We start from the raw sequence: 45,744 nt of genomic DNA, 5'->3' as shown, positions 1-45,744 counted from the left end.
TCTACAAATGGATGTGCTATATTGAATATGTAATGCTGACTCTCTTTTCACAATCGAGGACATATGTTTACGGTTTTTTTGATTTCGACCTCACTCCTTGCTGCCACTTCAGCGACGGCGATTGCTGGCATTCGATATGGCAAGTGGATTCCACTTTATAAGAAGCAGGAAATCGCTGTCGAAAATTCGATTACGCTTTGGCTAATCGTTTTGTTTTGGTCTGGAGTTATTTCCGTGACTGGAGCAGTTATCTCTGGTCTACTGCTCTTGAATTAGTTCCTCTTCGTCGTCTGAGCTTATCAAGAGGAACAAACCCCCATCACATATCCGGTATGTGATGGGGACCACTCTTCATTGATATATCACATTTTTTCGATATTAATCATGATATAATGAGTGCTGACCTTCTGAGTATCAGTACTGTTTTATCACTATATGATACTGGTTACCTGTACAACTCAAGTTGTGAGTTTAAGTAAATGAGATTCCCTAAAAATGGAGATTATTCCCAATTGCTTTATCTTTGGGATTCTCTCCTTTTTTCATTTGTGGTAGTATAGAGGGAAGAAATTGGACAAAGGAGAAGGTGGCGAGGTGGAAAGGGTTCCTCCTTTTCGCAGCAGAGTAGAGCATAAAGCTCCATCATTATGGGCAGTTTTGTTTATATTTTTGTTTTTCGCAGGTATTTTGTTTGTATTATTTCTGCGATCCCCACTCAGTCATTTATCATCGATTTCTGTTACAGGTCACAAACTTTTAACCAAACAGGAGATTGTAAAGCAGTCGGGGGTTCGCCTTGGAATGTCTTTCTTTGGTGTGAAAACAGAGGATGTAGAACGAAATCTTCGTCGTCTTGATGCAATCAAACAAGTAAAGTTGGATAAACATTTCCCTAGTAAACTAGCAATTCAAATTGTAGAATATCCAGTAGTTGCTTACATACAAGATGAACAAACTCACATCCCTCTTCTTGCTAATGGAGCTTTTCTCCTAACACATCCTGCCACCTCTATGTTGAGAACAATGCCCATATTTGAAGGATGGGATAAAGAAAAAGCGTCTTTTTCGGAACTAACTTCTCAATTTGCCAACTTACCGGCTTCTATTCGCAGTCAGATTTTGACGATTTGTCCGAAAGAAGATAAGCCGGACCAAGCTGTGCTATGGACTCGAAGAGAACATAAAATTGAAGTTCGGATTGATCAATTAGCAGAAAGAATGAAGTTATATCCTAAATTTTTGAAGCAATCCCCTGGAACCGTTCATTTATTGGATAGCATATGGTTTACACCTGATCACTAATATCTATGTATTTCCTATTACTGTAATATTATGTAATTTACATACTAGAAAAAGGGGATTTGCTTTTACTGTTGAATTATCACATGGAAGAGATACTATCCTATCCCGTTTTTTATACTCTTCGGGCAAGGAGGTGCCCAAGACATGAGCAATGGATATTTAGCTACATTAGATATAGGATCGTCGCAGGTGCGGGTCTGTGTAGCAGAATTAACGAAAAATGGAACATTTCCTATCGTCGGTGTTGGTACTGCTATGTCTTCTGGAATTAAAAAAGGAGCCATTATTGACATTGAACAAGCAGCAGGGGCGATAAGATCAGCGATAGAACAAGCAGAACAAATGGTTGGAATAGAGATTACCAATGTCTATGTGGGGCTTTCTGGTAATCATATCTCTATCCAACATAGCCATGGTGTGGTCGCGACTTTAAATCAAGATCGAGAAATCGGTGCTGAGGATGTGGAACGCGTATTACAAGCATCAAAGGTAATCGCACTTCCGCCAGAGCGCGTTATTATAGAAGTAGTTTCCAAACAGTTTATTGTGGATGGTATCCCGGAAATCCGTGATCCAATAGGCATGGTCGGTGTTCGATTAGAAGTAGAAGCCATGATAATTACTGGTTCTAAGACGGTTGTCCACAACGTATATCGCTGTATAGAAAAAGCTTCTCTACATATGGCAGGATTTGTGTTTTTGCCACTTTCTATTAGTGAATTTACCCTGACAGCGGATGAGAAAACGCTAGGGGTTGTTCTAGCCGATATTGGTAGCGGAACAATTAAATTAGCATTTTATGCCCAAGGGAATTTGGCCGGTACAGCAGTCATTCCTATGGGTGGAGAATATATCACTACAGATTTAGTGTACGTCCTCCAAACGCAAAAAGAAGTTGCCGAAGAGTTAAAGTGTAAACATGGGATTGCAGTAAAAGCACATGCTGATAAACGAGAATCAATACCAATTCAAATGATGGCAGGGAAAGAAAGATATTCATCGCAGTTAGAACTGGCCCAAATCATGGAACCGCGTATAATGGAAATTTTCCAGTTGATCAATCAACAAGTCAAAGCGATGGGCTTTAGTCATGAACCTGCTGGTGGATATGTTTTGGTTGGTGGAGTAACGGAAACTCCTTATCTATTAGACGCAGCTAAATCCCAATTAGGACAAGGAGTTCGCATCGCAAGATCGAAAGAAACTGGTATCTCCTCACCTGCTTTTTTAGCAAGTGTGAGCATGATCCATCATCTTGCCAAACAAGGAAGTGTTTTGATAAACAAACCGGCACGCATAGAGACAGTGCCTCGTAAAAAGGAAAAAAAACAGGTATCTGCATTTCAAAGAATGAAAAGTTGGTTAAGCGAATTTATATAGTGTTGGAGGGAATACCATGCTGGGTTTTGATTTAGAGTTTGATATCGAACAGATCGCACAGATTAAGGTTATTGGTGTGGGGGGCGGAGGTAGCAACGCTGTCAATCGAATGATTGATGCAGGTGTACAAGGTGTTGAATTTATCGCTGTAAATACAGATGCTCAAGCGTTAAACCGTTCCAAAGCACCAATTAAATTGCAGATTGGAGAAAAACTAACCAGAGGTTTAGGAGCAGGTGCAAAACCAGAGGTTGGAAAAAAAGCAGCTGAAGAAAGTCGTGAACAAATAGAAAATGTACTTCGTGGAGCTGATATGGTATTTGTTACCGCTGGTATGGGTGGAGGAACAGGGACTGGTGCCGCTCCTGAGATCGCATTGATTGCTCGTGAACTCGGTTCCTTGACAGTAGGTGTGGTAACAAAACCATTTAGCTTTGAAGGAAGAAAGCGTTCTGTTCAGGCAGAAACGGGTGTTGCTTCGTTAAAAGAAAACGTAGATACCTTGATTGTTATCCCAAATGATAGACTGCTTGAGATTGTTGATAAAAACACTCCTATGTTGGAAGCATTCCGAGAAGCAGATAATGTTCTGCGTCAAGGGGTTCAAGGTATTTCAGATCTCATCGCTGTACCTGGATTGATCAACCTAGACTTTGCTGATGTGAAAACGATTATGACAGAACGTGGTTCTGCATTGATGGGTATTGGGACAGCTGCTGGCGAAAACAGAGCCACCGAAGCAGCGAAGAAAGCGATCTGTAGTCCATTGTTGGAAACCTCCATCAATGGTGCACGTGGAGTATTGATGAATATTACTGGCGGAGCAAATCTCAGCCTGTATGAAGTAAATGAAGCGGCTGATATTGTTACCCAAGCATCCCATGCAGAAGTGAACATGATCTTTGGTGCTGTTATCAACGAGGATCTAAAAGATGAAATCCTCGTAACCGTTATCGCTACTGGATTTGATAATAATCAACCGCAGGAGACAGGTGGAAATACAACATCGAAAAAGCCAATCTTTCATGAGCGAGAAAATGATTTTACTCCACTGTTTAAACACAATAATATCCGATTACAAAACGAAGAAAAGACAAACAAGACTACTAATCCTGTCATCGATGAGAGTTATGAAATCCCTACGTTTTTACGAAATCAATTTAAGAAATAGAGATAAGAAAGGAGCACTCTAGTGTTTAAGGAGTGCTTCTTTTTACTTTACCTATACGAATTCTCTATAGGTACAATACTGGAAGAATTAGGGGGATGAATCTTTTTAGGAGATTTCTCTGTTATCTCTGAGGGGTCTGATTTATAGCGATTTATCTCCAGTTTCAACAGAATAGTAATCCATATGATAGTGAAATATAGTTTTATAATATATTTATATATGCTTTATGCATGGCGAAATACCAGAAAACACACCTATAAGTGATGTAAGGAAACTTCTGAACGATAAATAACCACAAACTTTGATAAATGATTCTACAAGATATCGCAAATTCAATGAATATCCCGTCTGTAAAGGATATTTTGCCTAACACAAAAAGATTATTTCAAATACAAAAACATGGTTACAAATAGTAGATTCTCTTTCCTTTCCATTGAATTTGTTTTATGGAATAGATAATATTTAAAATAAAATATCTATCCTCCGAAGATTTAAGGTGAATTTGGTGAACAATACACCAATGGGCAAGCTATTTCCTGATTAAATGTTGATCCGTTTTATTTTTTGAGTATCTAACTAGTCTGTTTTTTATGGCAACACCTTAGATGCTGTTTCATGATTCGTATATTATAAGCAAGAGCTTTGAATAAGCATTTTAAAAATTTGAGTATTCATTTCTTTACTGATCCAACTGCCTTTCAATAGGCAGAATATGTTTAGGTACCGTGCATTTTTTAAGGATTTTTTTAGGTGAAATATTCACAATTTCTTTTGGAATCTTATTAATAATGATAATTTGTTTGAAAAGCTAATCTCCTGTCAGCGTCTTTGCTGATGTTTTGCAGTAAATCATCAAAGTTTAAAAATACCTCCCACTTTTCCTTATTTGTTTTCCTGCAAATATGATTTACGATAAGATCCTCTAAGTCTGTAACCCGTTTTCCCTTCCAAATCTTATCAGCAAGGCTCACCATCCAATCATCTATATTGGTATTTGATTTTGTCCATTGGGAGTGTGTAAGTGTAAAACGGGCTAAATGTTCTTTTATACCATGATTAAGCAAAAGTTCAAAACCTTGGCGCTCATGTATGGAACCAGGTTTTGTAATTTCCTCGTTAACCATTACTTTCCCTATATCATGGATGACAGCTTCAAATAGAACAGCTTCTTTGTCTATGGAGACTTCAGGGTAATGATGATCCATCCAAGCTAGGATTGTTTTCGCGACCTCATAAACCAAGATTAAATGTGCCAATAATCGGGGTGGTATCCTCCGTACATTAATCAAATTCTTGATGATTGTTGAACTTTTATTATATATACTAGTCATTGTTTTCCCCTTCATCTTCAAATGATAATGGAATAATAAGACGATATCATGGAAAAGTGAAAGCCAAGCCATTGTATTTATTACATGTTGGGAGGAGGAAAGATGGCGATCTGTCTGGAATTTGAATTGGTTGAAGTCTCTGGTACTGTAGCCAGATATCGATATGGCAGTTGTGCACAAGAAATGAATGGGTTAATGGAGATTGATTTATATAAGCTCTACATTAGTAAGGAAATACCAGAAGATGTATCTATAAGTAAAATAGTAAAACTTTTAAACAATAACCAATCCCAAGTCAAGGCGAATAAGGTATTTTCGAAGATAGCAAAATATTATCAAAAATATAAAGAATATCCAAAAAGAGGGGGGTATTTTGCATAACTTTTAGGACGATATACCTTGATCGCCGTCGTACTTGTATAAATAAAAGAAAGAACAAGCGTATTGGTCCCACCACTAATGTTTAGTGGGTTGACGGTCTTCAAACTGTCCTGACTGGTTACTTACAACTACTTACCTATTTTTACTATACTACAATGAAAAGAAAGTTATAATCCTGCCTAAAATTGATATCATAGATTGGAAACAAAACCTGATGTTTCACAAAAGATAAGAAACATCAGGTTTTGCTCTTTATAAAGAATATCAAGCAATAAATTTTTGGAATTATTTATCCTTTGTTTTATACTATCAGTTATTTTAAAAATAAATTATAATAGTTATATATAATAAAAAATTATGGATAAGACGGAGGGATCTCTTTGCGATATTCTGCTTTTAACCCATTCCCTTGGTATAAAAAAATGGCAAAAGAAAGTCCTGTTATATATGATGCAGATTATTTGCATTATCATGGACCGAAAGGTACATGGCATGTATTTCGCTATGACGATGTTCAACGGGTAATGAGTGATTATCAAACTTTTTCTAATCAATATCAGCCAAAGATAGAAGAAAATCCATCATCTAGCAGCTTAGCACTCAGTGATCCTCCCCGCCATAAACAACTTCGCATGTTAGTATCGGATGTATTTACACCAAAGACAATCGCAAATATGAGACCTTGGATTGAAAAAATCACAAATGAACTGATAGATAAAGTAGAAAACAATGGAGAAATGGATATAACCCGAGATATAGCTACTCCCATACCAATTCAAGTTATCGCCAAATTACTTGGTGTTTCTCCTAATGATCAAGAAAAATTTAAAAAATGGTCCATCATGATTTTACAAGCACCTTCTGAAATAGAAGGCGGGGAAGAAACCTTCCTTCGCTCACAACAAGAAATGGCACAGTATTTTATAAGTTTATTTGAACAACGTAAAGTAGAACCAAAAGATGATTTAATCTCTCATTTGGTTCAAGCGGAAGTAGAAGGGGAAAAATTATCTACAAATGATTTACTTGGCTTTTGTGTTCTTTTGTTGGTGGCTGGAAACGAGACAACAACAAATTTAATCAGTAGTTCTATCCTTACCTTCATCGAAAATCCAGAAATACAAGAATATTTGGCCAAACATCCAGAAGATATCCCAAAAGCGATTGAAGAAGTTCTTCGCTATCGTTCCCCTTTGCAATATATAAATCGCATTGCTGCAAAAGATGTTAAATTAAGAGGACAATCCATCAAAAAAGGCGATCTAATTAATGTATGGCTGGGATCAGCTAATCGTGATGAGTCCATTTTTCCAAACCCCGATCAATTTGATATTCATCGTACCAATCTAAAACACACGGCATTTGGACATGGTATTCATTTTTGTTTAGGAGCACCTTTGGCTCGTCTAGAAGCACATGTAGCTCTTCAAGTAATATTTGAACGGTTGCATCAATTTCAACTTAAGGAAGCTACAGAACCTCTCATGAATCCAACTGCTTTGACTTACTCTATCAAAGAACTTCCTGTTACGTTTAAAAAGAGATAATGATAAAGACTCACTGATCAAATGATGAGGTTTCATAGATATATTGGCAAGCTAAGTGGGACAGTTTACGATAAAAATTGACAAGAGGAATTCGATTCTGGAAGAAACATTCTATCCCTCTAAGAGAAGATTACGCCATGCATGAAGGTGATTAAGACTTGTATTGAAATTAGAACATAAAGACTTTATTCGAAAGAATCAGGAACGAATCAATTACTGGTAGAGTCGTGTGTCTGGGAGGAAGAAGATTTTTTCGAAAATCTGAGTCGAAATGAGATTCCATTTGAATTCATCGCGAGCTTCTTGAAGCTGAAATATCTTCAGAGCCGCATTTCGTCCATAGTGGAAAGAAGTAATCGTAGTTTGTCTCCCTCTAGGGAAATATGTCTAGAAAAAAAATCAGTTGTCCCGATATCAAATGCGAAAAACAGGAAAGTCGCGTCATAGGCGGCTTTTTTGTTTTGTATAGAAGGAAGATAGACTGCTTTTTTTCTGTTTATTTCGTCAAAAGAAATGAAATTAGTTAGGCAAGTTTCAACAGACTTAGCAATATATATCTTTTATACTTTACACAAGGTTAGAGGGAGAGGAGAGGGACTAGCTGGTTGTATATGCAGATGTCGTGTTTCTTTTAAATGGTTGTATCGACTTTCTCTTGCTATGGCTAACCTCTGGTATACGGAAGGAGAGAACGAGTATGCTGCGTTTGCTCTCTTCATCGTTTGTTGGTGGGCTGTATGCCACTCTCCATCTGTGGCCTAATTTTACAATTGCTTATACACTTCCTATTAAGATTTTGTCTTCTATCCTGATGATATGGATTGTATTTGGCTATCGCAATCCAATTGCATTTATCCGAACATTAGGTGTTTTCTATTTTGTTTGTTTTGTAACAGGAGGTGCGATGGTTGCACTGCATTATATTGTGGCGGGAGATGCGCAAGTAGCAGGAGGAATATTATTTACAGAAACAAAAGGATGGGGTTCACCTGTCTCTTGGGTTTTCATTATGATTGGTTTTCCGCTGGTATGGCTTTATACAAAGTTTTCGTTTCAGTCTATGAAAGAAAGAGATCAAATCGAGCAGTATATGACAGCAGTCAAAATCCAGATACAAGGAAAGAGTTTTGAATGTACAGGATTGGTGGATACCGGAAATCAACTCAGGGACCCAATCACACGGGCACCAGTGATGTTAGTAGAGATGAAACAATTGATGGAGTATCTGCCTATTGAGGTTCATAAAATGTTTCTATCAAAAGATTGGGAGCAGAGCTGGTCTGATATTCCACCAGAATGGATGATCAAAATCCGCATCATCCCTTATCGTGCAGCTGGAACAGACAGTGATATGATGATCGCGTTCAAACCAGATCAAGTAGAAATCTGGAGAGATAATCAGTGGAATAATGTCGGAAAAATACTCATAGGAATAGATGTCGGGCAATTATCGACCGATGGTTCCTATCAGGCGATTATTCATCCTTCTTGTTTATCCATTGTAAGTTAGCTTGAATTAGGAGGTTATACCATGTTGGTAAAATGGAGATTATTTGCGCAACTATTTTGGTATCGTTTACTTATACAAATGGGGTTAAGGGGAAAAGAGATTTATTATATCGGCGGAAGTGAAGCACTTCCACCCCCTCTATCACGTGAAGAAGAAGAGCATTTATTAGTACGTCTTCCAAGTGGAGATGCAGCAGTACGGGCAATGTTGATTGAACGTAACCTGCGTTTAGTGGTTTATATTGCTCGTAAATTTGAGAATACAGGGATCAATATCGAAGACTTGGTGTCCATTGGGACAATCGGTTTAATCAAAGCAGTTAACACCTTTGACCCGAGTAAAAAGATCAAACTTGCTACGTATGCGTCTCGCTGTATTGAAAATGAAATCTTAATGTTTCTTCGTCGCAATAATAAAATTCGCTCAGAGGTATCATTTGATGAGCCTCTCAATACCGATTGGGACGGTAATGAATTGTTACTATCGGATATATTAGGAACAGAGAATGATACCATTTACCGCGATATTGAAGATCAAGTAGATAAGAAAATTTTACGTACTGCTCTCGACAGTCTATCTGAACGAGAGAAAAAAATTATGGTTCTCCGCTTTGGATTAAATGGTGGAGAAGAAAAGACACAAAAAGATGTTGCAGATATGTTAGGCATTTCACAATCTTATATTTCAAGACTAGAAAAGAGAATTATTAAACGATTGCGGAAAGAGTTTAATAAAATGGTTTAACAAAATCCTTGTATTCTCTGTGTTTTCATCTTAAGTCTTAAGAGGATGACTACTAAAACAAATTAGTTAATTTACATTTTATACCTATTCATTATAATTTTCCCTCCGAAGGAGATACTTAACATGATTTCATCCTGAGGAGGGACTTTTCTTGGCGCGAAACAAAGTAGAAATTTGTGGAGTAGATACATCCAAATTACCAGTCCTAAAAAACCAGGAAATGAGAGAGCTGTTTCGCGAGTATCAGGCAGGAGATATTGATTCCAGAGAAAAACTAGTCAGTGGAAATCTCCGTTTGGTTCTAAGTGTTATTCAGCGTTTCCATAACCGTGGCGAATGTGTCGACGACCTATTTCAAGTTGGTTGTATTGGTTTGATGAAAGCCATTGATAATTTTGATTTGGGTCAAAACGTCAAGTTTTCCACGTACGCAGTTCCGATGATCATCGGCGAAATCCGCCGTTATTTAAGGGATAATAATCCTATTCGTGTGTCTCGATCTTTACGAGATATCGCCTATAAAGCACTTCAAATGAGGGACAACCTTACCAACCGGCATTCACGAGAACCCACGGTTCAGGAGATTTCGAAAGCGTTAGGTGTGCCCAAAGAAGATGTTGTCTTTGCATTAGATGCGATTCAAGACCCTGTTTCCTTATTTGAACCCGTTTTTCAGGATGGTGGCGACCCAATCTATGTGATGGATCAAATAAGTGATGAGAAAGCAAAAGATATTCAATGGGTAGAAGAAATCGCATTAAAGGAAGCACTAGCTAGGTTAAACGACAGAGAAAAAATGATTTTATCGATGCGTTTTTTTGAAGGAAAAACGCAGATGGAAGTTGCTGATGAGATCGGTATTTCTCAAGCGCAAGTCTCGCGATTGGAAAAAGCTGCTATCCATCAAATGCATCGCTATGTGACATGAAAAACAAAACCCAGTGCTTTATCGCCACTGGGTTTTGTTGTATTTATGAATATTATTAGGGACTACTAAGAGGGGACTGGTTATTATTACTTTATTCATTAAGTCGTAATATCTGATCAAAGACTAAGATGATCGGTTTCTGTGATACATTACTACACCAAAGAGAAGAAGAACTGCTCCTGCTACAAGCATAATAGGATAGCTGGTAGCTGTTTTTGGTAATGTTCCTCCAGTGGTTACTGTTTTATTTGTATCTGTTGAAGGACTTGGTTGTGGCATTGTTGTTTCCGAATCGGAGTTTCCAGTGTCCGGCTCAGTGGTTTGATCATTGTTTTCATCATTGTTGTTTTCAGCTGGAGTTTGGGGAGTATCATTGTTAATTTGAAACTCTTTGGAGTAATCAAACTTGATTTGCTCACCATAATCATGCATTTTTCCATCAAAAGAGAAGGTTACTTTGTATGTTCCGTTTTTGAAGTCGGAAAAAGCGTGGGAAAATGTAAGTCCGTTTACATTTTTCTTAGTGAACTTCCCAACCACTTTTCCTTTTTCATCTTCCACCTTCACTTTCCAAGTTCCATTGGATTTTTCGATATTCGTGACTTTAATTTTAAACCGGTCTTTGCCTTTGATTGAGTTATCATAGGTAACTTTTAATCCGAATATTTCGAAATTGTCAGTCAATGTCACCCTTTTTCCATCTACTTTTCCTTTAAAGTCAACTTTTACATCCACTTCATCATCCCCGAAGGTATACTTTAATGGAATATTAAAAGAAGTTTCATTGTGCTCTTTGGAATCTTGCTTCACTCCGTTAAAGTAGTAGGTCCAAACACCTTCTATTTTTTTAGCATTAAGTATGGTTGCTCTCAATTGATTTTTTTCTGTATTTTTATCTTCAATCTTCAATTGTACGTCATTATTTTGTTTACTCACTTGCTGATCCGTATTTGCGGTATTTACTACGCTCTGTATAATATTAGGATTTGACTCCGCAAAAATAGCAGTTGGACCACTGGATAATAAGAAAACTGCAAAAAGCAAAGTAAGAAAAGGAATAGTAGTAAATCTTTTCATATAGTTTCCTCCCTGTAGTATCCAAACCGAATAATATAAGTATGTTTCGTCCCCTCTATTTCTTTACTATACATAAATAAAAGAGAACAAAGTATTGGTAAATCATACATTTAAATAGAAATATTTAGGATTTGAAGTTTTTTTACAGTATTGGACATTTTCATTTTTATTTATTTTTCATTTTTGGGAAAATTGATCGATTCAAGTAAAACTCTTGATCTCGATTGATAATATATTATTGAAACTCATACAGAAGATGCATCATATGCATTATAGATTACACGATTTTAAGAATATGCTATGGAGGAAAGGTGAAAACAAATGCAACCTTACCACTTTGGAAACTTTATCGATGGAAAATCAGTAGAGGATGGGCTTCAAAAACTTCGTGTCACAGATCCAGCTACGGGTGAACTAGTGGGAACAGTAACTTTTGATGGGATTGAACATACTTCGCTTGCGATAGATGCTGCAAGCAGAGCACTAGAAGGCTGGAAAGCGAAAACAGCGAGTGACAGAGCTTTTTTGATGCATAAATTCGTGGAGTTGATAATGCGAAGCAAACAAGAATTAGCAGAATTAATCACCCGAGAAATGGGACGACCTATAGCAGAATCATTAGGAGAAGTCGATTATGCAGCCTCCTTTCTCACTTGGTTTGCTGAGGAAGGAAAGCGGATTTACGGACGAATCGTTCCTGGTAAAACAGAGAATCACCACATTCAAGTTCGGAAGGAACCGGTCGGGGTGGTAGCAGCGATTACCCCTTGGAATTTTCCAGCTTCTATGATTACGCGAAAACTAGGTCCTGCACTTGCTGCGGGGTGCACTTTCTTGGTAAAACCAGCAGAGCAGACCCCTTTAGCCGCATTACGATTAGCTCAGCTATCGTTAGAAGCAGGAATTCCGAGTGGAGTCTTTAATGTGGTGTGTGCAGAACCAAATGAATTTACCAAGACGATTATGAAAGATTCTCGCGTTCGTAAGATTTCTTTCACGGGTTCTACCGAAGTTGGCAGAAAGATAATGGCACAAAGTGCTGAGCAAATCAAGCGAATTTCTTTGGAATTAGGAGGACATGCTCCATTTATCGTTTGTGAAGATGCAAATTTGGATCAAGCAGTAGATGCATTAGTTGCAAGTAAATTTCGCAATAGTGGTCAGACCTGTGTATGTACCAATCGTGTTTATGTGCATGCATCGATTTATGAGGCGTTTATTGAAAAGCTTTCACCACAGATAGAGAAATTAGTAGTGGGCAATGGGTTTCAATCCGAAACGGATATCGGTCCTCTGATTGATCGTAAAGGATTTGAAAAAGTAGCGAGACAAGTGGAAGATGCTCTGGAAAAAGGTGCAAGATGTGTGGTTGGCGGAAACGGGATAACAAATGAAGAAAAAGACGTATTTTTCTTTAAACCGACCCTGCTAGTTGATATGGATGAGCATATGAGAATCATGTCTGAGGAAACGTTTGGACCAGTCGCTCCTGTGCAGAAGTTTTCCAGCGAAGAAGAAGTGATCCGATTAGCAAATAATAGCCCATATGGATTAGCTGCGTATATTTTTACCCAAGATGTCAGTAGAGGATATCGATTGGCTGAAAAACTAGAGTATGGCATCGTTGGTTGGAATGATGGAGTTCCTTCTACCACACAAGCTCCTTTTGGTGGAGTCAAGCAGAGTGGCTTAGGAAGAGAAGGAGCAACGGAAGGGATGGAAGAGTATTTAGTCACCAAATATATATCCCTTAAGATTTAGTAAATAAAAAAGTGAAAAACGATATTCCCTTGTCAAGTGAGGCATGGGAGTGTTTAACTATCTGGTCACTTCATATACTGTTACATACTTGCATAATGAGGTGTACGGATATGATGAAGATATCAGAGTTGCAAGCAAAAGATGTTGTCAATATTGCAGATGGAAAAAAGCTGGGTCAGATCCAAGACTTAGAACTTGACTTGAAACAAGGAATGGTCAAAGCAATTGTTGTCCCGACAGAACAAAAGTTATTTAGTTGGTTATCTAGTGGACAAGAAGTTGTGATTCCTTGGAACCAAATTGTAAAGATTGGTTCAGATGTTATTTTGGTTCGTTTAGGTAACAGATACCAAGAAATGGAACAGTATACACAAAAATAACATGATTCCTTAATAGGAATCACTTTTTTATTTTGGTGTAGTCTCTTTTGAAATGTTAAGATAAGACATAGGGAGGCTATCTGCATGGAACCATTTGTATTATATAGTAAAAATCATCCCTATTTACATGTAGCATCATGGGAATCACAATATTCACATCTTGTTGTTGGTATGAGTACTCGAACAGAACAGAATCGCAATTACGCGTTACATGTTGGGAATGATCCCAAACATGTGATTGAAAGTCGTAAGAGCTTAACGCATACTTTATCGTTCCCTTTTGAAAGTTGGACTTGTGGTGAACAAGTACATGACAACCACATCAAAATCATAGAAAGTTCCAACCGTGGAAGAGGAAGAGAATCACGAGATTCTGCGTTTGCTGATACAGATGGACTTATTACCCATGAGTCTGATATTTTGCTAGCTTCTTTTTATGCAGATTGTGTACCTCTTCTATTTTATAGTCCTGATAGCGATATCATTGGGGTAGCTCATGCAGGTTGGAAGGGAACCGTGAAAAACATTGGTGTGAGCATGATTGAAAAATTTCAGGAGTTAGGAGCGGATAAGAAGCAGATAATGGTTGCTATTGGTCCATCTATTGGATCATGTTGTTATAAAGTCGATGATCGCGTCGTGGAACCGCTTCATCAGGTGTTGCCTGATGTGTTCCAATCGTCTATGATTACAGCAACAACCAATGGCCATTATTATTTAGATTTGAAAGAAGCAAATAAACAATTATTGCTATTAGCTGGTCTTAAATCAAGCCAAATTTTGGTTAGTCAAAGATGTACCCAATGTGAAGATACTTTATTTTTTTCTCACCGAAGAGAAGGATCAAGCGCAGGAAGAATGGTTGCGTTTATTGGGAAAAGAAGGAGTAACGAATAAATGACACAATTCGCTGAAAGGATCACGGAAATACAACAGCGTATTGAACTTGCATGTTCCCGTGTTGGTCGAGATCCAAAAGAGGTAGAAGTTGTAGCCGTGACAAAATATGTAGATACAGAAACAACCAAACAAGTTCTTGAATCGGGATGTTTGCATATTGGGGAAAGCCGTGTGCAACATGCAGTTCCGAAGTGGAATCAACTAGGTGATAAAGGAACATGGCATTTTATCGGACACCTGCAACGAAACAAAGCAAAGGAAGTAGTGGGACGTTTTGAGTATTTCCACGCATTGGAAAGTTTGCAACTAGCTGCGGAGTTAGAGAAACGTTGTGCTGCAGGAAACCACAAGATGAAATGTTTTTTACAAGTTAATGTATCAGGAGAAAAAACAAAATTTGGAATTTCTCCTGTCGAATTAAATGATTTTGTAAGGTCAATGGCGAATTTCTCTCATATTGAGCTTGTGGGCCTGATGACGATGGCACCAAATACTCCTAACCGCGAAGAAGTCCGACCTATTTTTCGGGAGTTGAGAGATTTACAAAGAGAGCTTCAACGCCAAAAATTTGCTGTTCCACACTTATCAATGGGCATGTCGCAGGATTTTGAGATTGCGATAGAGGAAGGTGCAACCTTTGTGCGACTTGGTTCTGTTTTAGTGGGGACAAGCTCCTAAACACCCATTAGGGAGGAGAGGATTGTGACAGTTATGGGACGCTTTATGAATTTTTTTGGAATGAATGATGATGATGAGCAGTTTGAAGAGGTAGATTTGGACAGAGATGCAAATAATACTGCAAAAGGAAAAAGCAATATTGTGTCATTACATACACAAAAAAACATCCGCTTAATTTTAATAGAACCACGTGTGTTTGAAGAGACACAGGAAATTGCAGATAATCTAAAAAGTCATCGTCCAGTCGTCGTAAACTTACATCGTGTTAGACGAGATCAAGCCAAACGTGTGATTGATTTTCTTAGCGGTACCGTCTATGCTTTAGGTGGATCGATTCAGCGTGTAGGGGATCATATATTTATTTGTACACCTGCAAACGTAGATGTGCAAGGAACGATTACAGAGATCATGAACGACGATACTTTTTAATTCTCAGTTGAGGTGACTTAAGCCATGTACTTACTTGAATATGTACCTAGTATTATTAGATGGGGATTTTACATCTTTCAGATTTTACTCATTATATATATCCTTATGTCTTGGGTCCCTCAAGCTAAAGATTCACCTATTGGTATCACGATTGAAAAAATAGTAGATCCATACTTGAGTATTTTTCGCCGGTTTATTCCACCGATCGCCATGATTGACTTCTCTCCAATCGTTGCAATTTTTGCATTGCAATTAGTAGAATATGGATTGTTAACGGTTTGGTTTTGGTTCGTTTCTCTGATTTTATAGGAGCACAACTATGCGTGATTACCAATTTTTAGCTCATTTTCGTAAAGAAGAACATGCTTTTATAGAAAGATGTTTCGATTGGATTTATCAGGCATCTGTTCGACATCAAGAAGTCGTCACCCCATTTTTAGATCCAAGAGAGCAATATATACTTGGCACACTAGTTAGGCGTGAACATCGAGATATTCTTATGGCAATAGATGGTGGATATGGCACTGCTGAAAGGTGTCGAGTTTGTATATATCCTAACTATATATTGCCAAATGAACAATCTTTTTCCCTCCTCTTTCTTCGGATGACGAGCGAGTCAACCCTGGAGCATAGGGAAGTTCTCGGTTCCATACTCGGGTTAGGAATCCAGCGACACATGTTAGGTGATATCCTGCCCAATTCAGATGGAGCTGATCTGATTCTTGCAAAAGAGATGAAAGATTATGTAATGGGGACCTTGACAAAAGTCGGGAGAAAGGGGATTATCATTTCGGAGATTGTTCGTGATCAATTATGGACTGATCACCAAGCAGGTATAGAACAACATACTATTGTCTCCTCCTTGCGACTGGATACTATCATTGCTGCAGTTTGTCGAATATCTAGATCCAAATCAGTAGACTTGGTTCGGCTTGGAAAGTGCAAAGTAAACTGGCAAAAGATTGATAGACCTGATTACTTTGTTACAACAGGTGATGTGATTTCTGTTAGAGGATATGGTAGAATACGGCTGATGGAAGTGCGAGAATCCACTAAGAAGGGAAAACTCCCGATACGTTATTTACGCAATCTCTAGCTTTTTTCCAGTTATTTCTACATTGCTTAGTGGTAATTAAGAAGGATATCTGTTAATATTGTCGAATAGGGAAGGCATGCGATAGACCATACAGGAGGTAAGGGATATTTGTGAATGCCAACAGATAGTCAAAAAAGTATAAACACACTCCCGATTTTATGGTTATGATATGAAGTAATAATAAAAGCCTGAACGAAAGGGAGTAAAATCGAGTTGGTGTTACGTTAATATACTGTCCGAATGGTGGCTACCATCTGTCTGGTGATCGGGACTAATTTAAGAGAGCATGCAGTTAATTTGGAGGTGCATTCATGCTAACGACGACTGAGATACACAGCAAAGAGTTTAAACGCTCTTTTCGTGGTTATGATGTCGATGAGGTTAATGATTTCCTAGATCAGATTATACGAGATTATGATTTGATTATCCGGGAAAAGATGGAATTAGAACAACAAGTGGAAGAGTTGCAAGCTGAATTAGAGAGAGTGATGGAAGGCGAGTCCATGTACGCTAATTCACAACAACAGCCACCAGTTCAAGAAGTTCCAGTTCAACAAACCCCGTCTCGCTTTGCTGCTGATAATGCTATGCAATCATTACAACCAACAGCAGCCGCGCTTACCTCGATGGAACAAAGCATCCATAAGTCGATTCGGGTTGCACAAGAAGTCGCAGACGAAGTTCGTCTTAATGCGAAAAAAGAAGCAGAACTTATTGTGCAAGAAGCGGAGAAAAATGCAGATCGTATCATCAACGAAGCTCTTACCAAAGCTCGTGCGATACATACTGAGCTGCTCGATTTGAAACAAAAGTCTACTATTTATCGTACACGTTTCCGCACGTTGGTGCAGTCTCACTTGGATATTCTAGAGAACTCGGATTGGAATGCATTGGAAGAAATTGAAGAAGGACTAGACGAACACGATAAGCAGTTAGAAGAACTGTCTGAGGTAGGAGATCATCAAGATTATATGATTGATAATACCCTACCAACGATACAACATGATTTCAATGATGAAGATGCACTTGTGATGGATGAAGTTGCAGTTTCCTATATGGAAGAAGAGGAAGAGCCTCGTCGTGAACTTCGTAGAACATCACGTAAATTAAAGAAAAAAGCAATGTTCTAATAACTAAATGGTTTGGAATGGGACTAGTAGTTAGAAGTGCTCTTTTTTAGCGAGCTAGGAATGGTGAAAGCCTAGCAAAGAGTTTCTGATCTATATCACCCAGGAGCTGATCGCCTGAACAATTATCATAGATAAAGTAAGGTGAGACGATTAACTCACGTTATCGAGTTAAGAGGTAGAGGCGACATATGTCTCTACGAAATTGGGTGGTACCACGAGACCTTCTCGTCCTATGGGATAGAGAAGGTTTTTTATTTTATATGTAAAGGATTGGAAATATGGCCGATTATAGTAAAACCCTCCAGTTACCAAAAACCGCTTTCCCGATGAGAGGTAATTTACCGAACAAAGAACCTGAACGTCAAAAACGCTGGAAACAAGAAAATATTTATCAACAAGTTTTACAAAAACGACAAGGTGCTCCAAAGTTTATTTTGCATGATGGGCCCCCTTATGCAAATGGGGACCTTCATATTGGACATGCTTTGAATAAGATATTAAAAGATTTTATTGTTCGCTACAAATCTCTTGCAGGGTTTGATGCTCCTTATATTCCAGGTTGGGATACACACGGACTTCCGATTGAACATGCTATCGTAACGAAGAAAAAAGTGGATCGTAGATCAGTCGATATTCCTACTTTCCGTGAACTTTGTAAGGACTATGCTCTATCCTTTGTTGAGCGGCAAAAAGCACAGTTTGAGCGATTAGGTGTTCGAGGAGATTGGGAAAATCCTTACATCACTTTAAAACCTGAATATGAAGCGGAGCAAATTCGTTTATTTGGGGATATGGTATCAAAAGGTCATGTGTATCGTGGGAAAAAATCTATCTATTGGTCTCCATCCTCAGAGTCTGCACTTGCAGAAGCAGAAATTGAATATCATGACAAGCGATCAGCTTCTATCTACGTAGCTTTTCCAGTCATAGAAAATCAAGGGAAATTGCCTGAAGGTAGTGAGGTGCTTATCTGGACGACCACTCCTTGGACGATTCCTTCCAATCTAGCTATTGCACTCAATGAAAATTTCTCCTATAGCCTAGTACAAGCTGGAGAAAGAAAATTAGTCCTAGCTACAGACTTAGTTCCATCAGTAATGGAAATCATTGGTATGGATCAGTACAAGATTGTAGAAAGTTGGAAAGGTAAGGAATTGGAAGGTGTAGTGTGTCGACATCCTTTTTATGATCGCAAAAGCCTTATTGTTTTTGGTGATCATGTGACTCTAGACGCTGGTACCGGATGTGTTCATACAGCACCCGGTCATGGTGAAGAAGACTTTTGGGTAGGGCAAAAGTATGGATTGGATATTCTTTCACCAGTAGACGAAAAAGGTAAATTTACGGATGAAGCTCCAGGGTTCGAAGGTATCTATTATGAAGACGCAAATAAGATGGTATCAGAAAAACTAGAAGAAGCAGGAGCATTACTCAAATTGGTTTTTATCACACACTCCTATCCTCATGATTGGAGAACGAAAAAGCCAATTATTTTCCGAGCTACAGAGCAATGGTTTGCCTCGATTGATGGATTTCGTGAGGAAATGCTCGAGCAGATTAAGCAAGTAAAATGGACGCCTAGTTGGGGAGAAGTGCGACTTTCCAATATGATCGCAGATCGTGGAGACTGGTGTATTTCCCGTCAGCGAGTTTGGGGTGTTCCACTACCTATTTTCTATTGTACTTCTTGCAATCATCCACATATCAATGAAGAAACAATCGAATTTATTGCTGATTTGTTTGCACAAGAGGGTTCAAATGTATGGTACAAAAAAGATGCAGCAGAATTAATGCCTGCTAGTCATACATGTGAAGCATGTGGAGGAAAAGAGTTCAGTAAAGAGACCGATACGATGGATGTTTGGTTTGATTCGGGTAGCAGCCATCGGTCTGTCTTAACGAAACGTCCAGAGACCACATGGCCAGCTGATCTGTACTTAGAAGGATCAGATCAATATAGGGGATGGTTTAATTCTTCTCTCTCCACGGCAGTGGCAACAACAGGAAAGGCACCATACAAAGCTGTCCTCAGTCATGGATTTACTCTTGATGGTGAAGGACGAAAGATGTCTAAATCACTTGGTAATGTGATAGATCCAGCCAAAGTGATGAAACAATATGGTGCTGATATTCTCCGGCTTTGGGTAGCATCTTCCGATTATCAAGCTGATTTCCGTGTGTCAGACGAAATATTAAAGCAGATCGCCGAAGTATACCGTAAGCTGCGGAATACGTTCCGATTTTTACTTGGAAATTTAGCAGACTTTGATCCTCAGCAACATCAAGTTTCACTGGAGCAAATGAATGAACTAGAGAAATTTGTATTGATTAAGCTACAAGGCTTAGTGGATCGTGTAACCAAGGGCTATGAGAACTATGAATTCAACCAAGTTTACACACAGATCCATCAATTCTGCACCGTCTTTCTTTCTCAATTCTACCTAGATGTACGCAAAGACAGACTGTATGTAGATGCTCCAAACTCTGTAGCTCGCCGCTCTACCCAAACGGTACTGCATGAGCTGTTGGTGACGCTCGTAAAATTGTTGGCACCAATCATCCCACATACAACAGATGAGGTATGGGAATATATACCTGGAGTGAAAGAAGCAAGTGTAGAATTAACCGATTTTCCAGTAGCAGATGCTAAGATGCAAGATACCACGTTGGAAGCCAAATGGGATCGCTTCTTAACATTGCGTGATATCGTTTTAAAATCGTTAGAAGAAGCACGAGCAGCCAAAACTATTGGTAACTCTTTGGGAGCAAAAGTGGATATTCTCCCAGGATTTGAAGCAGCAACTCTCTTAAATCAAATCCCAGAACCCAAAGATTTGTTTATTGTCTCTGATGTAGTAATACACCCTGTATCAGGAGATGTAGAAGATATCACAGTTGAAGTAACTGCTGCATCTGGTGAAAAATGCGAGCGTTGCTGGACCATCTCTCCTTCTGTTGGTGAAAATGAGCACCATCCAACTTTATGTGATCGCTGTGCGCCGATAGTAGAAGAAAATTATGCAACAGATCTAGAGATCAAATAGGGTTTGTGTAAAAGCCGCTGAAAAAGCGGTTTTTTATTTTAATGTTAAGTATTAAATGGTATTCAACGCAATAAAAATTCCGATCAATAGGAGTGAAGACATATAGTAACTTAAAAATATTATTAAAAAAATATTGCACAATGCAAAATATCATCATGGTTTTATATCTTTGTTAATAAAAAAATTGAGTATTAATTTAATTCACATTGTTATTAATTTTCCCCATAATATTACTTGCCATTACATGATTGCATGGTTCATTTTCATTTTTTTAATTAAACAGTCTCAATATACAGAAATGTAGATAATCCGGAGTTATTTTAAAAATTTTATATCAAAGTTGTTTTTCCTCGGCTTCACAAAATACCAAGTGTTCTTTATACAGATGTGACAAAGGTTGTTCCAGTTAGTGAAGAAAAAGTATCAGAAAACTTCAAAGGTACTGAGTTGATATTAGAGACCTATTTTGAATCGTTTTGCTACACTTGAAGGACATGAGCTTATGCAAATGATAGAAAACATTTCTCTTGGAGACATGAATTCATTTATAGGGCAGCAGAAAAGATTTCATGCTGATTGGTACAAGGGAGATGAAACAAAAGTAGGCCAAAGGCTTCTTGATATGTTTCACCATATAGAAGATACAATAAATAAGAAATGGAGATATACAAAGCAGAGAATAAAGTACTCTGCTTTTTGTGTTGTAGGGGAGGGGGATCTTTCTGCAGTAGAAATACATCATATTAGACGTGATCAATAAGAAATAACATTCATAAATGAGACCATTACGATTTGTAAATGAGATCAATAGCACATAATTTAGCAACATATTTCATGTATCAGATATCAAATGGATAAGATATAAAGAAGTGATCATAGTATAGAAAACAAGGACATTACTAGCAAATGTATTCGCGATTTGATGAAAGGAGTAACAAATGGATATTCAAAAAGGAACAATGGAAGATCTAAACAAAATCATTGAAATGTACATTATCGCTAGACGTGATCTACAAGAAAATGATATCCATCAATGGGATTACAATGATCCGAGTGTTCAAATGTTGCAAGCAGATCTAAAAGCAGGAACCCTTTATGTTGCGAAAGATGGCGAACGCATTTTAGGATCAGTTGTACTAGATGAGCAAAAAGAACCTGAACATGAGGATATCGACTGGGGAGTAGAAAAAGGAAAAGCACTGTATTTGCATCGTTTAGTTGTTCATTTGGATTATCAAGGAGAAGGAACTGGAAAGGCATTGATGGCATTTGCTGATCAATATGCCAAAGAACATGGTTATACGTCTATAAGGTTGGATGCTTATGAAGAAAACGATGTAGCACGTGGCTTATACGAACATTTTGGATATGAGGAGATGGGAAAAGTTTATTTCCCAAGGAGGGAAGTTCCATTTTATACCTATGAAAAACAGATTAGATAAATGATAGAGATCGTGACGACCGATCTGCGGCTACCATTTTGCAAAGTGTTAGTTCATTTCACTTAATCCATGATGAAAACGTAATTTTTAATAATATTTCTTTTATATAAGTTGCACTTTCGTGTGGTAACGCTATAATGGGTTAGAATCATTCCTAATAGAGAAAGAGAATCAATGCTACACATCAGTAAACATGGTCCGGTTTTTGTGGTAGGTGCAACTGAGGGAGTGAATGTGACTTCTTCAAGTAGTTTCGAATTTATCGCAAGTGGTAAGGGCTGTGTTAGTATTATCTCTGAAGATAAGGCAAAGGTATTTCGGATGGACCCTTCCACTGGCATTAAGCAAGTGGAGATTCACGAAAACGAGCTCACCATCGTAGGTGGAAAGTTTGCAGGATCCTACGAGATCATTGTAGGAGACAAGAAGTCTTATCAGCTACTGCCTGATCTGAAGAACGTCATCTAACAATACTGATTTTCTGATGTGAAAAAATAGGAATAAGATTGCGCCCCTGTCCACTCTACGAAAGTCGACAGGGGCGCATGCGATTTATGAGTATATTAGGTATTTCATAACAATGATTATATCCAATTACATTTCCCCAATAATCATACTTATTCCATCTGTCTGATATCTCTTTTCTTTCCAAATACGCATCATTAGTTTAGAATCAAAATTAGTTGTCTTTGGACCCTTACATAGAGAGAGAATCATGACAAAAAGTGTAGCGTCAACAGTAAAGCTGTGGAAACGGGAGTATGTATTCATTCTCCTTGTCAATTACTGTTTGATTGGGGCATTTTATCTCATTGCCCCAATTCTTCCGCTGTTCGCTCAACAAGTCAGTGGTGTCACAGACAAACAGACCGATCTTGCAGTAGGGATTTTTATTTTTCCCACGCTTCTATTCCGTCCTATTGCCGGTTATTTGTGTGATCGGATTGGATATAAGTTGATTGGCCAGGCAGCTATTGGTTTGATGCTGATATCCTTCATTGGATACGCTACAGTGAGCACTGGTGAACAGCTGATGATTTGGCGCTTGGTCCATGGTGTTGCCTACGGAATGTCGATTCCACCAGTGAAAGCGTACTGTACACGCATCATTCCCGAGGGTAGTATCAAGGGACAAGGCTACTTCAGTGCTTCAGGTGATTTGGCTATGACAGCTATGTCAGCTGTCAGTCTCTACATGGCTGATAATGGTCATTTTTGGGATATTTTCACGGTAGGCATTATCTGCGTCGGGTGTGGTCTTTTTCTCTTTAGCGTGTTGAAAAAACCTGAAGCAGTGGTACCAGCGAAACAGGAAAAGCAAATCCCTCTGTCTCAGGTTTTGAAGGTGATCAGTCCGTACGCATCCATTATGGGATTGATTACTATATACGTTGCAGGAGTAACGACCTACATCTACCCTTATGCACAAGAATTGGGCAACGCAGGGTATGCGTACAAATTTATGCTGGTATACTCTCTAGTCATCCTTTTCGGTCGAGTACTGGTGAGTAGTCTAGCACGCAATCAAGAAAGTAGCGAAAAGGGTTTGGAGCGAGGTCGCTTGGTAACTGTTTCTTACAGTTGTTTTGCGATCGGTTTGTTCTGCCTGAGCTTCGGAAAAGGTCTGTTTCTCTTTTATCTGGCCGCCGTAGCCAATGGTATGGGCCTTAGTTGTCTCGCCCCTTGCGTCTACTCGCTTGCAGTAACGAAAGTTCCAGATACTAGAAAAGCAATAGCAACAGCCATTTTTTACACGATCTACGACCTTGGAGCGATGTTGGCACCTGTGGTCAATATACTAAGGAATTGGATCGGGTGGGGATATCAAGGCATGTGGATACTTGTTTCTCCCTGTGTGGCGTTGTCTGCTGTCATGTCTTACCTCTACATCATCAAAAAAACTCCTTTTCTTCAGGAGGAGACAGAAACATCTAAAAAGATAATAAAGGTGTAAAAAGGTAGCCGATGAATAAGTGTAAACTTGTGCATCGGCTGCTACCATTTTGCAGTACTTTTTTTGTTTTTGGAAATGCTAACAAAAAAAGTATGGAGGTTTATGAATGAATCAACAACAATTAGCAACATTAAAAAATATACTGCTAAAGGAAAAGAATGATTCTGAACAGAGTTTAGCAGATAACCACGGATACGGGTTAGAGATGGCGATGAGTGATTCAATAGGTGAACTATCAGCTTATGATAACCATCCTGGAGATGTTGGATCAGAACTATTTGAAAGAGGGAAGGATCTATCTCTGCAAGATGCTGACCAACATCATATTGAAGCAGTAAATTTGGCTTTATCTCGCATAGATTCAGGTGATTATGGAAAATGTGAAGTATGTCATCAAGAAATCCCTTTTGAGAGATTAGAGGCGATTCCTTGGACAACAACTTGCAAAGAGCATCATTCGACTCGTCAAATTACAGGTCGTCGACCCATAGAAGAAGAGGTACTCGAAAATTCTGCTACACATAGCTTTAAAGATAATAATGACTACAATGGTTATGATGGAGAAGATACATGGCAAGATGTGGAGAGATATGGAACATCTAACCCGCCAGATTACTTTAATGATGGAACATCATATGATGAATTAACAGAAGATAATGATGAACCTCAAGGATATGTGGATTTGATAGAAGGATTCGCTATTACAGATATAACAGGTCACAATGAAGGTATGCCGGAAATTGTCCATAATGAAGCATACTATCGCAAAGAGAGAGAACTAAATTCAGATGAAGATCTGTAAGAGTATGTAAGCATTAAAAAGCAACAGTTAGGACTAGAACAAGAAAGAGCTAGTGAATAGCCAGAGTTGAATGGAAAGTCGTTTTCTTCCTCCGTCTCCTTGTGCTACAATCGGTAAAGAATAACTGGAACGGGGGAGTTTTGTGTACCTTTTTTTTCTACTATCAATCGTGATTATTGCACTGGATCAATTTAGCAAGTGGTGGATTGTCCATAATATGGAACTGTACCAATCCATTTCTGTGATAACTGATTTTTTTTATATCACTTCTCATCGAAATAGAGGAGCTGCTTTTGGTATCCTGCAAGATCAACGATGGTTGTTTATTATTGTGACATCTTGTGTTGTTATTGGGATTATCGTATATATGATCAAAATGAAAAAAGAAACCATTTTAACCAAACTAGCGCTTTCTCTTATATTAGGGGGTGCAATAGGAAATTTCATTGATCGAATACGTACAGGAGAAGTAGTTGATTTTTTCCATTTTCAATTTGGTAGCTATCAATTTCCGATTTTTAATGTCGCTGATTCCGCTCTTTGTGTAGGCGTTGTGTTGTTCTTGATTGCAAGTCTCACGGAAACGAAAAAAGAACAAGTTAATACTTCTGTAGGAGACGCCTAGATGCAAACATATTGTGTTACGATCAACGAAGAACTAGCTGGAGAGAGGTTGGATAAAGCAATTGCGGGTCTTGATCCAGGGTGGTCTCGTGTACGAGTACAAGAATGGATTTCTGCTAATCGCGTATTTGTAAATGGGAAAGTGAGAAAAGAGAGCTATCGGGTAAAAGTCGGAGAAAATATAGAGATTGACGTTCCAGAATTGGAAGAGCTAGATGTCCTTGCTGAGGATATTCCATTAGAGATATGCTATGAGGATTCTGATGTATTAGTATTAAACAAACCAAGAGGAATGGTTGTTCATCCTGCTCCTGGGCATGCAAGTGGAACCCTTGTCAATGCATTACTCTTTCATTGCAAAGAGGATCTATCTGGGATAGGTGGGGTAGCGCGACCGGGGATCGTCCATCGCATTGATAAAGACACCTCTGGTTTGCTCATGATCGCTAAAAATGATTTAGCGCACCATTCGCTCGTGGAGCAATTGAAAGAGCACAGTATAACAAGAGAATACTTAGCTATTGTTCATGGTACTATCCATCATGAACATGGTTTGATTGATGCACCAATAGGTCGTGACCCGAAAGAACGAAAGCGTATGGCGGTAGAGCATAAACGTGGTAAGCAGGCAATTACACATTTTACAGTCATAGAACGTTTTACAAAAGCTACCTATATAAAATGTAAATTAGAGACAGGAAGAACACATCAAATTCGTGTACATATGAAATCGATTGGACATCCATTGATCGGCGATCCTCTGTATGGACCAGCTAAAAATAATTATGGATTTGAAGGGCAAGCTCTGCATGCTACTGTACTTGGGTTTACACATCCAAGGACGCAAAAAAGAATAGAATTAAAAGTAGAGCCGCCAGATGCCTTCTTGGATTTAATGAAAAAATTGAGAGATGAATAAACCTACAGGGAGACTATCGACTCCCTGTAGGTTTATTTTGCATTTCTTTTGACAAAAATGATTTACTTTCCCCGATGTATCGACCGCATTCGGCATGTTGATTTCCGAGAATAGTTTTTACAATATCTTGTCCTTCTTCTGTATCTACAATTTTTCTCAAATCTTGAATCGATTCATAATGCGTCTCGATAATAAATTGAATACCTTCCATACCAGGGGAAATTTTTCTTGTGTTATCAATAAGATTGGTAATTTTCATTTTTACTACCCCTGGAAAGGTAATCATCTTTGGAAAAATTGCTTCTATATAATATTTCTCGAATTCTTTGGAATCTGTAATATTTTTGTAGATACCCACTGTTTTGTACATATGATCCTTCCCCTTTGGGTATAGAACTTACTTCTTCCATGATGGCAACGGAGCTATGGCTTCATCCAGCTTGTGCTTGCTCATGATGCCTATGGTAGTAGGAACAGTTTTCATCTCCAGAAAAAAACAGATATGCGGTATGTTAAAACGCAGTATCTATATGGGCTTGTACATCTTTATTTTAATTTGACTAATCTAAAAAATCAAATTAAATTGCATTTACAGGATATGACAAGCTGTTCCTTTCTATATCAATATTTTTATTAGATTTGAAATGTAGGAACGAATCGATGATAAGCAAAAATGGCTGGAAAAACATCATCACCTGACTAAAAAATATAGTCAGGTGATGAATGGAGTGGTTAAGCTTTTGCATATATTGCTTCTTCTGATAAAGGAGTCTTACTTACTTCTGTTTCTTTTATTTTCGCATCCTCTAGATGGTTTGGATGCTCTGGATAAGCATAGCTTCCATGTTCCGAAATATCAAGGCCGATTTGCTCATGTTCCTCTGATACGCGAAAGCCAACGATCGATTTGATAATGGATAGTAAAACAAAAGAAGCAAGTGCGACATAGAGGATCGTGATGGCTACACCTAAAGTCTGTACACCAAGCTGATGAAAGCCGCCGCCATAAAGCAAACCAGCTGAACCTACTCCTACTTTTTCTACTAAACGTGGTGCAGCAAAGATACCAGTGGAGATAGTACCCCAGATTCCTGCTACACCATGGACAGAAAAGGCATAGATAGGGTCATCAATCCCTCTTCTTTCAAGGAAACTAGCGGAGATTACGGTAATGGCACCAGCGATAAATCCGATGATAATCGCTGCCCATGGTTCCACAAATGCACAGGAGGCAGTGATTGCTACCAAACCAGCCAACAAGCCATTTACCATTATGGATACTTCTAGTTTTTGTTTGCGTAAATATGCCATAAACATCGCGCCTAGTACACTCGCTGTAGCTCCTAGGTTTGTTGTCAAAGCTACATACCCGAAAAATCCATCTTTTAATGTTAAAGTACTACCTGGATTAAAGCCAAACCAGCCCAGCCAAATAATCAAAGCCCCTAACACGGAATACACTTGGTTATGTCCTGGGATCGTGTTTACGGTTCCGTCTTCGTTATATTTCCCTTTTCTGGGGCGCAACATCAAGGTTGCAATCAGAGCTGCTACTCCACCTGTTAGATGGACAACCGTAGAACCTGCAAAATCTTGTTTTCCAAGTTCGTGCAGCCAACCTTCACTTCCCCATACCCAGTGACCAATAACGGGATAAATAAATATGGTAAAAAGTGCTCCAAACAATATATATACACTTAACTTGGCACGCTCTGCAAACCCACCCCATGCAATAGCGAGGGATACAGCTGCAAAGGAGAATTGAAATAAGAAGGAGATTTCAATAGGTGTTGATCCAGCTTCAGCTGGAGTAGATAGGAAAAAATTAGTGGTTCCAATCCATTTCCCATCTCCAAATGTAAACCCATATCCGACAGCCCAAAAGACGATGGCTACAATCGAAAAACTAAGTAATTGCTTTGCGGCTATGTGACCTGCATTTTTCATCCGTGTTGAACCAGCTTCTAAAAGTGCAAATCCCGCTTGCATGAAAATGACTAATACTGCGCTAAGAAAGATAAAAAAAGAATCTGCTAATAATGATAAATCTGCTAATTTCAAATCCAACACCCCTAAAATTTTATAATTGTTAACTAATCTAACACATAGATGTGTTCAAAATTAGAATGTTGGGTTGATAATAGCATGAGTAAGGAAATAAGGCAATTTTGTGTAAGGTTTGTTGACATTATGAATTTAATCAAGTTGAAATCTGAACATTCATCCTCTTTTCTTTTCAATTAATCGAGTAAATTAAAAGTGAAAGTCACGAATAAATGAGAAATATTTACATGAAGTTGACTAAATTTGAATAGTTTTTTTATGTTCTTAGGAAATCAACTGGTCAAAATAAATGCAGCTATAATGTGTATATCAAATTTTTTATATTTGAATATTGATAAATTAGTGGTTGATTATCTTGTATAAAGGGCTTTAACTCATATATTTGAGTTAAAGCCCTCTAAAATAGGTGGGATTTTATCTATTTTTTACTTCTGCTTGATTCTTAGCACCTACATAATTAGTATATCGTTTCAATATACATTTCACCGAGAATTTCTTTCTGTTTATAAGGAAAGTTTAGTTCTTTTTTGATAAACGAAATAAACGTTTTTCTTTTTTGAGAAGCTCAGTCAAAGGTTGTGGATCTGTTGCTTCCATTGTTATATCTGGAGGGAGGACTTGTCGTAATCCATTTTCATAGTCTTCTAGGGAGCGAACACCAACAATTTTAACTCCTTTCTTTGTTTTGTTTACCATGATAATAGTAGGGAATCCGTGTACGCCATAACTTTTAGCTAATTCGAAATCCTGATTTAAAAGTTGATGTGCTATTGGACGGTTTGCTTCTTTCACACAGCTAGGGCCGATCTGTTGGATAATTTCTGTTAATACCTGTTCTTATTCGATATTTTGATTACATACAAACACTGCTTCTCTGGCATGATGTAAAAAACATTTGCTGATTTAACGTTTTTTTGGTGAATTATTTTAAACACACGTGATGGAGAGTAAGAAGATTGAAGTGGATTTGTAAGCCATACCGAACCATCAATAGGCATACGCGAGTGTTCTCCTACTTCTCTCCAGTGAGCAGCCATATCGGAAGGGTGTGAATTCCATTTTTTACATCAGCAAATCCATCCCAGCTTTCTTATAATCCACCCATTACCGTATTGAAATGAAAATAATGACTATATTGTTCAATAAACTTCCGAAGATCAGGCTCTAGAGCCACAGTGAGAGCAGATTGGATCAGTAAAATAGTAAAGTTCGATGATTTCTCTCGGTCTAGAAAAATCAATGAATTCCATTTCATTATCTTTTTGAACACCACAAGCTCGCTTTTCCATGTCACATATTAGGTTATTTTTATTCATTGTTCTCATCTATTTCCATAACTTATTTCTAATTAAATAGCAAATTGCAATTAACATACTTATCTTGATATAAATCTCATCACGTTAAAGTAATCACTTTAGAAAGCTTTCTAAAGGTAAAGATGTCGAACTTCTTTAAGGAATCCTTTGATGATCGGCGAACTCTCTCTTTTCCTCCAAACAAGCGAAATTTGGTAGGCATATTGATCGGTATCGTGTAAAGGTTTATAGATAATGTCGTTTCGTAAATTTTTTGCTGATTCATGTATGAAGGCAATCCCCATTCCTGATGAAACAAGGGATAACATCGTTTGTATTTCGTCAACAGTTTGAACAATAGAAGGGCTAAAACCATTGTTCATACATATCTTCACCATGGTATCATAATAAGCAGCACCGACTTCACGGTTGGTTACGATGAAAGATTCATGTGAAAGATCGCTTACAAAAATTTTAGATTCAGGATCAGCCCTACAATGATCAGGATGTAATGCAATCCAATATGCTTCTTTTCGTATAACATAAACGGACAAATCTGGGTCATTGACAGGTAGTCCTATAATACCAATATCTATATTTCCATCTCGGATAGCTTGAATTTGGTGTACGGTATGTAAATGACGAGGTGTAATTTTGACAACAGGAAATTGGCTGCGATAAGCAGAAATTACATTTGGAAGAATGTCCCATGTTGCCGATTCAACAAATCCCAATTTCAAGTCTCCGACCATTCCTTCAAAGGATCTTCTTACTAAATCCTGTGCATGTTTGGATTTTTCGAGTAGTGATCTTGCCTCTGGTAAAAATAACTTTCCTGCCATAGTAAGTGAAACACTTCGCTTTGTCCTGTTTAGTAACAGTCCTCCAAGCTCTTGTTCCAGTTGTTGGATTTGTTGGCTTAAAGCAGGTTGAGCGATCCCAATTTTATTGGCTGCTCTACCAAAATGTAATTCTTCTGCGACTGCGACAAAATATTTTACCTGTCTTAGTTCCATCTCTTCATTCCTTTTTCATAAATTTTATTTATTACAGATATATAAATAAGATATTTTTGTTAATAATAGTTTCATGTTACTATAACCATCATGGTTTCAAAAAGGAGGTTTATAGATGTCTGAAAAACGTGTTGCTGTTATTACGGGAGGTAGCAGTGGAATAGGCTTTGGTATAGCTCAGAAATTGGTGAGAGATGGCTTTGATGTTACCATTTTGGGCAGGGACAAACAAAAATTACAAGATGCTGTAAGAAAAATAGATTCATCTGTACACTGGGTGCAAGCTGATGTAACAGATAGAGCCGAAGTAGAACATGTCGTTCGAAAAATAGTTAACCGAACTCATGTAATTGATGTATTGATTAATAATGCTGGTCATCTTGAACGAATAACCACCAAGACACCATTGGAAGAAGCTGTGAAAATTTGGGATGAGGTGCATCATTCTAATTTAAAAGGTGCATTTATGATGACCATGGCTGTAGCTCCTTTTTTGCGGAAGCCAGGAAGCCGTATTGTAAATATTAGTTCCATTGGAGCTGCTTCTGGAGGCAGTAGTCCTGGTTCTTTAGCATACTCTTCTGCAAAAGCTGGTCTGAATGGTTTAACATTTGCATTAGCCAGAGAGTTAAGTCCAGAGGGGGTTACTGTAAATGCCGTAGCTCCTGGTTTTATTCCTGAAACTAATTTTTTTAATGGAGGTCTGAGTGAAGAAAGTATACAACAAACAATAGAGCAAATACCAATTAAACGTGCAGGTAAAGCAGAAGATATTGCTGCTGCCGTATCCTATTTGGTGTCTCCAGAGGCTTCTTTTGTAACGGGAGAAGTGTTAAATGTAAATGGTGGTTGGCTTTTTGGGCGTTAAATGGAGCTGTTTTTAGAAATAGCTCTTTTTTATAGAAATTGTTTATTTCCACTGATCTAGGTACTCATCATGTTTATCTAAATGAATATCTTATCGTTGATGTCATTTAATAATACTGGAGGAAACTCATGGGATACTATGTGAATGTGGAACAAGGTGTAAATCTATATGTCGAGGATCTAAATCCTGGAGGGAGTAAGACCATTGTTTTTTTACATGGCTGGCCCTTAAGCCATAATCAGTTTGAATATCAGTTTAATGTTCTGCCTGCATGGGGATATCGCTGTATCGGAATCGACTGGAGAGGATTTGGAAATTCGGATAAGCCATTTGATGGTTACACATTGGATCAACTTGCAAATGATATTTACAAAGTGATCAGTACACTTCGCTTAAACAATTTTATACTTGCCGGACACTCTACTGGTGGGGCAATTGCTATTCGATATATGGGCCGGTACAAAGGTCATGGAGTATCCAAGCTAGTTCTCATAGATGCTGCGGCTCCTGTAGGTTTTGCTGATAAAGATGCTGCTAATCAAATGCTGCATGAAACATTAAACGACCGAGCTAAAATGATAAGGGGATTAACACATACCTTTTTCTTTCAGTATATAACAAGAGCTTACTCGGATTGGTTTTTTCAGTTGGGGTTACAGGCAGCAGGTTGGTCAACCGCAGGAATTATCGTAATGTTAAGAGATGAAAATGTATATGCTGATTTACCTTTGATTTCTGTACCAACTTTAATTGTTCATGGTATTCATGACAAAGTAATTCCTTTTGCACAAGCTCAAGAACTCCATCAAAAAATAAGAAATTCACAGCTTACTCCCTTTGAATATAGTGGTCATGGCTCATTTTATGAGGAACGTGATAAGTTAAATAAACTGCTGAGAAAGTTTGTTGGCTAGACCGATTTTCTTTTTCGTATGGATGATTCATCAAATACAAATACTTTAATGATGACGTATAGAAAAGGAGATAAAAATGAGTCAACGTAATATTTTTGGATACTTTCAAACGATGGACCAAGCGCAAAAAGCAGCAGAAGAATTAAAGGCACAGGGATTTGAAACTATATCAGTCGACCGATTTTCTCCCATGTTAGGCGGAAATCCATATGATGGGGATGAGGAGATCACGAGTATATTCCAAAACCAAAGTAACTCGTTGACAACGACTGCTTTAGGATCACCTCCAATGGATGATGATGCGCGCATTCTGGCAGCCACTCATCCAGATGCAAGTGGTTTAGCCGGCGGAACAGGTTTTTCTCACCCAGAAGATGTATGTTTAACTGTCATCACAGACAATGATCGTTATGAAGAAGCTTTTGACATTTTGGAACAATATGGAGCGAGAGTGTAAATAATATAATACCACCAATTAAAAAGACTTGAGAACTACTTTATTAGACTCAAGTCTTTTTGATTTGTTAATATTGTACCAAGCCGATAAAAAGAGGGGATGGCTCTTTTGTTACATTGATAGTGTATTATGGATTTCCTATATACGTTCTCTCTATCATGCTCTCTTACGTTCCTCATAATAGTACATACTTAACGGCCACCATAAAATCAGAAAAATAGGATAGACGGCCCAGATTTGGTCGGGAGTAGAAACAACATTTACCACAATGAAGAATAAGGTTGTGAGCAGGCTTCCAGCAAGAGAAAGACCAAAGTGATTTTTCTGTCTGGCAAAGTATAAAGAAATAGGCCACCAGAGCACGAGATAAGCCGGATAAATTGCCCAAGGGTATTCAGGTGACAGAGAAATGTTTAGTAACGAATAGTAAAGGATGGTACTCGTACTTGCAATGATGGCAAATGTGAGTGTCTTTGCTCTTTTTCCCACAAATAGAGTGATTGGCCACCATAGAAGTAAGTAAGAAGGATAAAGAAACCATGGATGACTAGTGTCAGAGAAATAAAAGTTATTTAGAATGAATAAAGCAATGATCATCAAACTGCAAATAACTGCGTAGAGTTTATGTTTTCCTCTCGTTACTAAAAGCAGTGTAATCGGCCAGAGTAGGAGCGCGAATGTGGGGAAAATAAACCAAGGATACTCAGGGTTAGTTATTTGATTAACAACATATAAAAAAAGGATTGTCAGCAGGCTGCCGAAAGTTGCAAAACCGATATGTTTCTTTTTCATCAGAGGACCTCCTGTGATTAAATTACTCTAATAGATATAGTAATTAATCACATATTACTCCATCACATAGAATAGTTCAAGTCTATAATGCTATTTCTCCTATCTTTTTATATTATTATGTGTAATATTGGGAGAGTAATAGGAAATAGAGGGGATAGTCAACGATGAGTAGAAAAAGGGGATTATTTTTCGTTATCACAGGAGCGACATTTTGGGGAATTGGGGGTACGGTCTCAAAAAAGCTATTTCAACAATATTCGATTGATGTCGATTGGCTTGTAACAACACGGTTACTTATAGCTGGTTTTTTATTATTAACTATTCAATTGATAGGAAAAGACCGTTCTCAAGTATTTGGTATATGGAAGAACAAAGAAACTGCTGTTCCATTGATCATCTATGGATTGGTGGGTATGCTAGCTGTTCAATATACATATATGGCAGCCATTCAGCATGGGAATGCAGCTGTGGCAACATTATTGCAATATTTAGCACCTGTTATCATTATTATTTACTTGGTTTTAAGTAAGCAATCGGCTCTAGTAAAACGAGATTGGTTCATTGTAACACTTGCATTGATAGGTTGCTTTTTCCTATTAACCAACGGTTCCATTTCCAAACTATCTGTATCGACCCTCGCTATCGTTTGGGGTATTTTATCTGGATTAGCAGCAGCATTCTATACATTATATGCAATTCGGTTATTAAAACAATTCAATTCCCTTGTTATTGTAGGGTGGGCAATGATTATTGGTGGATGTGCATTGAGTTTTATCCATCCGCCTTGGCAAATGGATTTTAAAAGCTTACCACTGGAAGCTTACTTTTATTTAATTTTTGTTATTATCTTTGGCACCATGATTGCTTTTTGGTTTTATATCAAAAGCCTACAAGGTTTGTCTGCTAAAGAATCAAGCCTCCTCGGTAGCTTAGAGCCGTTATCTGCTGTCTTGACAACAGTTTTTTGGCTAAAAGATCGGTTTGGTTTTTTTCAATGGGTCGGGACAGTTTGTATTATAGGAGTAGTTTTTATATTGGCTTTGAGTAAGGATTCGACTGATGTCACTAATAAAATAGCAGAAAATGAAAAGTCCTTTGAAGTATAAAGGGGATTTATTGATTTATCTAATTTTAAATTTCGTATCATCATCAGAAAGGGTAAAATTAGGTGTATCATTTTCCTATAACGGAAAATTATTTTCACGGGGAGAGGGAGTCGTTTGGACATAACAAAATATACAAAGTCCCAACAAATTGAATATATCAATGGAAATGGTCATCATATAGAAGGTACAGCTCAATTTACGGAAGACCTTTCTGGTTCTGAATTTAGTAATGAACTAACTAAACTTTTAAAGAAAAAACAGAGTGAAAACGTATTTGCTGAAATACATCAAGTTATTAAATATTCAAGTTGCTTTGATTTCATTGTTATCTTTAATATAAGACAAATTGTCAAGCCAAGTGCGACAGTTCTTCCAGAAAAGATTCGTGTGAGGATTTCCATCCAAGACATTTTCTAGGGCGATGGTTAATCAAGTGAAGTGCAAATGCGAGTTCTCCTTCAGAGACCTTTACTAAATCGGTACCTTTCGGAAAGAACTCCCGTAATAAGCCATTTGCATTTTCATTTGTTCCCCTTTGCCAAGAAGAGTATGGATCTGCAAAATAAACTCCGACACCAAATCGCTCTTCTAAAGTCTGGTGGCATGCAAACTCTTTCCCACGATCAACGGTTGCTGTCCGAAAGGTACCTTTGGGAAAATATGTTACAAGTAGTTCGAATGCTTGTTCCATAGAGGATGCAGTTCGATCTGGAATCTTTATTGCTAGATAGTGGCGGATTTTTCGTTCCGCAAAGGTGGCAAAGCAACCTTTGCTTTTGCCACGACTCGAAACTACTGTGTCCAGCTCCCAGTCCCCAAACAGTTGGCGTTTCCGAACTTCTTTTGGACGCTGGCTGATCGATTTTCCTATGTTAAATCTTCCTCTTGTTTCCTTGGGTTTCCTACGTTTCCCTTTGTGTCTTAAAACAAGAAGATTCCCTTTGGAGATAAATCCCGAATAGAGCCAACGATAAATTGTTTTGAAGGATATCTTTTCTAATCCATCGTTCGTGCTTAAATAGCCAGCGATTTGTTCGATGAATCCAACAAGAGAAGGCGTTGATTTCCCACTGTAATCCTTTTTCGACGATTTTCGTAAGCCTTTTGTGCTTCCTTTGCACCATAGTTTTCTTTCCCATTTCGATTCCATTCTCTGGCAATAGTAGAAGGATGACGTCCTATTTTTTCTGCTATGGCTCGTGTCGACCAACCCAGTTCTTTCCATAATTCTAGTTGGACACGTTCTTCTGTGGTAAGATGACGATAGCTCATGAAAGATTCTCCTTGTGTAAAGGCTGTTGTGGTGACTTCATTTTACAAGAATCTTTTTATGAGCTTTTTCTTTTTTTGGCTGTCGCACTTCATATTACAATCCGTCAAAGTTAAAAGATGATTTAACAGTATGAAAGAATGTTATTTTAGTCAAAAGGGTGAATCTCATGCAGTGCAGTAAGAAGATAATTGTGACATCAAATAGAGTAACCATAGCAAATTCCTCCCTGAAATAATTAAATATCTCAGAGGGGAATTTCTTATTCCACCTTTTTCGGAGGGATATGGAAAAACACCCTTTTCGGTAAATACTTCGTTTATAGCTTGATGAGCATGTACGGTGACACCAATGATCCATCTGTGTTTACAGTATTCTCAATTTGCTGATCTTTGGTACTAAGGTTTTTGGAATAATAGGGTTGTTTGTCTTCAAGTAGTTATAATGATTGTGTAATCTTTCTGGTTTGTCTTAAAAAAATCACCAATATGGAAAAAGAAATCATAATGGAAATAGCACAAACAATAAACAAATACTGGTATCCAGTGAAGGGGTAAATCCAACCAAGTATAATCGCACCCAATCCTATTCCTAAATCAAAAGAAGTAAAATAAGAAGCATTGGCAATTCCTTTTCTGATCTGGATGAGCAAGATTAATCATAAAGGTTTGAATTGCTGGTTGCGCAGAACCAAATCCAATACCGTACAAAATCGCAGAAAAAATGATACCAACTAAACCACTGGAGAAACTTAATACAAGTAATGCGACTGATGAGATTATAATGGAGAGTTTAATGACTACTGATTCGCCATAACAATCTGTGATATTTCCAGCAATAGGTCGGATGAATGTAAGGAAGACTGCGTACACCAAAAAGAATGTTCCAGCATTCACTTTTATCGATTCTGCAAAAAGCGGTAAAAAAGCAGTAATACCTCCATAAGGAATAGTTGAAAAAACGATTGCTAGAGCAACAGGAAACATAGAGCTATCAAAAAGTTCTATTTTTGAGCTTTGTTTTGTAATTGAATTGGCAATTTCGAAATTAAACCAAGTAACAAAGCAACAATTGAGAAAAAGATTGCAACTGAAAATAAACCATGAAAAGAGTATTTCTGTAATAACCATATTCCCAGCATGGGTCCTACTGCCATCGATATTGTCATCGCTAATCCATACCACCCCATCCCCTCTCCTCTACGAGTGGAAGGAATAATATCTGTTACTGCTGTTCCGATGGAGGTAGTAGATATAGCCCAACCTATACCATGCAGAAAACGTAATAAGATGAGTACCAACAATCCACTAACCCAATTGTAAAAACACATAAACACCAAAAATAAGATTAATCCAAAAACGATAAATGGTTTTCTGTCATAACGATCCAAAAATCCTCCAATGATAGGACGAAAAATTACTGCTGAAATGGTGAATGCTCCAACTATTATGCCAACTTGTGATTCCGTCCCGCCTAGATTTTTAATAAAAAGCGGTAATGTTGGAATTAATAAACAAACGCTTGTAAATAAAAAAAGCATACTGATGGTCAATTTGATAAATGAACTTGTCCATAATCGTTCCATTTGAATCTCCCTTTCCTAACTTACAGTTGTTCTCTACAACCCAAGTATTTCATCGATGCAAATCTTCTACCACATGTTGGTTATCGTAGTATAATTAGTAGTAGGCAATCGAATGGAAAAGGATGGAGCATTGAAATGGATGAAAAAGTTCGCAGAAGAAATTTAGGAGAATTCCTGCAAATGCGTCGAACTCGATTAAAACCCACAGATGTTGGTCTTTCCTTAGGAACTCGGAGACGTACACCTGGACTTCGTAGAGAAGAAGTAGCTCAGCTAGCAAACATCAGTACCTCTTGGTATACCTCCCTCGAACAAGGACGAGAGACGCAAGCTTCAGAAGAGGTGTTAGAAAATATTGCAAATGCCCTACTACTAAACGTTGCTGAGCGTCAACATCTATTTCTTTTGGCAAAACGGCCAGTAGATTTAAATTTCATGTCTATAGAAGATGAGATAACACCAACTCTCGCTCAATGGATTCATACACTTCGGGATCAACCCGCATACATACTGGGCAGAAGATGGGATATATTAGTTTGGAATCATGCTGCGGATCTTTTGTTTAATTTTTCTAAGAAAATTCCTTCACACACGAATAACTACCTCTGGCGTTTTTTCCATAACCCAGCATAAAAAATCGACCTACTTGGAAACCAACTGCAAAACAAGTCATTGCTCAATTTAGGGCTGATAGTGCACGTTATCCTGGAGATTCATCGATTACTGGTTTAATTGAAGAACTTTTAGAAACAAGTGATACTTTCCTTGAAGAATGGAGCCGATATGATGTACAGGAGCTTTTTAACGGAAATAAACAAATTTATCATCCTTCCTTCGGAATGAAGGAAGTTGGACAAGTTACGTTGCAAGTTCCTAATAATCTACATATCAAAATTGTTATTTTGACAAATGTTCCATTGATAAGCATATAAAAATCGTCCTTTTCTATACTCAAATTATGAATAACTGACTTTGGTCAATGCTAGTATTTTATCTAATATGCTTGCTTATCGAGAAAGTAAAGGTCAAGATTCAGACATGTTAAAACAAATTTCTCCCGTTGCTTGGAAACATATTAACGGACGATAATTTACGAAACAAAAAGAATTTGTGGACATGGATGCAATTATTGTAGAGTAATCATAGCAAATTCCCCTCTGAAATAATTAAATATCTCAGAGGGGAATTTCTTATTCCACCTTTTCGGGAGGATGTGCCAAAGATACCCAAATTTTTAATCCCAAAAAGACATAGTTTCTTTACCAGTGTTTGCATCTTTTTGCACAAAAAACTCTGCTTGTCCATCGTCTACATATTTATTAACGTTTTTAAAGTTTGTACATTTTCCCTTGGACAAGCATCTGGTTCCTACTATATCACTTGCATTATTAAAACCATCAGCCTTTTTTAGGGTATACTTACAGCTTGGGCCGCTTTTTAAGCAAATTTTAAAGTCTCCACCACCTGATTTTACTGCATTGCTAAACCATTTAAAAGTTTGAGTCCCTTTGTAATCCCATTTTCCACTATTGGCAGCATAGGAATGGGAGAATGGAAGGCAAACACACATTACAAGCAGAAATGCTAAGCTCCATTTTTGCATAAACGGGAAGATCAACACCTCTCTTCTTTATAAGAAATTGTAAAGTATTTTTTAATCCCCTCTAGTTTGAATTATTAAAAATTATCGAATGGAAAGGATTGAATTATTTTGAACTGGAATAATTTAACTGTTTTTTCTTTTTTTTCATTATTTTTCTTTGAATAAAGTGAATCTTTTAGAACAGAGTCTACAAGGCCTGGATTTTCCATCGTTCAAGTAGAAATTCCCGAAATGAATTTTCTCGCATTAAACTAATAAACCTTTGGGAAATTCTTCGGCTGTTCCTTGATCTGCTTGTGTAACTGCGACATTCATTTTTCGTATGCCTTATTTGCACTATACAAAAAATGGATCATCGTACTCGTTTTAGCAAAACAAAGTGCCTCCAATCTTTGATGCGTCGCGATATAGTAAAGTATTCTATTATTAGGAATAAAATTTCTCTTAATAAATATTATGAATCAATAACATTTTCTAGAATAATAAGAAGTTGATTTAATCATTCCGTTTAATCATTCCGTTTAATTATTCAACTGATAAATTGTAATTGGTTGTATTTCGAGTTGCATAAAACCATTGGTAACAAAAGATATAAATAAGAACAGCATCGATGATGTCACCTCCATAATACATGAGCATTGCACCAGTTTTTGCTTGATCCAAGGGCACTCCTACTGGGGGGTGAGCATAGATATACTTGGATAAAAAGGCATGTGCCGCTAAAGTTATCAACAATACAATCGAGCGGTTAAGAAAAGAATATCGGTGAGGTGTAGGATCGATATAGATAATAGATGCTGTAAAGAGGTAACCAGCTAAAAAAAGATGAAAATGGACAAGCAGATAGATAAAAAAATGCTGATGCATGGAAGCAAATAGATCTGTTGTATATAAGAGTACCAATCCACCTATGTAAAAAAGTGCAGCGGTGATTGGATGGGTTAAGAAACGAATAGGAATGCTTTTTAACAAACGTGTAAGATATCGGGCTTGATTCGTTTTTAAGGTGCGAAGTACAAGTGTCATTGGAGCAGATAGAACAACCAATAAGGGACCTAACATCCCCAAAATCAAATGGCAAATCATATGCGAGGTGAAACTAGTTTGTTTAGCAATAGGAGTGGCTACTGATAGCCATAAACAAAACATACCAACAAACCAACAGGCAGTACGGGATGATGACCATTTTTTGTAATGTCTATTGGAAAGAACAACAAGTAAAAGATAAAGAACCAATAGACAGATGTATAAAAAAGAAAATAAGAGTGTTAGAGATATACTTCCCCCTGTAGAAGGCATTTGATGATGCATATTCATGTAACCGACTTCCTTTTATTCTGAGTAGTTAAAAATAGGAGACCAATGACGATCATAATGACAGCAAGTAGGTTCCAAATAAAATCATAAATGAATACTTCTTTTACATACCGAATCTCATGTAGTTTTAAGATTTTATGTTGAATCGTTCCATCATACAATTGGAAAAAGCCAGCCCCAAATAACAAACCTCCCCACCATTTCGAAGCTTTGCCTTTCTTTTTTCGACGAAGATCGGCATACAAAAATAGCCCACCAATGGTTGCAAACCAACTAAATGCATGAAATAGCCCATCAGAGACAAGACCAATTTCTGTTGTCTCTCTATCATAAAAATGGTGCCAATGTAAAAGTTGATGAAAAATAGTTTCGTCCATAAAGGCAACTAGGCCTAGTCCGAATAGAAACCCTGACCATATGTTTTTAAATGACTTCGTAGAAATTACATTGTTTTTAGTTCTCATGTATGTTACTCCTATATCTCTTCTAATTGAAATTATCGTTTCCAATAACCGACTAATTAAACAGCTGTTGATATATATAATAAGAAATAATTATTACATAAAAAAGGAAAATGATTTTTGGTATAAATCTAGCCTCCTTGGTCATTCTATTGATAGAAAACGGTATGTGGAAGAAAGCCATATACAAATGAAAAGGAGAAGAAATAAATATGAAAATGAAGTTAGTTTCACTTATGATAGCGTTAACATTATGTTTTGGTTTTGCAGTTTTCTCACCAGCTTATGCAATTTCTTATCATGAGAAGGATGCAGTGGGGGGAAATGACAACGACCGTACAAATACAAATACCCCAACGAATAATGCAAATCGTGATAATAACGGTCTCATGCGTAATAACAATAACAGAGATCTGATCAATAATAATAACAATAATGATCTCATTGGCGACAACAATAACAATGGTCCTGCTGATAACAACAATCTGGGACAAAGAAATGGTACAAACTTTACGAGAACAGCTGCAACAAATGATGATGATAACGATACAGACTTCGGTTGGATTGGTTTAGCAGGACTTCTTGGATTACTGGGTCTAAAAAGAAGAGATAAAAACGACCGATAGATAGAATGAGTAAATCCCCCAAAATGAATGTCTATTCCAGATGTTCATTTTGGGGGATTTTGATTTGCTACTTTTTTTGAAGTTCATAACTTAACTTTTGAATGAAAATCGATTCTGCTTTGGAAAAACGTTTTTCTTCTGCTCGAACCCATCCTAGATAAACTGGCTCAGGTCGGGGAATATCGAGTTCAATCATTACCAACTCTTCGCTTTCTATTTGTGGAAATTTGGAAAAAGAGAAATCAAGTCCTATCGTAACGATGTTTTCTTCATGCAAGGCTCGGAAAATCGCATCTTGGTTGTTAGTAGTAAATAAAATATTTGCTTTGCCGTATGTTTCTTGGAATTGGTCCATGTACCATTTCATATAGTCATCGTTAAAAAATACAAAGGATTGGTCGAGTAGATCATATGGGGAGATCGTTCGCTGCAATGCAAGGGGAGACTTTCGGCTGACACAGACAACTATTTTTCCTTTCAATAGTCTACCAAAACTTAAGTGCAAGTTTTTTTCTAATAAATGCTCAAATAAAATGATGAGTCCGAGGTCTACTTTGTTATAGCGAATATCATCGATAATTTCTTGTGTTCCTTTTTCACTTATCTCCATCTCGATTTGAGGATAAGCGCGTTTAAATTGAATGAGTATATCTAAATAAAGGGACAGAGGTCCTGGTATGGTTGCTAGTCGCAGTTCGCCGCTTTGTGTATTGGAGAAGTCATTTGCTTCATCTCTTAATTCTTGAACTTTGCTGATAATCTCATAAGCCTTCTTAATAATCGCTTCTCCCTCAGCAGTTGGGACAGTTCCTTGTCGAGATCGTTTAAACAGAGAAAGCCCAAGTTCTGCTTCTAAATTTGAGATAGATTGACTCACAGCAGAGAGGGTAATATGTAGATTTCGTGCTGCGTTGGTAAGCGAGCCCGTTTTTGCCACTTCGATTATGCATTCCAATTGTTCAAGATGCATCTTTATCTTCCATTCTTTAAATATAGTAAACGTAACCTTATCATAATTAAATTTACCTAAATGTATTATATCGCTAAAATAGTTGCAAGTGCATCGAATTAATTTACAAAACTATCAAGAGTTGCTTTGTCTAATCATATAAAAATGTTTCTTGTTAGCATAGGGACAAGTTTTGGGAGTGGCAGAAGATGAAGTTGTTTCAAGTATTTATGCAAGATTTGAAAAAATTTTTTAAACAACCAATGTTAATCATCACTTTTGTTGCCGTCGCTTGTGTACCAATTTTATATAGTGGATTTTTACTCAAAGGAACATGGGATCCTTATGGAAAATTAGAAAATTTACCAATAGCTGTGGTTAATTTGGATAAAGGTGCGACGTATCAAGGAGAACCAATGAATGTTGGCAAAGAGTTTGTGGACGAATTAAAAAAGAATCCCAAGTTTGCTTGGAAGTTTGTTACGCAAGAGGAAGCGGAAAACGGGATGATTAATAACCATTATTATGCAATGATAACCATTCCTCAAAATTTTTCAACAGACGCTGCTTCGTTAACAAATGATCATCCAAATCAATCAACGATCGAGTACGAATCAAACAGTTACTACAATTTCATTGCGGGACAAATAAGTGAAAATGCTACAAAAGAATTACAAAATCAGTTGTCCGACAATCTGACTGAAGCATACACCAGAAGTATTTTCAATCAGTTCTCAAAGCTATCAAATGGTTTGCAAACAGCTGGAGATGGAGCGACAGATCTAGACAAAGGTGCAGTTCAATTGCGAGATGGACTAACCGTTGTTACAAAAAATCTTTCCACGCTATCTTTAGGTGCTTTGAAGCTACAAGAGAGTATCAAGCTCCTTCATAAGGGTTCTACTCAACTAGCAAAGGGAACAGCAGATCTTTCAAAAGGTGCTCATGATCTTGCAAATGGCACACAAAAACTTGCATCAGCTGGACACCAACTGGAAAAAGGAGCATCAGATGCCAAAACAGGATCAGATGCTTTGGTTAAAGGGATTCAATCATCCAAACAAGGTGCTGACCAATTAACCGCTGGGCTGACATCTTCTCTCGAAGGAAGTAAGCAGTTGGAGTCAGGATTGACTATTTCTCATGCTTCTAGCAAAGAGTTGGCTGAGGGAACTGCGCAAGTAGCTGGCGGCTTACAACAGCTAAAGACTACTCACCCAGAACTCGCATTAGATCCTGCTTTTCAAAAATTGCTTGCAGCAAGTCTTGCAGTTTCTACTGGTGCAACAAAATTAAGCGAAGGACAATCACAGTTATTGTCCGGTAGTCAAACCCTTAGCGCGGGTCAAAAGCAGCTATTAACGGGTAGTCAAAAACTTAGTCGAGGAAATAGCCAGCTGTTGCAAGGGGCAACAAAATTGCAAGTAGGTCAACAACAATTAGCGAGTGGACTACACCAATACAATACAAAATTTGCAGATATAGTTACGGGAAGTCAGAAGTTAGCTCAAGGAGCACGTCAAGCGAATACAGGAGCAAGTAAATTGAATACAGGACTGGGACAACTATTAGCTGGCAGTGGGAGTTTGGGTACAGGTACTCAAAAATTAACTACAGGTGCACACAAGTTAGAGGTTGGAGCAAGTAAGCTGAGTAATGGTTCAGGAGAGTTAGCATCCAAATTAAATGATGCAGCAGATCGAACAGCTGATTTTAAAGCAGATGATCAGACAATTAAAATGTTGTCCACTCCAGTCTCTATTCAAGCGAATGATGATCGACATATTAGTGCTTATGGCTATGGTATCGCTCCTTACTTCATCTCGTTGGCTTTATTTGCAGGTTCACTCGTATTTACGACAGTGTTCTCTGCTAGAACTTCCACAAGTCAAAAAGATGCTTCCGGTTGGAAGTTATTTGTAAGTAAGACCTTAACTTTTGGTCTGATGAGTTTTGCTCAAGCGATGATTGTAAGTACGTTATTAGTATATGTATTGGGATTACAAGTACAAAATATACCACTTTTCTATTGTTTTACTGCACTAGTTGCATTTACTTTTATGTTCTTTTGTCAAGCGATGGTTACGTTGTTTGATCAAGTTGGACGGTTTATCATTTTATTGGTGATGATTTTTCAATTGGCTTCTAGTGCAGGGACGTTTCCATATGAGTTGTTACCAGGATGGGCAAAAGTACTCCATCCATGGCTTCCGATGACATATAGCATTCGTGGATTTCGAGATGTCATCTCTAGTGCAAACTATGGGGATTTGCAAGGGAATATCAATCATTTATTGATCTTTTTGATTATCTTTTTAATATTGACTATCGGCTACTTTTACTTTAATAGACCAAAACCAAAAAGAAAACCTGCAAGAAGATTAGTGAAAGTATAGGTATTAGCAGCCAAAGAGCCAGTTCGTAACAGAGGAATTGGCTCTTATTTTTTGAATAGAAACAAGCATAAAAAGTATTGACTCTCCTCTTAGGGAAGACATTAAGCTCAAAAAGAAAGGAGCGATGAAATGTATTTTACGGTAAAGGAAATGGCAGAGATGTCTCATATAACAGTGAAGACTTTGCACCATTATCATAAGATAGGTCTACTTTTGCCATCAAAAGTAACGGATGCGGGATATCGGTTATACCGGATGAGAGAATTAGAGAGATTGCAGCAAATCTTATTTTACCGTGAACTAGATTTTCCATTATTGGAGATAAAGCAGTTATTGGATCATGAATCCAATAGACAAAAGGTATTAGAAGAACAAAAACAATTATTACTCACTCGTAGAAATAGGTTAGATCAATTATTGGAGACTATTACGAAATCGATTGACTATGTGAAAAGGGGAGAGATGATGGAGAAAAAAGATTTGTTCAAGGGATTC

General features: G+C 37.7%; 46 protein-coding genes, 2 pseudogenes and 1 other annotated feature (1 of these 49 cut by a window edge). Of the genes and pseudogenes, 34 read left to right on the top strand and 14 right to left on the bottom strand.

All coding sequences use genetic code 11. The annotated features are described in order from the left end of the window. The first annotated feature begins 63 nt into the window (after window positions 1-63). The 4 genes from GSM42_RS06825 to ftsZ all read left to right on the top strand — a co-directional run bounded on the left by GSM42_RS06825 (window position 64) and on the right by ftsZ (window position 3,853). Entirely contained in the window at window positions 64-276 is a 213-nt protein-coding gene (locus GSM42_RS06825; protein WP_160800792.1) for a hypothetical protein, read from the top strand. Window positions 277-570: 294 nt separating this feature from the next. After that, a complete protein-coding gene (locus GSM42_RS06820) occupies window positions 571-1,302 on the top strand; it encodes a cell division protein FtsQ/DivIB (protein ID WP_160800791.1) in 732 nt (243 codons plus the stop codon). A 144-nt stretch (window positions 1,303-1,446) separates the two neighbouring features. Further along, a complete protein-coding gene (gene ftsA, locus GSM42_RS06815) occupies window positions 1,447-2,682 on the top strand; it encodes a cell division protein FtsA (RefSeq protein WP_160800790.1) in 1,236 nt (411 codons plus the stop codon). A gap of 16 nt (window positions 2,683-2,698) precedes the next feature. Further along, window positions 2,699-3,853 (top strand): cell division protein FtsZ, encoded by a 1,155-nt coding sequence (ftsZ, locus tag GSM42_RS06810; RefSeq protein ID WP_160800789.1) that lies wholly within the window; start codon window positions 2,699-2,701, stop codon window positions 3,851-3,853. A gap of 782 nt (window positions 3,854-4,635) precedes the next feature. Here the strand turns inward: ftsZ and GSM42_RS06805 are convergent. Continuing rightward, the gene (locus tag GSM42_RS06805) at window positions 4,636-5,109 is read right to left on the bottom strand and encodes an HD domain-containing protein (RefSeq protein ID WP_160800788.1); all 474 of its coding nucleotides are present in this window, start codon (window positions 5,107-5,109) and stop codon (window positions 4,636-4,638) included. A gap of 177 nt (window positions 5,110-5,286) precedes the next feature. Here GSM42_RS06805 and GSM42_RS06800 point away from each other — a divergent pair, with 177 nt between their 5' ends. The 5 genes from GSM42_RS06800 (at window position 5,287) to sigG (ending at window position 10,294) form a co-directional block, all read left to right on the top strand. Next, window positions 5,287-5,565 (top strand): hypothetical protein, encoded by a 279-nt coding sequence (locus tag GSM42_RS06800; protein WP_160800787.1) that lies wholly within the window; start codon window positions 5,287-5,289, stop codon window positions 5,563-5,565. A 380-nt stretch (window positions 5,566-5,945) separates the two neighbouring features. Then, complete coding sequence (locus GSM42_RS06795; RefSeq protein WP_160800786.1) at window positions 5,946-7,112, top strand: cytochrome P450; 1,167 nt, start codon at window positions 5,946-5,948, stop codon at window positions 7,110-7,112. A 601-nt stretch (window positions 7,113-7,713) separates the two neighbouring features. Next, window positions 7,714-8,622 (top strand): sigma-E processing peptidase SpoIIGA, encoded by a 909-nt coding sequence (spoIIGA, locus tag GSM42_RS06790; RefSeq protein WP_275402132.1) that lies wholly within the window; start codon window positions 7,714-7,716, stop codon window positions 8,620-8,622. A 21-nt stretch (window positions 8,623-8,643) separates the two neighbouring features. Further along, window positions 8,644-9,366 (top strand): RNA polymerase sporulation sigma factor SigE, encoded by a 723-nt coding sequence (gene sigE, locus GSM42_RS06785; RefSeq protein ID WP_160800784.1) that lies wholly within the window; start codon window positions 8,644-8,646, stop codon window positions 9,364-9,366. Between the two features lie 151 nt (window positions 9,367-9,517). Further along, window positions 9,518-10,294 (top strand): RNA polymerase sporulation sigma factor SigG, encoded by a 777-nt coding sequence (gene sigG / locus GSM42_RS06780; RefSeq protein WP_160800783.1) that lies wholly within the window; start codon window positions 9,518-9,520, stop codon window positions 10,292-10,294. A 123-nt stretch (window positions 10,295-10,417) separates the two neighbouring features. Here sigG and GSM42_RS06775 read toward each other — a convergent pair whose 3' ends face one another. Beyond that, window positions 10,418-11,371, bottom strand: a complete 954-nt coding sequence (locus tag GSM42_RS06775) for an LPXTG cell wall anchor domain-containing protein (protein WP_160800782.1) — start codon at window positions 11,369-11,371, stop codon at window positions 10,418-10,420. Between the two features lie 321 nt (window positions 11,372-11,692). Here GSM42_RS06775 and GSM42_RS06770 point away from each other — a divergent pair, with 321 nt between their 5' ends. The 16 genes from GSM42_RS06770 to GSM42_RS06695 all read left to right on the top strand — a co-directional run bounded on the left by GSM42_RS06770 (window position 11,693) and on the right by GSM42_RS06695 (window position 26,530). Continuing rightward, complete coding sequence (locus GSM42_RS06770; protein WP_160800781.1) at window positions 11,693-13,132, top strand: NAD-dependent succinate-semialdehyde dehydrogenase; 1,440 nt, start codon at window positions 11,693-11,695, stop codon at window positions 13,130-13,132. A gap of 110 nt (window positions 13,133-13,242) precedes the next feature. Beyond that, window positions 13,243-13,512, top strand: a complete 270-nt coding sequence (locus tag GSM42_RS06765) for a YlmC/YmxH family sporulation protein (RefSeq protein ID WP_160800780.1) — start codon at window positions 13,243-13,245, stop codon at window positions 13,510-13,512. Between the two features lie 84 nt (window positions 13,513-13,596). After that, window positions 13,597-14,409, top strand: coding sequence for a peptidoglycan editing factor PgeF (gene pgeF, locus GSM42_RS06760; RefSeq protein WP_160800779.1), 813 nt, complete (start codon window positions 13,597-13,599; stop codon window positions 14,407-14,409). Then, complete coding sequence (locus GSM42_RS06755; RefSeq protein ID WP_160800778.1) at window positions 14,410-15,090, top strand: YggS family pyridoxal phosphate-dependent enzyme; 681 nt, start codon at window positions 14,410-14,412, stop codon at window positions 15,088-15,090. It begins immediately after the preceding gene. Window positions 15,091-15,114: 24 nt separating this feature from the next. Further along, complete coding sequence (locus GSM42_RS06750) at window positions 15,115-15,519, top strand: cell division protein SepF (protein WP_160800777.1); 405 nt, start codon at window positions 15,115-15,117, stop codon at window positions 15,517-15,519. 24 nt (window positions 15,520-15,543) lie between these two features. After that, the gene (locus GSM42_RS06745) at window positions 15,544-15,828 is read left to right on the top strand and encodes a YggT family protein (RefSeq protein ID WP_160800776.1); all 285 of its coding nucleotides are present in this window, start codon (window positions 15,544-15,546) and stop codon (window positions 15,826-15,828) included. 10 nt (window positions 15,829-15,838) lie between these two features. After that, window positions 15,839-16,615, top strand: coding sequence for a YlmH family RNA-binding protein (locus GSM42_RS06740; protein WP_160800775.1), 777 nt, complete (start codon window positions 15,839-15,841; stop codon window positions 16,613-16,615). A 311-nt stretch (window positions 16,616-16,926) separates the two neighbouring features. After that, on the top strand, window positions 16,927-17,745 hold the full coding sequence (locus GSM42_RS06735; RefSeq protein ID WP_160800774.1) for a DivIVA domain-containing protein: 819 nt from the start codon (window positions 16,927-16,929) through the stop codon (window positions 17,743-17,745). 4 nt (window positions 17,746-17,749) lie between these two features. Next, window positions 17,750-17,981: a binding site (T-box leader), on the top strand. A gap of 42 nt (window positions 17,982-18,023) precedes the next feature. After that, a complete protein-coding gene (ileS, locus tag GSM42_RS06730; RefSeq protein WP_160800773.1) occupies window positions 18,024-20,789 on the top strand; it encodes an isoleucine--tRNA ligase in 2,766 nt (921 codons plus the stop codon). A gap of 466 nt (window positions 20,790-21,255) precedes the next feature. After that, on the top strand, window positions 21,256-21,549 hold the full coding sequence (locus GSM42_RS06725; protein WP_160800772.1) for a hypothetical protein: 294 nt from the start codon (window positions 21,256-21,258) through the stop codon (window positions 21,547-21,549). 178 nt (window positions 21,550-21,727) lie between these two features. Beyond that, window positions 21,728-22,231, top strand: a complete 504-nt coding sequence (locus GSM42_RS06720) for a GNAT family N-acetyltransferase (protein ID WP_160800771.1) — start codon at window positions 21,728-21,730, stop codon at window positions 22,229-22,231. 174 nt (window positions 22,232-22,405) lie between these two features. Next, window positions 22,406-22,699 (top strand): hypothetical protein, encoded by a 294-nt coding sequence (locus GSM42_RS06715; RefSeq protein ID WP_160800770.1) that lies wholly within the window; start codon window positions 22,406-22,408, stop codon window positions 22,697-22,699. Between the two features lie 247 nt (window positions 22,700-22,946). After that, a complete protein-coding gene (locus tag GSM42_RS06710) occupies window positions 22,947-24,185 on the top strand; it encodes an MFS transporter (RefSeq protein WP_160800769.1) in 1,239 nt (412 codons plus the stop codon). Between the two features lie 106 nt (window positions 24,186-24,291). Further along, window positions 24,292-24,987, top strand: coding sequence for a TraR/DksA C4-type zinc finger protein (locus GSM42_RS06705; protein WP_160800768.1), 696 nt, complete (start codon window positions 24,292-24,294; stop codon window positions 24,985-24,987). A 142-nt stretch (window positions 24,988-25,129) separates the two neighbouring features. Then, on the top strand, window positions 25,130-25,612 hold the full coding sequence (lspA, locus tag GSM42_RS06700) for a signal peptidase II (protein WP_160800767.1): 483 nt from the start codon (window positions 25,130-25,132) through the stop codon (window positions 25,610-25,612). Beyond that, window positions 25,613-26,530: an RluA family pseudouridine synthase gene (locus GSM42_RS06695; RefSeq protein ID WP_160800766.1), complete on the top strand. Its 918-nt coding sequence runs from the start codon at window positions 25,613-25,615 to the stop codon at window positions 26,528-26,530. Window positions 26,531-26,543: 13 nt separating this feature from the next. On the opposite strand, the gene GSM42_RS06690 is transcribed toward GSM42_RS06695, so the two are convergent. From GSM42_RS06690 to GSM42_RS06675, 5 genes are all read right to left on the bottom strand, one after another. Next, window positions 26,544-26,900 carry a hypothetical protein gene (locus GSM42_RS06690; protein WP_160800765.1) on the bottom strand — a complete coding sequence of 119 codons (357 nt, stop codon included), beginning with the start codon at window positions 26,898-26,900 and terminating at the stop codon, window positions 26,544-26,546. A 362-nt stretch (window positions 26,901-27,262) separates the two neighbouring features. Further along, entirely contained in the window at window positions 27,263-28,591 is a 1,329-nt protein-coding gene (locus tag GSM42_RS06685; protein ID WP_420820974.1) for an ammonium transporter, read from the bottom strand. A 519-nt stretch (window positions 28,592-29,110) separates the two neighbouring features. Next, window positions 29,111-29,386, bottom strand: coding sequence for a hypothetical protein (locus GSM42_RS21140; protein ID WP_338055259.1), 276 nt, complete (start codon window positions 29,384-29,386; stop codon window positions 29,111-29,113). A gap of 298 nt (window positions 29,387-29,684) precedes the next feature. Beyond that, complete coding sequence (locus GSM42_RS21135; protein WP_338055258.1) at window positions 29,685-29,849, bottom strand: hypothetical protein; 165 nt, start codon at window positions 29,847-29,849, stop codon at window positions 29,685-29,687. 171 nt (window positions 29,850-30,020) lie between these two features. Next, window positions 30,021-30,905, bottom strand: coding sequence for a LysR family transcriptional regulator (locus tag GSM42_RS06675; RefSeq protein WP_160800763.1), 885 nt, complete (start codon window positions 30,903-30,905; stop codon window positions 30,021-30,023). A 115-nt stretch (window positions 30,906-31,020) separates the two neighbouring features. On the opposite strand from GSM42_RS06675, the gene GSM42_RS06670 reads away from it, so the two are divergent. From GSM42_RS06670 to GSM42_RS06660, 3 genes are all read left to right on the top strand, one after another. Then, window positions 31,021-31,773, top strand: coding sequence for an SDR family NAD(P)-dependent oxidoreductase (locus GSM42_RS06670; protein WP_160800762.1), 753 nt, complete (start codon window positions 31,021-31,023; stop codon window positions 31,771-31,773). 128 nt (window positions 31,774-31,901) lie between these two features. Then, complete coding sequence (locus tag GSM42_RS06665) at window positions 31,902-32,687, top strand: alpha/beta fold hydrolase (protein WP_160800761.1); 786 nt, start codon at window positions 31,902-31,904, stop codon at window positions 32,685-32,687. Between the two features lie 76 nt (window positions 32,688-32,763). After that, window positions 32,764-33,144, top strand: coding sequence for a hypothetical protein (locus tag GSM42_RS06660; protein ID WP_160800760.1), 381 nt, complete (start codon window positions 32,764-32,766; stop codon window positions 33,142-33,144). A 156-nt stretch (window positions 33,145-33,300) separates the two neighbouring features. Here GSM42_RS06660 and GSM42_RS06655 read toward each other — a convergent pair whose 3' ends face one another. Continuing rightward, complete coding sequence (locus tag GSM42_RS06655; RefSeq protein WP_160800759.1) at window positions 33,301-33,936, bottom strand: hypothetical protein; 636 nt, start codon at window positions 33,934-33,936, stop codon at window positions 33,301-33,303. Between the two features lie 164 nt (window positions 33,937-34,100). Between GSM42_RS06655 and GSM42_RS06650 the strand changes: the two genes are divergently transcribed. Beyond that, window positions 34,101-35,042, top strand: coding sequence for an EamA family transporter (locus GSM42_RS06650; protein WP_160800758.1), 942 nt, complete (start codon window positions 34,101-34,103; stop codon window positions 35,040-35,042). A gap of 349 nt (window positions 35,043-35,391) precedes the next feature. Here the strand turns inward: GSM42_RS06650 and GSM42_RS06645 are convergent. Next, window positions 35,392-36,314: pseudogene (locus tag GSM42_RS06645) on the bottom strand (IS30 family transposase). A 437-nt stretch (window positions 36,315-36,751) separates the two neighbouring features. Further along, a pseudogene (locus GSM42_RS06640) lies at window positions 36,752-37,897 on the bottom strand (MFS transporter). 135 nt (window positions 37,898-38,032) lie between these two features. On the opposite strand from GSM42_RS06640, the gene GSM42_RS20965 reads away from it, so the two are divergent. Continuing rightward, window positions 38,033-38,530, top strand: a complete 498-nt coding sequence (locus tag GSM42_RS20965; protein WP_160800757.1) for an MmyB family transcriptional regulator — start codon at window positions 38,033-38,035, stop codon at window positions 38,528-38,530. Further along, window positions 38,527-38,829, top strand: coding sequence for an MmyB family transcriptional regulator (locus GSM42_RS21330; protein WP_160800811.1), 303 nt, complete (start codon window positions 38,527-38,529; stop codon window positions 38,827-38,829). The genes GSM42_RS20965 and GSM42_RS21330 overlap by 4 nt, the downstream gene beginning before the upstream one ends. A 302-nt stretch (window positions 38,830-39,131) precedes the next feature. Here the strand turns inward: GSM42_RS21330 and GSM42_RS06625 are convergent, their stop codons facing one another. From GSM42_RS06625 to GSM42_RS06615, 3 genes are all read right to left on the bottom strand, one after another. Then, window positions 39,132-39,500: a hypothetical protein gene (locus GSM42_RS06625; protein ID WP_160800756.1), complete on the bottom strand. Its 369-nt coding sequence runs from the start codon at window positions 39,498-39,500 to the stop codon at window positions 39,132-39,134. Between the two features lie 525 nt (window positions 39,501-40,025). Further along, complete coding sequence (locus tag GSM42_RS06620; RefSeq protein WP_160800755.1) at window positions 40,026-40,817, bottom strand: cytochrome c oxidase assembly protein; 792 nt, start codon at window positions 40,815-40,817, stop codon at window positions 40,026-40,028. Next, on the bottom strand, window positions 40,814-41,281 hold the full coding sequence (locus GSM42_RS06615; protein WP_160800754.1) for a DUF2243 domain-containing protein: 468 nt from the start codon (window positions 41,279-41,281) through the stop codon (window positions 40,814-40,816). Before GSM42_RS06615 ends, GSM42_RS06620 begins: the two co-directional genes overlap by 4 nt. A 209-nt stretch (window positions 41,282-41,490) precedes the next feature. Here GSM42_RS06615 and GSM42_RS06610 point away from each other — a divergent pair, with 209 nt between their 5' ends. After that, the gene (locus GSM42_RS06610; protein ID WP_160800753.1) at window positions 41,491-41,904 is read left to right on the top strand and encodes a WGxxGxxG family protein; all 414 of its coding nucleotides are present in this window, start codon (window positions 41,491-41,493) and stop codon (window positions 41,902-41,904) included. 67 nt (window positions 41,905-41,971) lie between these two features. Here GSM42_RS06610 and GSM42_RS06605 read toward each other — a convergent pair whose 3' ends face one another. Next, on the bottom strand, window positions 41,972-42,874 hold the full coding sequence (locus tag GSM42_RS06605; RefSeq protein WP_160800752.1) for a LysR family transcriptional regulator: 903 nt from the start codon (window positions 42,872-42,874) through the stop codon (window positions 41,972-41,974). 188 nt (window positions 42,875-43,062) lie between these two features. On the opposite strand from GSM42_RS06605, the gene GSM42_RS06600 reads away from it, so the two are divergent. Continuing rightward, window positions 43,063-45,249: a YhgE/Pip family protein gene (locus tag GSM42_RS06600; protein WP_160800751.1), complete on the top strand. Its 2,187-nt coding sequence runs from the start codon at window positions 43,063-43,065 to the stop codon at window positions 45,247-45,249. A 129-nt stretch (window positions 45,250-45,378) separates the two neighbouring features. After that, window positions 45,379-45,744, top strand: partial view of a MerR family transcriptional regulator gene (locus GSM42_RS06595; protein WP_160800750.1) — the start only. It continues 390 nt past the right edge of the window; the window shows 366 of its 756 coding nt (coding positions 1-366); the start codon lies at window positions 45,379-45,381; the stop codon falls past the right edge of the window.

This window comes from Shimazuella alba, from assembly GCF_009831235.1.
Taxonomy (GTDB): domain Bacteria; phylum Bacillota; class Bacilli; order Thermoactinomycetales; family Thermoactinomycetaceae; genus Shimazuella; species Shimazuella alba.
The sequence above is the reverse complement of the archived record's forward strand: the minus strand, read 5'-3'. Positions and strand labels throughout refer to the sequence as shown.

Bases quoted from the DNA above. Each gene is read 5' to 3' on its own strand.
- GSM42_RS06735 (WP_160800774.1), top strand. From the start codon at position 16,927: ATGCTAACGACGACTGAGATACACAGCAAAGAGTTTAAACGCTCTTTT.
- GSM42_RS06655 (WP_160800759.1), bottom strand. From the start codon at position 33,936: ATGAAAAAGAAACATATCGGTTTTGCAACTTTCGGCAGCCTGCTGACA.
- GSM42_RS06690 (WP_160800765.1), bottom strand. From the start codon at position 26,900: ATGTACAAAACAGTGGGTATCTACAAAAATATTACAGATTCCAAAGAA.
- GSM42_RS06610 (WP_160800753.1), top strand. From the start codon at position 41,491: ATGAAAATGAAGTTAGTTTCACTTATGATAGCGTTAACATTATGTTTT.
- GSM42_RS06755 (WP_160800778.1), top strand. From the start codon at position 14,410: ATGACACAATTCGCTGAAAGGATCACGGAAATACAACAGCGTATTGAA.
- GSM42_RS06775 (WP_160800782.1), bottom strand. From the start codon at position 11,371: ATGAAAAGATTTACTACTATTCCTTTTCTTACTTTGCTTTTTGCAGTT.
- ftsA (WP_160800790.1), top strand. From the start codon at position 1,447: ATGAGCAATGGATATTTAGCTACATTAGATATAGGATCGTCGCAGGTG.
- GSM42_RS06670 (WP_160800762.1), top strand. From the start codon at position 31,021: ATGTCTGAAAAACGTGTTGCTGTTATTACGGGAGGTAGCAGTGGAATA.
- GSM42_RS06675 (WP_160800763.1), bottom strand. From the start codon at position 30,905: ATGGAACTAAGACAGGTAAAATATTTTGTCGCAGTCGCAGAAGAATTA.
- GSM42_RS06800 (WP_160800787.1), top strand. From the start codon at position 5,287: ATGGCGATCTGTCTGGAATTTGAATTGGTTGAAGTCTCTGGTACTGTA.
- GSM42_RS06745 (WP_160800776.1), top strand. From the start codon at position 15,544: ATGTACTTACTTGAATATGTACCTAGTATTATTAGATGGGGATTTTAC.
- GSM42_RS06600 (WP_160800751.1), top strand. From the start codon at position 43,063: ATGAAGTTGTTTCAAGTATTTATGCAAGATTTGAAAAAATTTTTTAAA.
- ileS (WP_160800773.1), top strand. From the start codon at position 18,024: ATGGCCGATTATAGTAAAACCCTCCAGTTACCAAAAACCGCTTTCCCG.
- GSM42_RS06705 (WP_160800768.1), top strand. From the start codon at position 24,292: ATGAATCAACAACAATTAGCAACATTAAAAAATATACTGCTAAAGGAA.
- GSM42_RS06695 (WP_160800766.1), top strand. From the start codon at position 25,613: ATGCAAACATATTGTGTTACGATCAACGAAGAACTAGCTGGAGAGAGG.
- GSM42_RS06665 (WP_160800761.1), top strand. From the start codon at position 31,902: ATGGGATACTATGTGAATGTGGAACAAGGTGTAAATCTATATGTCGAG.
- GSM42_RS21135 (WP_338055258.1), bottom strand. From the start codon at position 29,849: ATGAAATGGAATTCATTGATTTTTCTAGACCGAGAGAAATCATCGAAC.
- GSM42_RS06710 (WP_160800769.1), top strand. From the start codon at position 22,947: ATGACAAAAAGTGTAGCGTCAACAGTAAAGCTGTGGAAACGGGAGTAT.
- GSM42_RS06625 (WP_160800756.1), bottom strand. From the start codon at position 39,500: ATGCAAAAATGGAGCTTAGCATTTCTGCTTGTAATGTGTGTTTGCCTT.
- GSM42_RS06770 (WP_160800781.1), top strand. From the start codon at position 11,693: ATGCAACCTTACCACTTTGGAAACTTTATCGATGGAAAATCAGTAGAG.
- GSM42_RS06660 (WP_160800760.1), top strand. From the start codon at position 32,764: ATGAGTCAACGTAATATTTTTGGATACTTTCAAACGATGGACCAAGCG.
- sigE (WP_160800784.1), top strand. From the start codon at position 8,644: ATGTTGGTAAAATGGAGATTATTTGCGCAACTATTTTGGTATCGTTTA.
- ftsZ (WP_160800789.1), top strand. From the start codon at position 2,699: ATGCTGGGTTTTGATTTAGAGTTTGATATCGAACAGATCGCACAGATT.
- pgeF (WP_160800779.1), top strand. From the start codon at position 13,597: ATGGAACCATTTGTATTATATAGTAAAAATCATCCCTATTTACATGTA.
- GSM42_RS06715 (WP_160800770.1), top strand. From the start codon at position 22,406: ATGCTACACATCAGTAAACATGGTCCGGTTTTTGTGGTAGGTGCAACT.
- GSM42_RS06825 (WP_160800792.1), top strand. From the start codon at position 64: ATGTTTACGGTTTTTTTGATTTCGACCTCACTCCTTGCTGCCACTTCA.
- GSM42_RS06650 (WP_160800758.1), top strand. From the start codon at position 34,101: ATGAGTAGAAAAAGGGGATTATTTTTCGTTATCACAGGAGCGACATTT.
- GSM42_RS06720 (WP_160800771.1), top strand. From the start codon at position 21,728: ATGGATATTCAAAAAGGAACAATGGAAGATCTAAACAAAATCATTGAA.
- GSM42_RS06620 (WP_160800755.1), bottom strand. From the start codon at position 40,817: ATGAATATGCATCATCAAATGCCTTCTACAGGGGGAAGTATATCTCTA.
- GSM42_RS06615 (WP_160800754.1), bottom strand. From the start codon at position 41,281: ATGAGAACTAAAAACAATGTAATTTCTACGAAGTCATTTAAAAACATA.
- GSM42_RS06740 (WP_160800775.1), top strand. From the start codon at position 15,839: ATGCGTGATTACCAATTTTTAGCTCATTTTCGTAAAGAAGAACATGCT.
- GSM42_RS06605 (WP_160800752.1), bottom strand. From the start codon at position 42,874: ATGCATCTTGAACAATTGGAATGCATAATCGAAGTGGCAAAAACGGGC.
- GSM42_RS06765 (WP_160800780.1), top strand. From the start codon at position 13,243: ATGATGAAGATATCAGAGTTGCAAGCAAAAGATGTTGTCAATATTGCA.
- GSM42_RS20965 (WP_160800757.1), top strand. From the start codon at position 38,033: ATGGATGAAAAAGTTCGCAGAAGAAATTTAGGAGAATTCCTGCAAATG.